The 56961-nt window shown below is 62.1% G+C and carries 50 protein-coding genes and 1 other RNA gene (1 of these 51 only partly in view); 20 read left to right on the forward strand and 31 right to left on the reverse strand.

The features are described 5' to 3' along the window. Positions 1–34 precede the first annotated feature (34 nt). From RB548_RS15330 to tolQ, 13 genes are all read right to left on the reverse strand, one after another. On the reverse strand, positions 35–1213 hold the full coding sequence (locus tag RB548_RS15330; protein WP_331372124.1) for a phosphoserine transaminase: 1179 nt from the start codon (positions 1211–1213) through the stop codon (positions 35–37). A gap of 163 nt (positions 1214–1376) precedes the next feature. After that, on the reverse strand, positions 1377–2225 hold the full coding sequence (locus tag RB548_RS15335) for an outer membrane protein (protein WP_331374982.1): 849 nt from the start codon (positions 2223–2225) through the stop codon (positions 1377–1379). A 194-nt stretch (positions 2226–2419) separates the two neighbouring features. Continuing rightward, on the reverse strand, positions 2420–3175 hold the full coding sequence (locus RB548_RS15340) for a hypothetical protein (RefSeq protein ID WP_331372125.1): 756 nt from the start codon (positions 3173–3175) through the stop codon (positions 2420–2422). A 194-nt stretch (positions 3176–3369) separates the two neighbouring features. Beyond that, positions 3370–4134 (reverse strand): outer membrane protein, encoded by a 765-nt coding sequence (locus RB548_RS15345; RefSeq protein ID WP_331372126.1) that lies wholly within the window; start codon positions 4132–4134, stop codon positions 3370–3372. Positions 4135–4358: 224 nt separating this feature from the next. After that, a complete protein-coding gene (gene glmM / locus RB548_RS15350; protein WP_331374983.1) occupies positions 4359–5711 on the reverse strand; it encodes a phosphoglucosamine mutase in 1353 nt (450 codons plus the stop codon). 440 nt (positions 5712–6151) lie between these two features. Next, on the reverse strand, positions 6152–8089 hold the full coding sequence (ftsH, locus tag RB548_RS15355; protein WP_283961309.1) for an ATP-dependent zinc metalloprotease FtsH: 1938 nt from the start codon (positions 8087–8089) through the stop codon (positions 6152–6154). A gap of 57 nt (positions 8090–8146) precedes the next feature. Further along, positions 8147–9526, reverse strand: coding sequence for a tRNA lysidine(34) synthetase TilS (gene tilS / locus RB548_RS15360; RefSeq protein ID WP_331372127.1), 1380 nt, complete (start codon positions 9524–9526; stop codon positions 8147–8149). A 10-nt stretch (positions 9527–9536) separates the two neighbouring features. After that, on the reverse strand, positions 9537–10574 hold the full coding sequence (gene ybgF, locus RB548_RS15365) for a tol-pal system protein YbgF (protein ID WP_331372128.1): 1038 nt from the start codon (positions 10572–10574) through the stop codon (positions 9537–9539). Between the two features lie 197 nt (positions 10575–10771). Further along, positions 10772–11302, reverse strand: coding sequence for a peptidoglycan-associated lipoprotein Pal (gene pal / locus RB548_RS15370; RefSeq protein WP_331372129.1), 531 nt, complete (start codon positions 11300–11302; stop codon positions 10772–10774). Positions 11303–11763: 461 nt separating this feature from the next. Beyond that, complete coding sequence (tolB, locus tag RB548_RS15375; protein ID WP_331372130.1) at positions 11764–13074, reverse strand: Tol-Pal system beta propeller repeat protein TolB; 1311 nt, start codon at positions 13072–13074, stop codon at positions 11764–11766. Positions 13075–13155: 81 nt separating this feature from the next. Continuing rightward, a complete protein-coding gene (locus tag RB548_RS15380; RefSeq protein WP_331372131.1) occupies positions 13156–14226 on the reverse strand; it encodes a hypothetical protein in 1071 nt (356 codons plus the stop codon). A 9-nt stretch (positions 14227–14235) separates the two neighbouring features. Beyond that, positions 14236–14688, reverse strand: a complete 453-nt coding sequence (gene tolR / locus RB548_RS15385) for a protein TolR (protein ID WP_136508077.1) — start codon at positions 14686–14688, stop codon at positions 14236–14238. Between the two features lie 27 nt (positions 14689–14715). Beyond that, positions 14716–15435 carry a protein TolQ gene (tolQ, locus tag RB548_RS15390; protein WP_331372132.1) on the reverse strand — a complete coding sequence of 240 codons (720 nt, stop codon included), beginning with the start codon at positions 15433–15435 and terminating at the stop codon, positions 14716–14718. A gap of 300 nt (positions 15436–15735) precedes the next feature. On the opposite strand from tolQ, the gene RB548_RS15395 reads away from it, so the two are divergent. From RB548_RS15395 to ligD, 3 genes are read left to right on the forward strand one after another with little or no spacing between them, the layout of a single operon-like run. After that, positions 15736–16020, forward strand: a complete 285-nt coding sequence (locus tag RB548_RS15395; protein WP_331372133.1) for a hypothetical protein — start codon at positions 15736–15738, stop codon at positions 16018–16020. Positions 16021–16032: 12 nt separating this feature from the next. After that, positions 16033–16887: a non-homologous end joining protein Ku gene (ku, locus tag RB548_RS15400; RefSeq protein WP_331372134.1), complete on the forward strand. Its 855-nt coding sequence runs from the start codon at positions 16033–16035 to the stop codon at positions 16885–16887. A 9-nt stretch (positions 16888–16896) separates the two neighbouring features. After that, positions 16897–19494 (forward strand): DNA ligase D, encoded by a 2598-nt coding sequence (gene ligD / locus RB548_RS15405; protein WP_331372135.1) that lies wholly within the window; start codon positions 16897–16899, stop codon positions 19492–19494. A gap of 31 nt (positions 19495–19525) precedes the next feature. On the opposite strand, the gene ybgC is transcribed toward ligD, so the two are convergent. After that, positions 19526–19993: a tol-pal system-associated acyl-CoA thioesterase gene (gene ybgC, locus RB548_RS15410; RefSeq protein WP_331372136.1), complete on the reverse strand. Its 468-nt coding sequence runs from the start codon at positions 19991–19993 to the stop codon at positions 19526–19528. Positions 19994–20122: 129 nt separating this feature from the next. On the opposite strand from ybgC, the gene RB548_RS15415 reads away from it, so the two are divergent. The 3 genes from RB548_RS15415 to RB548_RS15425 are packed head-to-tail and all read left to right on the forward strand — an operon-like array spanning position 20123 to position 23138. After that, positions 20123–21343: an NAD-dependent epimerase/dehydratase family protein gene (locus tag RB548_RS15415; protein WP_331372137.1), complete on the forward strand. Its 1221-nt coding sequence runs from the start codon at positions 20123–20125 to the stop codon at positions 21341–21343. Then, the gene (locus RB548_RS15420) at positions 21340–22215 is read left to right on the forward strand and encodes a glycosyltransferase (RefSeq protein ID WP_331372138.1); all 876 of its coding nucleotides are present in this window, start codon (positions 21340–21342) and stop codon (positions 22213–22215) included. The genes RB548_RS15415 and RB548_RS15420 overlap by 4 nt, the downstream gene beginning before the upstream one ends. Next, positions 22215–23138 carry an NAD-dependent epimerase/dehydratase family protein gene (locus tag RB548_RS15425; RefSeq protein WP_331372139.1) on the forward strand — a complete coding sequence of 308 codons (924 nt, stop codon included), beginning with the start codon at positions 22215–22217 and terminating at the stop codon, positions 23136–23138. Before RB548_RS15420 ends, RB548_RS15425 begins: the two co-directional genes overlap by 1 nt. Before the next feature lie 129 nt (positions 23139–23267). Here the strand turns inward: RB548_RS15425 and RB548_RS15430 are convergent, their stop codons facing one another. The 4 genes from RB548_RS15430 to ruvC all read right to left on the reverse strand — a co-directional run bounded on the left by RB548_RS15430 (position 23268) and on the right by ruvC (position 26566). Then, positions 23268–24170 carry a metallophosphoesterase gene (locus RB548_RS15430; protein ID WP_331372140.1) on the reverse strand — a complete coding sequence of 301 codons (903 nt, stop codon included), beginning with the start codon at positions 24168–24170 and terminating at the stop codon, positions 23268–23270. After that, complete coding sequence (gene ruvB / locus RB548_RS15435; protein WP_331372141.1) at positions 24171–25211, reverse strand: Holliday junction branch migration DNA helicase RuvB; 1041 nt, start codon at positions 25209–25211, stop codon at positions 24171–24173. It lies immediately after the preceding gene. A gap of 163 nt (positions 25212–25374) precedes the next feature. Continuing rightward, entirely contained in the window at positions 25375–25992 is a 618-nt protein-coding gene (gene ruvA / locus RB548_RS15440) for a Holliday junction branch migration protein RuvA (protein WP_331372142.1), read from the reverse strand. A gap of 61 nt (positions 25993–26053) precedes the next feature. Further along, positions 26054–26566 (reverse strand): crossover junction endodeoxyribonuclease RuvC, encoded by a 513-nt coding sequence (ruvC, locus tag RB548_RS15445; RefSeq protein ID WP_331372143.1) that lies wholly within the window; start codon positions 26564–26566, stop codon positions 26054–26056. Positions 26567–26792: 226 nt separating this feature from the next. Here ruvC and RB548_RS15450 point away from each other — a divergent pair, with 226 nt between their 5' ends. Continuing rightward, positions 26793–27794: an LLM class flavin-dependent oxidoreductase gene (locus RB548_RS15450; RefSeq protein ID WP_331372144.1), complete on the forward strand. Its 1002-nt coding sequence runs from the start codon at positions 26793–26795 to the stop codon at positions 27792–27794. A 70-nt stretch (positions 27795–27864) separates the two neighbouring features. Here the strand turns inward: RB548_RS15450 and RB548_RS15455 are convergent, their stop codons facing one another. The 6 genes from RB548_RS15455 to RB548_RS15480 form a co-directional block, all read right to left on the reverse strand. Then, complete coding sequence (locus RB548_RS15455) at positions 27865–28611, reverse strand: YebC/PmpR family DNA-binding transcriptional regulator (protein ID WP_331372145.1); 747 nt, start codon at positions 28609–28611, stop codon at positions 27865–27867. 138 nt (positions 28612–28749) lie between these two features. Then, a complete protein-coding gene (locus RB548_RS15460) occupies positions 28750–29583 on the reverse strand; it encodes an MBL fold metallo-hydrolase (protein WP_331372146.1) in 834 nt (277 codons plus the stop codon). A gap of 273 nt (positions 29584–29856) precedes the next feature. Next, positions 29857–33039: an efflux RND transporter permease subunit gene (locus RB548_RS15465; RefSeq protein ID WP_331372147.1), complete on the reverse strand. Its 3183-nt coding sequence runs from the start codon at positions 33037–33039 to the stop codon at positions 29857–29859. After that, positions 33036–34196: an efflux RND transporter periplasmic adaptor subunit gene (locus RB548_RS15470; RefSeq protein ID WP_331372148.1), complete on the reverse strand. Its 1161-nt coding sequence runs from the start codon at positions 34194–34196 to the stop codon at positions 33036–33038. The genes RB548_RS15465 and RB548_RS15470 overlap by 4 nt, the downstream gene beginning before the upstream one ends. A gap of 288 nt (positions 34197–34484) precedes the next feature. Then, a complete protein-coding gene (locus RB548_RS15475) occupies positions 34485–35309 on the reverse strand; it encodes a TIGR00282 family metallophosphoesterase (protein WP_331372149.1) in 825 nt (274 codons plus the stop codon). A 6-nt stretch (positions 35310–35315) separates the two neighbouring features. Beyond that, on the reverse strand, positions 35316–35897 hold the full coding sequence (locus RB548_RS15480; RefSeq protein WP_331372150.1) for a 5-formyltetrahydrofolate cyclo-ligase: 582 nt from the start codon (positions 35895–35897) through the stop codon (positions 35316–35318). Between the two features lie 369 nt (positions 35898–36266). Between RB548_RS15480 and RB548_RS15485 the strand changes: the two genes are divergently transcribed. Both RB548_RS15485 and RB548_RS15490 read left to right on the forward strand, forming a co-directional pair. Continuing rightward, entirely contained in the window at positions 36267–36482 is a 216-nt protein-coding gene (locus RB548_RS15485; RefSeq protein ID WP_331372151.1) for a transcriptional regulator, read from the forward strand. A 285-nt stretch (positions 36483–36767) separates the two neighbouring features. Beyond that, a complete protein-coding gene (locus tag RB548_RS15490) occupies positions 36768–37664 on the forward strand; it encodes a LysR family transcriptional regulator (protein WP_331374984.1) in 897 nt (298 codons plus the stop codon). A gap of 108 nt (positions 37665–37772) precedes the next feature. On the opposite strand, the gene ssrS is transcribed toward RB548_RS15490, so the two are convergent. The 3 genes from ssrS to RB548_RS15505 form a co-directional block, all read right to left on the reverse strand. Continuing rightward, a non-coding RNA gene (ssrS, locus tag RB548_RS15495) (6S RNA) lies at positions 37773–37931 on the reverse strand. A 57-nt stretch (positions 37932–37988) separates the two neighbouring features. Next, positions 37989–38366: a cell division protein ZapA gene (locus RB548_RS15500; RefSeq protein WP_331372152.1), complete on the reverse strand. Its 378-nt coding sequence runs from the start codon at positions 38364–38366 to the stop codon at positions 37989–37991. A 10-nt stretch (positions 38367–38376) separates the two neighbouring features. After that, a complete protein-coding gene (locus RB548_RS15505; protein ID WP_283961332.1) occupies positions 38377–38646 on the reverse strand; it encodes a DUF4164 domain-containing protein in 270 nt (89 codons plus the stop codon). A gap of 516 nt (positions 38647–39162) precedes the next feature. Here RB548_RS15505 and tkt point away from each other — a divergent pair. From tkt to RB548_RS15535, 6 genes are all read left to right on the forward strand, one after another. Further along, positions 39163–41145, forward strand: a complete 1983-nt coding sequence (gene tkt, locus RB548_RS15510; RefSeq protein WP_331372153.1) for a transketolase — start codon at positions 39163–39165, stop codon at positions 41143–41145. A gap of 70 nt (positions 41146–41215) precedes the next feature. Beyond that, positions 41216–42226: a type I glyceraldehyde-3-phosphate dehydrogenase gene (gap, locus tag RB548_RS15515; RefSeq protein WP_331372154.1), complete on the forward strand. Its 1011-nt coding sequence runs from the start codon at positions 41216–41218 to the stop codon at positions 42224–42226. Between the two features lie 5 nt (positions 42227–42231). Continuing rightward, the gene (locus RB548_RS15520; protein WP_331372155.1) at positions 42232–42807 is read left to right on the forward strand and encodes a putative glycolipid-binding domain-containing protein; all 576 of its coding nucleotides are present in this window, start codon (positions 42232–42234) and stop codon (positions 42805–42807) included. Between the two features lie 13 nt (positions 42808–42820). Beyond that, positions 42821–44020 carry a phosphoglycerate kinase gene (locus RB548_RS15525; protein ID WP_331372156.1) on the forward strand — a complete coding sequence of 400 codons (1200 nt, stop codon included), beginning with the start codon at positions 42821–42823 and terminating at the stop codon, positions 44018–44020. Between the two features lie 247 nt (positions 44021–44267). Then, on the forward strand, positions 44268–45293 hold the full coding sequence (locus RB548_RS15530; protein WP_331372157.1) for a class I fructose-bisphosphate aldolase: 1026 nt from the start codon (positions 44268–44270) through the stop codon (positions 45291–45293). 342 nt (positions 45294–45635) lie between these two features. Continuing rightward, on the forward strand, positions 45636–46553 hold the full coding sequence (locus RB548_RS15535; RefSeq protein WP_331372158.1) for a PhzF family phenazine biosynthesis protein: 918 nt from the start codon (positions 45636–45638) through the stop codon (positions 46551–46553). A 26-nt stretch (positions 46554–46579) separates the two neighbouring features. Here the strand turns inward: RB548_RS15535 and RB548_RS15540 are convergent, their stop codons facing one another. Together RB548_RS15540 and RB548_RS15545 are read right to left on the reverse strand one after the other, a co-directional pair. Continuing rightward, the gene (locus RB548_RS15540) at positions 46580–48472 is read right to left on the reverse strand and encodes an adenylate/guanylate cyclase domain-containing protein (RefSeq protein ID WP_331372159.1); all 1893 of its coding nucleotides are present in this window, start codon (positions 48470–48472) and stop codon (positions 46580–46582) included. A 173-nt stretch (positions 48473–48645) separates the two neighbouring features. Then, the gene (locus tag RB548_RS15545) at positions 48646–48801 is read right to left on the reverse strand and encodes a hypothetical protein (RefSeq protein WP_331372160.1); all 156 of its coding nucleotides are present in this window, start codon (positions 48799–48801) and stop codon (positions 48646–48648) included. A gap of 341 nt (positions 48802–49142) precedes the next feature. Between RB548_RS15545 and RB548_RS15550 the strand changes: the two genes are divergently transcribed. The 3 genes from RB548_RS15550 (at position 49143) to rcdA (ending at position 51590) form a co-directional block, all read left to right on the forward strand. Then, complete coding sequence (locus RB548_RS15550; RefSeq protein ID WP_331372161.1) at positions 49143–50447, forward strand: MFS transporter; 1305 nt, start codon at positions 49143–49145, stop codon at positions 50445–50447. Further along, on the forward strand, positions 50434–50622 hold the full coding sequence (locus tag RB548_RS15555) for a DUF1192 domain-containing protein (RefSeq protein WP_136508111.1): 189 nt from the start codon (positions 50434–50436) through the stop codon (positions 50620–50622). The genes RB548_RS15550 and RB548_RS15555 overlap by 14 nt, the downstream gene beginning before the upstream one ends. Before the next feature lie 449 nt (positions 50623–51071). Next, entirely contained in the window at positions 51072–51590 is a 519-nt protein-coding gene (rcdA, locus tag RB548_RS15560) for a protease adaptor protein RcdA (RefSeq protein WP_331372162.1), read from the forward strand. A 149-nt stretch (positions 51591–51739) separates the two neighbouring features. On the opposite strand, the gene rpmE is transcribed toward rcdA, so the two are convergent. Then, positions 51740–51961, reverse strand: a complete 222-nt coding sequence (gene rpmE / locus RB548_RS15565; RefSeq protein WP_180939035.1) for a 50S ribosomal protein L31 — start codon at positions 51959–51961, stop codon at positions 51740–51742. Positions 51962–52268: 307 nt separating this feature from the next. Here rpmE and RB548_RS15570 point away from each other — a divergent pair, with 307 nt between their 5' ends. Both RB548_RS15570 and RB548_RS15575 read left to right on the forward strand, forming a co-directional pair. After that, positions 52269–54071, forward strand: a complete 1803-nt coding sequence (locus tag RB548_RS15570) for an ABC transporter transmembrane domain-containing protein (RefSeq protein ID WP_331372163.1) — start codon at positions 52269–52271, stop codon at positions 54069–54071. Positions 54072–54197: 126 nt separating this feature from the next. After that, positions 54198–55190 carry a Bug family tripartite tricarboxylate transporter substrate binding protein gene (locus RB548_RS15575; RefSeq protein ID WP_331372164.1) on the forward strand — a complete coding sequence of 331 codons (993 nt, stop codon included), beginning with the start codon at positions 54198–54200 and terminating at the stop codon, positions 55188–55190. A 407-nt stretch (positions 55191–55597) separates the two neighbouring features. Here the strand turns inward: RB548_RS15575 and RB548_RS15580 are convergent, their stop codons facing one another. Beyond that, a protein-coding gene (locus RB548_RS15580; RefSeq protein ID WP_331372165.1) for an FAD-binding dehydrogenase crosses the window boundary here: on the reverse strand, positions 55598–56961 show its 3' portion. 286 nt of this gene lie beyond the right edge of the window; 1364 of the gene's 1650 nt are visible here — the last part of the coding sequence; its start codon lies off the right edge, out of view; it ends in the stop codon at positions 55598–55600.

The raw sequence follows: 56961 nt of genomic DNA on the forward strand, positions 1-56961 counted from the left end.
TTCGCCCGTTGGCGAGCGAAGCTTATCGCTTGGATCAGGCGGCTGCCTGCGACAGCGTCGCCTTCTGGGTCTCGAAGGCCCAGGCGAGCCACGGCATCAGCGCTTCCATGTCGGCAGTCTCGATCGTGGCACCGGCCCAGATCCGCAGACCGGAGGGCGCATCGCGATAGTGGCCGATGTCGTAGGCGACACCTTCCTTTTCGAGCAGGGCGACGACGCCCTTCGCGAAGGCAGCCTGACCATCGGCATCGAGAGCGAGCACATCCTTGTCGACGATCTTCAGGCAGACCGAGGTGTTGGAGCGGGTATCCGCCTTGCTCGACAGGTTAGCGATCCACCCGTTTGCATCGACGAAGCGATGAATCGCGTCGGCATTGGCGTCTGCCCTGGCGATCAGCCCCTTGAGGCCGCCAACCGACTTCGCCCAAAGGAGCGCGTCGATATAGTCTTCGACGCAGAGCATCGACGGCGTGTTGATTGTTTCGCCGGCAAAGATGCCCTCGATCAGCTTGCCGCCGCTGGTCAGGCGAAAGATCTTCGGCAGCGGCCATGCCGGTGCATAGGTGAGCAGCCGTTCGACTGCGCGCGGCGAAAGAATGAGGATGCCGTGCGCCCCCTCTCCGCCGAGCACCTTCTGCCAGGAGAAGGTGACGACGTCGAGCTTGGCGAAATCGAGCTCCTGTGCAAAGGCGGCGGAGGTCGCGTCGCAGATCGTCAGGCCCTTGCGGTTCGCCGGGATGAAATCGGCATTCGGCACCCGCACGCCCGAGGTCGTGCCGTTCCAGGTGAAGACGACGTCGCGGTCGAAATCGACCTTGGCGAGATCCGGCAGCTCGCCATAGGCGGCTTCGAACTTGCGAACGTCGGCGAGCTTCAGTTGCTTGACCACGTCGGTGACCCAACCGGCACCGAAGCTTTCCCAGGCGAGCATGTCGACGCCGCGAGCGCCAAGCAGCGACCACAGCGCCATTTCGACCGCGCCAGTATCGGAGGCGGGCACGATACCAATGCGGTAGTCGGCCGGCACTTCAAGAATTTCACGGGTAAGATCAATGGCCTGCTTGAGCTTCGTCTTACCGATCTTGGCTCGGTGCGAGCGACCAAGTGCTGCGTCGGAGAGAGCGTCGAGCGTCCAACCAGGGCGCTTTGCGCAGGGGCCAGAAGAAAAATGGGTATTTGCCGGACGCACGTCCGGCTTGGCAGGTTTCGTCATAATGCTATCCTCTCAGATAGAAGCCCCTCGTTGGGGAGGGGTGTCCCGCCGTCGGGAATATTGTGGGCCGGAGAGGAAGTCAAGCGGCTTGCGTCGCTTTTGAAAAAATTTCCGGCGTTCCGGGCAAAGTTCGAATGCCGTGAGGGCGCCTGCCGAACGATTGTTACCAGAGCGAGAAGCGCAGGCCTGCGCGAATCTCATGGCGGGAAAGGCCGTCGTCGTGGCCCTTGGCGCCGCTGGCGCCGGCAAGTGCCTCGGCCCCGAAACCGAACATGTCTCCATCCGCTATGTGGGAATAGCGATAGCCGAGATCGAGTTTCAGCCGGTCGGTGATATCGTAAGAGACGCCGGCCATGAGCGCGTAGGTGAAGCGCCAGCTGTCCTCCCCCTTGTAGGACGTGCCACCTGCCCCACCGGCGCAGGCGCCGCCGCCGGGAACGCAGGTCGCGGTCTCCCGGACGGTATTCCAGTCGATGTTCGTGGCGCCGATCCCCGCGCCGAGATAAGGCGTGAATCCGGCGAGCGTCGCGAGATCGACATAGCCGTTCGCCATGAGACCGAGCGCGGAAAAATTGGCGTCGTGCGAGAAAGCGCATGACGTTCCGGCGCCCTGACCCGCGCAGGGAGCAGCTGACAGTGACGAGCCGTCAACCCGACCCTCGAAATATTCCGCCGTTATGTCGGCGCGGATGACGTCGTTAAACCGATAGCCGATGCCGATCGTTCCCGAGATCGGCTTGTCGAAGCGAGCATTGTCAAACGGAACGTTGTTGTAGCTGCTCGTCCCTGCGTCGAAGGTGAGAAAGGAGGGATCGCCCTCGTCGCGCCATGGCGCATAGCCGACGTCGCCGCGCAAATAGACACCGCCGACATCGCTCGCTTCGGGAGAAATGGTAATCTCCGGCGCGTCGAGCAATTCGTCGTCGGCTGCATGGGCCGCACCGGACGCCAGCAGGCCGGCGCCCAGACCGGCGCCAAGTGCGATCCCGTAGATCCCGTGCCGCCAGTCCATCCGCATGCCCTTTCATCAATGCCGTTGGACCGACCTTCGGCGGTCGGCCCAACCTGCGTTAACTATTGGCAGGGACAAGTTAACCAGCGGTTAAGCATGTTGTTTGACGAAAAATTTAGGATCCGTGACGGGCGGAGCGTTATGACGACGATCTCCGGAAGGCCGGTTCAAACGGGAACCTGATCATCGTCGTCTCACCGGTCGGCACGGGACGCACGCGCTGCCAAATCTTGCGCATAGGAAAGCATGTCGGTCCGCCGCGACGCGGTTCGCACCAGCAAACCGCTTTCGCCGACGATCGCTCTTACCTCTGTGAAGAAGTGACATCCCTCTCTTTCGATTCCGGCAATGACTTCCTCGACGTCGTCGGTAGCATTTCGCGAAATCGCGCCCATTTTCCCGAATACGGTCGCGCAGAAGCCCTTGTCCCGGGCAGTGGCGACACCGGCGTCATTGAAGAAAAAGATGGCCTGAACGAGATTGTCGCGATCCGGCCCAACGGCCGCGTATGGCTTTCCCCAGTATCTCGCGATCGTCTTCTTCCATTCGTCGGAAGCGAGGCGATCCTTTGGCAGATGAGAAAATCTGACGTCGCGTATAATGCTGTAGAGGACGCCACCCGACAGTGGCGAGGTAAAATCGAGCCGATAGACATCGGAAAGCGACGACTGGCCGCGTGACTCCAGCGATATCGATTCGGTAAAGGTCGCCGATGCCCCGTTTTGCTTCGGTTTTACCGCTTCACGATTTTCCGTCTTCTGCCAATCCGCGTATTTCCGTGAAATGATTGCTTCGACCTCGGAAAGGGTCATTCCGATCTCAAAATCATGCCCGGGAAGGAATCGTTGCGCGACGACGTCGTTCGGGTCGGCCAGAGCGATCTTCGAGGCCGAGCCAGCATGGGCGAGCGTGGCGAAGAGGAAAAAGAAGCAGGTCGCGAGCGTCTTCATCTGTCCGTGCTTTGTCCGCAGCCGAAAGGGCATCCTTGAAGCAAAAGGGGCCGCATGACGGCCCCGAACGAAGGTCGGACTGTACGCGCTGCGTAGATCATTTCATTATTTCGTTGAAACGGTGAAATGATCTAACTCTTTGAGACTACGCAATTCCGGACGGAAAACCGTTACACACTTTTCCTGGAATTGCTCTATTGCAGCGCGTAGCGCATACCCAGTTTGAAGTCGTGCGAGGTGATGTCGTCGAAATTCATCGGGCCTTCGTTCACGGTATTGTCGTAGCTTCGGATTCTGCCGGTCTTGGCATCTCCGAGATCGAGGTAGCTGTAACCGAAATCGATCGCCAGCCGCTCGGTCGCCTGATAGGCGACGCCGGCATGAAGCGCCCAGGCAAAGTTCCAGGTCGACTCGTCTCCGGCGTAAGAAACGCCCTGGGTCGGCACGTTGACGTCGCGGAACCGTGAAATCGTGTTGCGCGATGCGCCAATGCCCGCGCCGACATAGGGCTTTACGCCGTACCAGTCGCCGATATCGACATAGGCGTTGGCCATGAGCAACCATTCCGACTTGGCGCCGTCGTAATCATTCGTCGCATCCCAGACGGGACCGCTCGGCTCGGTGTGGCCGTAACGGTCGAGCGCCGAATAGTCGGCCTTGCCGCGGTATTCGACGATACCATCCATGCGCAGCCAGTCGTTGAACTGATAACCGACGCCGACGCCTGCAAGCGGTGCACTGTCGAAGCTGCCCTCATCGAGGAACTCGTGAAGCTCGACCGTATCCATCAACGGGTGGTGCATGTCGCCAAGCCGCTGGTTGCTCATGCCGAGATGGCCGCGCAGATACCAGCCACCAGGCACGATAACCGGCGCAGGATCTTCGACGTAAAGGTCGGCAGCCAAAGCTGAGGTGCCGCCCAATAACGCGGCAATGAATGCAATCAAAGGTCTCTTCACAATATGCCCCGCGAATATTCTAAACCGCGCCGCGTTGCCTCGGCCGGATGCTGCAAACCGTTGTTGCGCCAGAAATCGCATGCCGCGGTTAACATCGGATTAAGCATAGAAATTTACTGTGTTTTTTAACGATTGCTGATGTTCAGCCATGTCCAACCAAGGCGTTGCCGCAACAAAAAAGCCGGCAATCGATGCCGGCCTTCGATCGCGATAGATGGTCTGCGCTAGGCGGCGCTGCGGACGCTGCCGATCACATTGACAAGTTCGTCGACAATGCGCTCGACCTGGCTGCGGTCATCACCTTCCGCCATGACACGGATCAGCGGTTCTGTTCCGGACGGGCGGATCAGCAGGCGGCCATTCGTGGCAAGGCCCGCTTCGGCGTCGGCGATGGCCTGCTGCACGGACGGATGCTCAAGCGGCTTACCCGCCGATACGCGAACATTCTTCAGAATCTGCGGCACGGGCTCGAAGCGGTGGCACACTTCGCTGACAGACTTGCCCTGCCGCTTGACGACGGCGAGGATCTGCAGCGCGGCCACCAGGCCATCGCCGGTCGTCCCGAAATCAGAGAGCACAATGTGGCCCGACTGTTCGCCGCCGACGTTCAGGCCATCCTGGCGCATCTGCTCGACGACATAGCGGTCGCCGACCTTGGTGCGGTGCAGTCCAATGCCCCTGCCCTTCAGGTAACGCTCAAGCCCGAGATTCGACATCACTGTCGCGGCTATGGCGTCCCCCTTCAGCATTCCGTCCGTAGCCCAGCTATCTGCGATCACAGCCATGAGTTGGTCGCCATCGACGACGGTTCCGTTTTCGTCGATGATCAGCACCCGGTCCGCATCGCCGTCGAGTGCGATGCCGATATCGGCCCTGACTTCGTGGACCTTTTTCGACAGGGCAGCCGGATGCGTCGATCCGCATTCGAGATTGATGTTGACGCCGTTGGGCTCCGTCCCGATCGTCACCACTTCGGCGCCAAGCTCCCAGAGCGCGGACGGCGCAACCTTGTAGGCGGCGCCGTTGGCGCAGTCGATGGCGATCCTGAGACCCTTTAGCGTGACGTCGCGCGGCAGTGTCCGCTTCGCCTGTTCGATATAACGGTAGATGTCGCCATCGACACGCTTGGCCCGGCCGATATCCTCGGGCTTGGCAAGCTGGCCAGACATATCCTGGTCGATGAGTTCCTCGATCTTTTCCTCGATGTCGTCGGAAAGCTTGTAGCCATCGGGTCCGAAGAGCTTGATGCCGTTATCGCGGAACGGATTGTGCGAGGCCGAGATCATCACGCCGATATCGGCGCGGAGCGAACGCGTCAGCATGGCGACGCCCGGCGTCGGGATCGGTCCAAGCAGGAAGACGTCGAGTCCGGCGGCTGTGAAGCCGGCGACCATCGCGTTTTCGAGCATATAACCGGAAAGGCGCGTGTCCTTGCCGATCACCACACGGTGGCGGTGCGCTCCATTACGGAAGATCGTTCCGACGGCGATGCCGACACGCATGGCGAGGTCTGGCGTCATCGGGAAAATATTGGACTGGCCGCGAATGCCGTCAGTGCCGAAATATTTGCGCTTCATAAGAACTCCATGGTCCTGCTTCGGCAGGATCGTCTTTACCGGCCGCGTCTGTCTGCGTGTTCCGCGATTGGATTTCATATCGCCGGACCTCGTATCCAGAGTTTGACGCCCCACAGCGCCGCGCGTCCAATCGGACGCGCTAAGGTCGCTGTAGCACTTTGAACTGCTGCATGATTTTGTCCTTAAATCGATTCCGATTTAAGGAATCATGCAGTAGCGGCACCCTCTATTGCTGCAGCCTGCTCGCGTCTAGCGCAGAGCTCAGGCAGGGTTGAATCATCTTTGGCATAAAACCGCAGCAAACGGCAGCAATCCTATCATCAGAAATCATTACATCGCGTTACCAAGTGCGCGAAAGATATTCTGGATGAACACACCCAACAAAAAGCCGCCGCTCCTTCCGGCGCGGCGGCCTTCTGATTTCATTTTTCCGACGAGTCCTATTGCGGTTGCGGTTCGAAGCCGCCTTCAGGCTCCTCGCCCTTGGCACCGGCTTCCTTCTTCGTGCCGGCGGAGGGGACGGCCGAACCGCGATGCGGAGGTGTATCGTCTCCGAGGTCGCGTGCAGGCTTCTCGCCGCGGATCAGCGACTTGATTTCGTCGCCGGTCAGAGTTTCGTACTCCAGCAGGCCTTCCGCGAGCGCCACGAATTCGTGGTTCTTCTCCGTCAGGATGTGACGCGCCGTTCCGTAAGCGTCGTCGATCAGGCGGCGGATCTCGTTGTCGATCTTCTGCGCGGTCGCTTCCGAAACGTTCTTCTGCTGCGCCACGGAGTGGCCGAGGAAGACCTCCTGCTGGTTCTCACCATAGGCAACCTGTCCGAGCTGATCGGAGAAGCCCCATTGCGTCACCATCGCACGCGCGAGCTTCGTCGCCTGCTCGATATCGGAGGACGCGCCGGAGGTGATGTTCTCCTTGCCGAAGGTGATTTCCTCGGCTACGCGGCCACCCATCATGATGGCGAGACGCGAGATCATCCACTTGTAGCTCATCGAGTAGCGGTCGCCCTCGGGCAGTTGCATCACCATGCCGAGCGCGCGGCCGCGCGGGATGATGGTCGCCTTGTGCAGCGGATCGGCAGAGGGAACGTTGAGCGCAACGATCGCATGGCCGGCCTCGTGATAGGCGGTCAGCTTCTTCTCGGCCTCGGTCATGGCGGAGGAGCGACGCTCCGCACCCATCATGATCTTGTCCTTGGCGTCCTCGAACTCCTGCATTGTGACAAGGCGCTTGTTGCGCCGCGCCGCCATCAACGCAGCCTCGTTGACGAGGTTCATGAGGTCGGCGCCGGAGAAGCCCGGCGTGCCGCGTGCCAGGACCTTGAGGTCGACATTGGGTGCCAGCGGCACATTGCGGACATGCACCTTGAGGATCCGTTCGCGGCCGTTGATGTCCGGATTCGGCACGACGACCTGGCGATCGAAGCGCCCCGGGCGCAGCAGCGCCGGATCGAGCACGTCGGGACGGTTGGTCGCCGCGATGAGGATGATCCCCTCATTGGCTTCGAAGCCGTCCATCTCGACAAGCAGTTGGTTCAGCGTCTGCTCGCGTTCGTCGTTGCCGCCGCCAAGGCCGGCGCCGCGATGACGGCCGACGGCATCGATCTCGTCGATGAAGATGATGCAGGGAGCGTTCTTCTTCGCCTGCTCGAACATGTCGCGGACGCGCGACGCACCGACACCGACGAACATCTCGACGAAATCCGAACCGGAGATCGTGAAGAAGGGCACGTTCGCTTCGCCGGCGACCGAGCGGGCAAGCAGCGTCTTACCGGTGCCGGGAGGGCCGACCAGCAACACGCCGCGCGGGATGCGACCGCCGAGACGCTGGAACTTCTGCGGATCGCGCAGGAATTCGACGATTTCCTCGAGGTCCTGTTTGGCCTCGTCGACGCCGGCGACATCGTCAAATGTGACGCGGCCATGCGCTTCGGTCAGGAGCTTGGCCTTGGACTTGCCGAAGCCCATCGCTCCACGGGAGCCGCCTTGCATCTGCCGCATGAAGAACAGCCAGACGCCGAGGATCAGCAGCATCGGCAGCAGAGTGCCGATATAGCTCAGAAAGCCCGACGATCCGTCCGTTTCCGGGCGCACGGTGACGGTAACGTCCTTGGCTTCGAGCCGTTCGGTCAAAGCGGTATCGACGGAGGGTGCATAGGTCTGGAAGGTGGCGCCGCTTTCAGTATAGCTGCCGATCACCTTCGAGCCGGTGATTACGACTTCCTTGACGCGGCTGGCGTCGACATCCTTCAGAAACTGCGAGAATGGAATTTCGCGTGAACCGGCGCGCTCGGTCGGCTGCTGGAACATGCTGAATAGCGCAATCAGGAGAAGCGCTATGATTGCCCAAAGGGCAAAATTACGAAAATTAGGGTTCATCGAACTCCCCGGAACCTGTCGCAGCCCGGACATTTCGCCGAGCTACAGTCTTGTTCCTTAACATAAGGTTCTGGCGTCGCCTTGCCAAGGCAAACCGCCAAGTCCCTCTCCATTTCTGTCAAAAACATCGTGTACCGGCGGAGCGGGGTAACGTTCGCGCCCGAACAACAACGCGAGCGCATCCGCCATAGTCCGGTCAAAACCGGGCAAAAAGGTGTCGTAAAGGGCGATGCGGCATTCGACTTTCGCGCGGATCGAGCCGACGACGTCGGCTTGCGCCGGAGCAATATGTGGCGCGGCCCGCACGGCTCGTTTGGCGACGCCTGGGGGCAGACCTGAATCAATAAGCCTTTGATCCCATTGATTATCTTTCTGTGAGGCAGTCACAGCCACCGGGTGCTGTCCGCCATTCGTTACATTGAAGCGCCCGTCCCAAACGCTCGTCTCGCCGGGATCGACAACAAGAGCGGACAGGCCGCGCGCCTCACGGTAGAGGTAGAGACCATTTGGACGCCTGTCGTAGACGACACCTCCCGCCGTCATTCGTCCCGGCGCGCCGGTTTGCAGAAAGCCGGATATGCGCTCGATCGTCGCATGCCCCGGCAAATGATTGCGGCCGCCGAGGACTGCGGCGACGGACAGAAGCGCGCGGCGCCAGTCGGCGTCGCTCGTGTTTCCCGCCTGGGCCGCCGCAACCTCAGCCACGAGGGTCTCGTGCACCCGCACATGGGTCTCGATCAAGGCGGCTGCCCGCGCCGATGACGCGGCCCTTTGCGCCGCGCTCCACGGGGCTACGGGTGCCTCTTCCGAGGCCTTGAGTTCGGAACGCACACGAACACGCTCGAACAGCGGATTGGCGTTGCTCGGATCGTCGAACCACTCGACACCCCGCGCGCTCAGGAATGCCCGTATGTCGGCGCGGCTCAGGCCAAGGAATGGTCGCAACACCCAGACGCGGTGCCCGTAAAACATGGTGCTCGCCATGCCGGCGCCGCCCGGTCCCTCCCCCTCGCCGCGCGCACCGCGCATCGCGATCGTCTCGCGCTGATCGTCTCGCGTATGCCCGGTGGCGACGCAATCGGCGCCGAGGGCGGCGGCGGCATCCGCCAACAGTTCATAGCGTTTCTGGCGCGCGGCTGCCTGGATGCCCGTTCGTGGCTTGTCGCCTTCCCAGCGGCGGACAAGGTGGGGGATACCTCGTTCGGCACAGAACGCCGCCACGGCTGCCGCTTCACCTGCAGATTCCGGTCTCAAGGCATGATCGATCGTGCAGGCGGCGAGCGAGAAGCCTTCGCGATCTCTGTTTCCGATCGCGGAGTGGAGAGCAAGAAGAAGCCCCTTGGAGTCGCTGCCTCCGGAGACGGCCGCGAGAATCCGGCAGGGTTTGGCGAAGGAACGCAGGAGATGTCTGGCCGCGGCGACAACGGCTTCGGGCACGCGGGGCGCCTCAGCAGCCAAAGCGGCTCTGCTCGCTCGACACCTTTGCCTTCACGGCGGGCGAAGCCTTGGGGTAGCGCTTGTTCACCTCGCGTAGCGTGGCGCAGGCGGTTTCCTTGTTGTCGAGAGCGCCGAGAGACATGCCAAGCTTCAGGAGCATCTCGGGCGCCTTGGGCGATTTGCCGTGAGCCTGATGCGCGTTCAGAAAAGTCTTCGCTGCGTCGCTGTACTTGCCTTGCGAATACTGGGCCTCACCCATCCAGAAACTGGCGTCGGCCGCCTTGTCGCCGTTGGGAAAGACGTCGAGATAGTCCCGGAACTCCTGTTCCGCCACGGCGTAATCGCCGGAAAGCACGTGCCCGTAAGCGGACTGGTAGAGATCGCCCGGATTGTCGAGAGAAGCGGTTTGCTGCTCGGTGCCGGGATTGGCGTTGATACCCGCATCGCCACCGGCGGAGTTGGCCGTCCCGGTGTCCACCCCGGGGGGCGTGGCGTTGGCGCCAGGCTGGGCATCAGCGGTCGCCGATACCGGATTGCCGCTCTCGTCGAAAATGATCTGCCCCAACGTCGTCGGCGGCGCAGCACCGGTCGAGCCGGGATTGGCGCCTGTTGCCGCCATATCGTTGCCGCCGGCAGAAGGCGCCACCGGGGGCTGGCTATCCGTCACCCCCGGGGTGACGGACGCCTGGTCATTGGATTTCGGCGTTTCGAGTGCGCCGCTCTTCTTCGAAGAGGACTTGCCGTTTTCGAGATCCTGGAAGCGGAACTCGTTGTCCTCCTGGAACTTCCGGATCTGTTCCTGCATCTGCAGCAACTGGAAGCTCATTTCCTCGATACGCCCGTTGAGCGAGCGGATCTCTTCCTCGAGTTGACCGATCCGTCCGAGGTCGGCCGACTGCACCTTCACCACCGGCAAGTTTTGTTTGCTGGCGGCATCGGTATGGGTCGCGCGGGCGAAGAGCCCGGAAAGTGGCATGGCATTTGCCGCTGGCCCGAGACCCGAGAGGGCCACAAGACCAATCAGTCCTGCCACGACAAATTTCTTCATTTCATTTGTCCTGTTCGAATACCGATTACTCCCACCTCTGCGATCGCGGTCCGCGATACTGTCGCCGATTCTAAAGGTGAGTGCCGCACAGTTTTCCAATCGCTGTGAAAAAGCAACGGAGTTCGGCTAAAGTGTGGTAAAAAAGAAAAGGCGGCCCGTGGCCGCCCCTTCAAACCTCCACTTCAGTGGCGGGACGATCACATGCCGGCGCCGCCGAGAACGGTAACGGCGCGGCGGTTCTGCGACCAGCAGGAGATGTCGTCGCAGACAGCAACCGGCTTTTCCTTGCCGTAGGAAATCGTGCGCATGCGGTTCGCTGGAACGCCCTGGCTGGCGAGAAAGTCGCGGGTGGCGGCGGCACGGCGGGCGCCAAGCGCCAGGTTGTACTCGCGGGTGCCGCGCTCGTCGGCGTGGCCTTCGATGGTGATCGCGTAGTTCGGGTATTTCGCCAGCCACTGCGCCTGACGGGCGAGCGTCGCCTGGGCATCGGCGCGGATGGAGCTGGAGTCCGTATCGAAGAAGATGCGGTCGCCGACGTTGACGGTGAAGTCCTGCTGCGAGCCCGGCGTTGCAGCACCTGCGCCAAGACCGAGCCCGGCCGCATCATTCGGCATATTCTTTTTCGAAGCGCAGCCGGCAAGGGCGAGCGTCATGACGAGAGCGATCATGACCGGATTGCGGGCGATATTCTGCATGCGGCTCGCGGCCGGGGTGTCAATTCGGCTCATGGGCCGGGTCTCCTTGAGAAGTGTCTGATTCACGGTTGCCAGACTGTAACCGGAAGCGGTTAATTGCTTTTCAACTGATATGGTTAACAAATCGATAATTTGCGTGCGGCGCCTGCTAGACCAGCACTTTGCGGCGAGAAAGCGGCACATCGGCCACATTTCCCGCCGCTTCTGTGGACACCCGATCACGATGATCTTGGATCGATCGCAAATGTGATCGGTCTGATACACGCTGCCCGGGCGGCACAGCGGGCCTACAGCGCCGCGCGTCTTGTCAGACGCGCAAAGGGACGCTGCAGGACTTAAATCGGCTACGATTTAAGGAAACATGCAGTAGGCCACGACATGCACAAAAACAAAGGCATGAAGCGCGCCGCATGATCCGTCAGATTGCGGCGCGCTTCAGCAAGTTGAGACGCGGGATGCGGACGGAGAACCGCCCACGTTTCTCCTCGTCCGCTCTATTCCATCAAAGGCGACCAGGCCGGGTCGGATGCAAAGCCTTGTGTCTGAACCGGCTGCTCGTTGTAACCCGTGAGGTCGATCGAATAGAGCTGCGGGCCTCCGGCACCGGCGTTCTGGCGGAAGAACATCAGCACGCGGCCGTTCGGTGCCCAGGTCGGGCCCTCGTTGTGGAAGCCGGTTGTGAGGATGCGCTCGCCCGAGCCGTCCGGCTTCATGACGCCGATCGAGAACTTGCCGCCCGACTGCTTGGTGAAGGCGATGAGATCGCCGCGCGGAGACCAGACGGGCGTCGAATAGGAACCGTCACCGAAGGAAATGCGTGTCTGGCCCGAACCGTCGGCGCCCATGACGTAAAGTTGCTGCTTGCCGCCGCGGTCGCTTTCGAAAACGATCCTGCTGCCGTCCGGCGAATAGGACGGCGACGTGTCGATCGCTGCGGTGTTGGTCAGCCGCGTCGTGGTGCGCGAGCGCAGGTCCATCGTATAGATATTCGCGTTGCCTTCCTGCTGCAGGCTCATGATCACCCGCTGGCCGTCCGGCGAAAACCGCGGCGCGAAGGTCATGCCCGGGAAGTTGCCGACCACCTCGCGCTGCCCGGTTTCGAGCTGCAGCAGGTAGACGCGCGGCTGCTGGTTCTCGAACGACATGTAGGTGATTTCCTGACGGTTCGGCGAGAAGCGCGGCGTCAGCACGATGTCGTTTGAATTGGTGAGTGCGCGGGCGTTGGCGCCATCCTGATCCATGATCGCGAGCTGGCGTTTGCGCGCCGTCTTCGGGCCGCTTTCGGCGACATAGACGATGCGGGTGTCGAAATAACCCTTTTCGCCGGTGATCCGCTCATAAATCGCATCGGCGATGATGTGGGCGACGCGGCGCCAGTTTTCCGGCTGCGTGTAGAATTGCTGTCCGAGCATCTGCTGGCCGGCAAAAGTATCCCACAGACGGAATTCGGCTTTCAGCCTGCCATCGCCTTCCTGCGTCACGCGTCCTGTGACGAGTGCCTGGGCATTGATGACCTTCCAGTCCTCAAATCGCGGGGTAGCGTCGGGATTGGAAATCTTTTCGATGAAGGCGCCCTTGTCGATCGGCGCGAAAAGGCCGGAGCGCTTGAGATCGGCAGCGACAACGTCGGAAATCTTCTGACCGAGTTCTCCCTGCAGGAAGTCGGTGATCGCTACCGGAAGCGGCTCGACATTGCCCTTGTTGATGTTGATCTCGACGAGTGCGTTTGCCGGCGAGGCAATGAGCCCACAGCCTGCGAACATCACCATCAGAAGGCGGAAAAAGTTGCGTCTCAGCATTTCCATAAAGCCTTTCAGCCTCTCATTCTTGTGGGCGGGACGAGGAAAGTGCGCGCGGTTTTCCGCCACATCCCCGTCCCAGCCGATTTAGAGCATCGAGCTGGGATCGAAATTGACGACCACCTCGCTCCAGGAATCATACTTGTCGGCCGGCAATCCCTTGAAGGGTGCGGATTTGAGGATGGCGCGGCGAGCGCCGCCCATGAGCGCCCGGCGCGCCGCATCGGAGCCGCCGCTCGCTTCCACTTCAGGCTCGCCGATCAACTCGCCGTTCGGGTCGAGCCGCATCGTCACCTTGATGCGGACGTCCGCCGCGTCGGCCATGCCGGGAATGATCGACCAGTTGTTCTGGATCTGGCCGCGAAGCGCGTCCATTTCGCTCTGCGAAAGCGTGTTGCCGCTGGTCGTCTTCTTGCCGCCGAGAGCCGCCTCTTCAGTCGAGCGTTTCGCGCCGCCGCCGGACGATTCCTGTTTGTTGAGCAGCGCCGCGATCTCGTCGGCATTGAAGTCGCTCTCCTTCTGGGAGGCCGCCTTCTTCTGCTCCTTCTTGGTCTCTTCCTTCTTGCGCTCCGGCGTCTTGGCGGTCTGCGCAGGCTTTTCGACCCTAGGCTTGGCCATCGGCGTCGGCACCTTGTCGGGCAGCGCCTCGGCTTCCGGATTCTCGGCCGGCTGCTCCTCGGCCGGCGCGGGCTCCGGTTTGGTCTCGGGCTTTACCTCCTGCTTCGGCTCGGGCAGTGTCGCAACTTCCGTCGCGGGCTCGGAGGCCGGCTCGGGTTCCTCGACCTTCTCTATCTCTTCCTTCACAGGATCCGGTGTCGGCGGCGCCTTCTCGGTCTTCTCCGGAGCGGCGGCCGATTCATTCTGGACCGGCTTGGTGTCGGGCGTGGGCGGCGTCTTCAGATCCACGTCGTTGTCGCCGATATTCTCGGCGTTCTCGACCGGCGTCGGCTTCTTGGTCGGAACCGGGGACGCCTTCTCCTTCGCGGGAGCCTTCTTGTCACCCTGCTGGATCTGCGTGATCGATTCGATCGGTACGATATCGACCGGCAGCGCCTCGACATCCGCGACCTCGAAGTCGGCCGGGCTACCGAGCGAAACCAGCGCCCAGGTCAGCACCAGGGCGTGGAGGACAGCAGATGTTGCGAGACTGCCCTTCATGACCGGGGATCACTTTTCCTGTTCTTGAAGCGTGACAAGGCCGAGGTTCTTGAAACCGGCGGCCGAGATGCGCGCCATGACCTTCATCACCGTACCGTAGTCGGCATTGGTGTCGCCGCGCACGTAGATGCGCTCGTTGTAGCCCGTGGTCGCAATTGCTTCGAGTTTCGGAACGACCTCGTCGATCCCGATCGGCGTTTCCTGCAGGAAAATTTCACCGGCCGGATTGACCGAAACGGTAATCGGCTGCGTGTCGGAGTTGAGCGCCTTGGCCTGCGTCTCCGGCAAATCGATCGGCACGCCCACCGTCATCATCGGCGCCGCCACCATGAAGATGATGAGCAGCACCAGCATCACGTCCACGAAGGGCGTGACGTTGATTTCGCTCATGATTGCCTTCTTGCCGTTGCGCCGACGACGTCCGCCGCCCGAACCCTTGGCTCCGCCAACTGCCATTCCCATCAGCGTGGTCTCCGTGCTCGAGGGTCGTTATTGCGCGGCCTGGCGCGAGGGCTGCAGCTTCTCGTCGATCTGCCGCGACAGGATGGCGGAGAACTCGTCGGCAAAGGCTTCCATACGCGCCGTCAGCTTGCCGGCATCGGCGGAAAACTTGTTGTAGGCGATAACGGCGGGAATAGCGGCGAGCAGGCCGATGGCGGTCGCGAGAAGCGCCTCGGCGATACCGGGCGCAACGACGGCAAGGTTGGTCGATTTCGAACCGGCGATTGCCTGGAACGAGGTCATGATGCCGACGACGGTGCCGAAGAGACCGATGAAGGGAGCCGCCGAGCCGATGGTCGCGAGCGAGCCGAGCCTTGCCTCGAGCGTCTCGGATTCACGAGCGAGCGTCACGTCCATGGCCCGGTCGATACGCATCTGCAGGCCGATCGGCGAGCGGGCGCCGCGTTCGAAGCTCTTCTTCCACTCGCGCATGGCGGAGACGAAGATCGCGCCCATGCCGGCGGTCTGCCGGTCGGATAGCGTGCGATAGAGCTCCTCAAGCGATTGGCCGGACCAGAATACCTGCTCGAAATTGTCGAGCTGGCGGCGAACACGGCCGTAGTTCAACGTCTTGTCGACGACGATACCCCAGGTCCAGACCGAGGCTGCGATCAACCCCAGCATGACCAGCTTCACGACAAAGCCCGCTTCCATGAACAGCGACCAGAGGGTCACATCGCTCGTCGCGGCCAATCCAACCTGTTCCATCGTTTCCAGTCCCCGAATCCAAATACCCGGCAAGAGCTGTTCATGCTCATGACCGGGTCGCCCAAACGTCCTGTTGCAAAAATGCCCCGGCATCGCCGCTGATCGCGGCATTGCGATCTAATGCTTCAGGTTGCCTTCTTGCCGTCAATTTTGGTCAAAGGATGACGTGCACTGCACAAATCCTAATGCACGGATTAAGACACCACTATGGTTAAGGGAGTGTTACCGGACAGACATTCCGTGGCGAAGGCCCTGGAACCTCACCGCGCCATCGCACGTTTTCCCCGCATGACGCTCCAGATGTCCAGAAAAGCCGATGAGAAATCGGCGCCACGACGGCTCGACCCCCGCGACCGGTTGATCCTGGCGCTCTACGCGCAATCGAAGGCCGAGCGAGAGACCCGTTGCGCCTTCGAGGAGGCGATCGCGAACGGCGTGCTTTCGAAGGAGGTACTCCAGGCGCTGCTCGCCGATCCCGTCCCCGCCGTCACCGGCGAGCATATCGCTGCCATTGAGCGCGTGCTTGCGCATGAGCCTCCTCGCAACGACCGTGAGCCGCCGCCGCGTCGCAGGCTCGGCCGGTGAATGGGGGAAACGATGCCGGCTCGCGCGCTCTGGAAAGGTCAGCTTCGCCTCTCGCTGGTTTCGATCCCGGTCGAACTGTTCAGCGCGACCCGCTCGGGCGCCAGCGTCTCCTTCCGCCAGATCCACAAGCCTTCGGGCAAGCCGATCCACTACGAGAAGGTGGTGGAAGGTGTCGGGCCGGTCGACGTCGACGACATCGTCAAGGGCTACGAATACGAGGACGACAAATACGTTCTTCTCGAACCGAAGGAAGTGGATTCGATCAAGCTCGAGACAAAGAAGACCCTGGAACTGGTCCAGTTCGTCGGCGTCGCCGACATCTCGCCCCTCTATTTCGACAAGCCGTACTATCTCGTTCCGGCGGATGAGCTTGCGGAGGACGCCTACCGCGTCGTGCGCGACGCGCTCCGGCAATCGGAAAGGATCGGGCTGGGCCAGCTGACACTGAGGGGCCGCGAATATCTGGTGGCGGTCAAACCCTGCGGCGACGGCCTGCTACTGGAGACGCTGCGCTATGCCGACGAACTGCGGAAGGCCGACCCGATGTTTTCCGACGTATCGGGCAAGAAAGCGGAAAGGGAGCTGCTGGAGGTCGCCAGCGCCCTTATCGAGAAGAAAACCGCGCCCTTCGACGCCAACGCCTTCAAGGACAACTACACGGCGGCGCTGAAGGAACTCGTCAAGCGCAAGATGAAAGGCAAGTCGACGCGCGTCGCCGTCGAGGAAGGCGAGCGTCGAGAGCCACGAGGCGACAATGTCGTTGATCTGATGGCGGCGCTGAAGAAGAGCCTGGAAGGCGGCGAGGGCAAGAAACCGCAGTCAAAGGCGCAATCCTCCTCGCGCCGCAACCGCCGGAAATCGGCATGAGGACGATCCATGGTTGCTCGCAATGCATCCCTTTCTCAATACAACCGACGCCGCGACTTTGCGCGGACGAGCGAGCCCAAAGGTACTGTCGCCCGGGCACGCGCTGGCAGGAAACGCTTCCTGGTCCAGAAACACGACGCCACGCGGCTGCACTACGATTTCCGGCTCGAATGGGAGGGCGTGCTGAAAAGCTGGGCCGTAACGCGCGGCCCGAGTCTCGATCCGGAAGACAAGCGCCTCGCGGTGCGCACCGAAGACCATCCCTTAGCCTACGGCGATTTCGAAGGCACGATACCGGAAGAAGAATACGGCGGCGGGACGGTGATGCTTTGGGACACCGGCTGGTGGGAGCCGGAAGGCGATCCGTCCGAAGGCCTGAAGAAGGGCAAACTCTCGTTTCAATTGCACGGTAAGCGGATGAGCGGCGGCTGGGCTCTCGTGCGCATGCGGCCGCGAGACGATGAGAAGCGCGAAAACTGGCTGCTGATCAAGGAAACCGACGAAGCCGCCTTAAAGGATGGGGAGCACCTCGTCGAGGAGAACCTGACGAGTGTCCGCACCGGCCGCACCATGGATGAAATTGCCAAGGGCAAGGGCGAAAAACGGGCACGCGTATGGCATTCGAACAAGAGCACGGCGGCCAATCTGAAGGCTGGCGCGATTACTGAGGACCACCATACAGCCAAGCGTCGAACGCGAAAATCTTCCGGAAAGCCGCCCGCCTTCAAGGCGCCACAGCTCGCGACGCTGGTCACGAAAGCGCCCGCCGGAGAAGAATGGTTGAACGAGGCCAAGTTCGATGGCTACCGCTTGATGGTAGCTATTGGCGGCGGCACTGTCCGTTGTTACACGCGCAATGGTCTCGACTGGACCGAGAAGTTTCCTGCGATCGCCTCCGCTCTCGCCGAGCTCGACTGCAAGTCAGCCCTGATCGACGGCGAGGTGGTGGCGCTGTCGGAGGAAGGCTCGACCTTTTCGGCCCTGCAGAAGGCGCTGAGGACGGGCGCCGCCACACGGCTCTACGCCTTCGATCTCGTCGAACTCGACGGCAAGGACCTGAGCCGCAAGCCACTCCTCGAGCGAAAAGAGCGGCTGGAGGCCTTGCTCGATACGCTCGGCACTACCTCGACCGTTCAGTACAGCGAGCACGTTCGAGGCAATGGCGGACACGTGCTTGCCGCCATGTGCAAGGCCGGACAGGAAGGCATCATCGCCAAGGAGGCGAATGCTCCTTATCGCAGCGGACGCACCCGAAGCTGGCTGAAGGTCAAATGCACGAAACGCCAGGAGTTCGTCATCGGCGGCTTTAACCCGTCGACGAAAAACGGTCGCGCCTTCGCATCAATCCTTCTCGGCACCTTCGAGGGGGACAAGCTGGTTTACCGGGGCGGCGTCGGAACCGGCTTCCGGCAAAAGACCATGGAAGAGCTCGCGGCCGCCTTCGCAAAGCGCCGACGCAAGACGTCACCGTTCGACAGCGTGCCGAGAGAAAGGAACCGGGATGCCGTCTGGCTGAAGCCCGATCTTGTGGCGGAGGTGGATTTCACCGAGTTTACGGCTGACGGACATATCCGCCATGGCTCATTCGAGGGATTGCGCGAGGACAAGGAGGCCAAGGCCGTGAAACTGGAAAGACCGAAGCCGACGGACGCCGCGGCGGAGACCGGGAAGGGCAAACGTGCGGCCAGGCCACGGACAGTGGCGCCTGCCAAGGGTGATGCCGACATCCTCGGCGTGCACATCTCGCATCCGGATCGCATACTCTTCGAAGGTCAAGGGATCACCAAGATCGACCTCGCCCGCTACTATGCGGTCGTTGCGGACAGGATGCTTCCTTTCGCGGCCGACCATCCCGTTTCGCTGGTGCGCTGTCCGCAAGGCGGACAGCGGCAGTGTTTCTATCAGAAGCATGCAAGCGACGGCTTTCCGCAGGAGATTCGTGAAACACCGATCAAGGAGGTCTCGGGCGGAACCGAGAAATACATGTACGTTCGCGACGCCAAAGGCCTCGTTGCCGCTGTGCAGATGGGGACGCTGGAGTTTCACATCTGGGGCGCCACGATCGACAGGCTGGAAACGCCCGACCGTCTGGTTTTCGATCTCGATCCCGATCCAAGCGTCGACTTCGCCACAGTGAAGCGCGCTGCGGCCGCGCTTCGCGACGAACTTTCGGATATCGGCCTGAAATCCGTTCCCATGGTGACCGGCGGCAAGGGCGTTCACGTCATCGTGCCGCTGGTTCGGCGTGCGTCGTGGGACGAGGCCAAGGGTTTCGCCAAGAAGATGGCGCAGCGTTTCGCGGATCGCGATCCGGACCACTTCATCGCCACCATGTCCAAGGCCAAACGCAAGGGCCGGATCTTCATCGACTGGCTCAGAAACGAGCGCGGCGCGACGGCCATCTGCCCCTACTCCACCCGCGCCCGCGAAGGCGGGCCGATTGCGACACCGGTCGGCTGGAACGAGCTCGAGGATCTTGAGACCGCCAATAGCTTCCGCGTCGCCGATATTCTCGCGCGGATTGAAGCCGGATCGGACCCTTGGCGCGACGTCGGAAAGGCCAAGCAGTCGCTGACGAAAAAGATACTGAACTCCCTCGGCGACTGATTCGCGATCATTTCGGACCGTCTGGCCGGGACTATTCAACGCGGGTCGGAACCTTGTGTCCCGCCGCCAGGAACTTAATCGCCAGCGCTTCCGGCAAGCGGCGTGGTCGGCCCTGCCCGTTGATGACGGCGATGATGACCTTGGCAGCGATCAGCAGCACGCCGTCACGACGGATCTCCTGCTTCAGAACCATTTTGGCGCCACCCGCTTTCTCGGTCGTCGTCTCGATCGTCAGGATGTCGTCCATGCGCGCCGGCATTTTGAAGTCGATCTCCATACGGTGAACGACGAAGACGAGTCCTTCCGTATCGCCCTCGATGGCAAGCGATGCCTGTTCGACGCCGAGCAGCCGCAGATAGTCGGTTCTGGCGCGCTCCATGAAATGCAGGTAGCGCGCATGATAGACGACGCCCGAGAAATCGGTGTCTTCATAATAGACTCGCTGCACGAGCCGGTGGCCGTTTTCGGTCAGTTCGCCCGCGAGCGAAATTAGTGACATCGATTCATTCTCCGGGAGGATTTCCTTTTCCTGTGCAGGAACAAAAAGCCATTTGCAAGCATTGCAGCTTTGTCACAATCCTATCCTATCACCTCACCATGTCCTTCTTCGCGATCAGGAGAACCGTGCATGAAGATTGCAATCCTCGGCGGTGATGGTTTCGTCGGCTGGCCGACCGCGCTGCATCTGTCCGATGCGGACCATGACATCCATATCCTCGACAATCTTTCCCGCCGCTGGATCGATACGGAACTCGGCGTCCAGTCGCTGACGCCGATGGATTCAATCCAGGAGCGCACGCGCATCTGGCATGCCGAGACGGGCCGGCGCATCCACTTCAACCTGATCGACCTCGCCCGCGACTACGAGCTGCTCAAGAACTGGCTCGCTGAGCATCGGCCGGATGCCATCGTCCATTTCGCCGAACAGCGCGCCGCGCCCTATTCGATGAAAAGCGACCGGCACAAGAACTACACGGTCAACAACAACGTCAACGCCACGCACAACCTCCTCAATGCGTTGGTAGAACTCAGCCTCGACGCCCACCTCGTGCATCTCGGTACCATGGGCGTCTATGGTTATTCGACCGTCGGCGCGGCGATCCCCGAGGGCTATCTGCCGGTCGGGATCGGGACGACAGACGGCGAGACCGTGAGCCAGGAAATTCTATATCCGTCCAATCCCGGCTCGATCTACCACATGACCAAATGTCTCGATCAGCTTCTCTTCCAGTTCTACGCCAAGAACGACGGTCTCCGAATCACCGACCTGCACCAGGGCATCGTCTGGGGTACGCATACCGAACAGACGCGCCGGCATCAGCAGCTCATCAACCGCTTCGACTACGACGGCGATTACGGCACGGTGCTGAATCGCTTCCTGATCCAGGCGGCGATCGGCTACCCGCTGACGGTTCACGGCACCGGCGGCCAGACACGCGCCTTCATTCATATCCAGGATTCGGTCCGCTGCATCGAGCTCGCGCTCAACAATCCGCCCGCACGCGGCAGCCGTGTCGAGATTTTCAACCAGATGACCGAGACGCATCGCGTCCGTGATCTCGCCGAAATGATCGCCGCGATAACCGGGTCCAGGATCGCCTGGCTTCCCAATCCGCGCAAGGAGGCCGCAGAGAACGAACTGGTGGTCCACAACGAGAAATTCCTGGCACTTGGCCTCGATCCGATCCGCCTTCAGGACGGACTGCTTTCGGAAATCGTCGATGTGGCAAAGAAATTCGCCTACCGCGTCGATCGTTCGCGTGTCCCGGCAGTCTCCGCCTGGACGAAGGACATCGCGCCGTTGATCAATCACGACCCGGAAGGCAAACGGCTGAAATCTGTTTCATGACCCCCGCGACGACTCAGCCGGGGGGGCTCCGCCCCTCCTCGCCTCCTGCCGCCCTCCACGCCTTCGTGACGCTTGTCACCAATGCCGACTATGCGCTCGGCGCACGCGCACTGTTGCGGTCGATCCGGCTGACCCGTACGCCGGCGGATATCGTCGTGCTCTACACCGGTGGAGTGGATGCCGCTGCGCTCGAAACGCTCACGGAATTCGATTGCCGCCTCGTCGAAACGGAGCTCCTGCCGCTGTCCGACGACTTCAACGCCCGCCATCAGCGCCGCAACGTCCACGAGAAGGTCCCCTTCACCAAGGGCCGCAAACCCGACTTCCACTCGCCGCTCGACAATTTCTGCAAGCTCCGGCTCTGGCAGCTCGTTGAATACGAGCGCTGTGTCTTCATCGACGCCGATGCGATCGTCCTGCGCAACATCGACAAGCTCTTCCGCTACCCGGAATTTTCCGCCGCGCCGAACGTCTATGAGAGCCTCGGCGATTTTCACCGGTTGAATTCCGGCGTCTTCGTCGCGGAACCGTCCGCCGAGACGTTCGACAGGATGCTTGCGGTGCTGGACGCGCCGGGGGCCTTTTGGCCGCGCACCGACCAGACCTTCCTGCAGAGCTTCTTTCCCGACTGGCACGGCCTGCCGGTGACGATGAACATGCTGCAATATGTCTGGTTCAATCTGCCGGCGCTCTGGGACTGGCGCTCCATCGCCGTGCTGCATTACCAGTATGAGAAACCGTGGGAGGCTGGTCACCCGCGCACTGAGGCTCTTCGGCCGCTGATCGAGCTCTGGCATGCCTACCTGACCGGAGAGAATATTCCGGATCTCACTACGCTCGACAATCCGGCACCAGCCGGCACCGTGCCCTGATGACCCGCGTTCTTGTTTCCGGCGGCACCGGCTTCGTCGGCCGCTTCATCGTCGAGCACCTCATCGCCCACGGCTACAAGGTTGCTGTCGGCGGTCGCACTCCCCCGCCCGCGGGACTCTTCTCGCAACCGGTTCCCCATGTCGCGCTCCGCCTCGACCCGCATGCGGACCAGCGCGCCGCTTTCGACGACATCTATTATTTCGTCCATGCCGCTTTCGAGCACGTCGAGGGCAAGTATCGTGGCGGTGAAGGCGCGGACCCGCAGGGCTTCCGCCGCGCCAACCTCGACGGCTCGGTCCGCCTCTTCGACGAGGCGCGCGCTGCCGGGGTCCGCCGCTGTGTGTTTCTGTCGAGCCGTGCCGTCTATGGCGAAACGCCGGCCCCCATTGCCGACGAGACGTCACCCGCGATGCCCGACACGCTCTACGGGACGGTGAAGCTGGCCGGCGAAGACGCCTTGAAATCAATGACCGGCCACAGCTTCGCGACGACCAGCTTGCGCGTGACTGGCGTCTACGGGCCGGCAGGTCCCGGACGGACACACAAATGGAGCAGCCTCTTCGCCGACTATCTCGCAGGCAAGCCTGTTCCGCCACGCGCCGGCACCGAGGTCCACGGCGACGATGTGGCCCAAAGCGTGCGACTTGTGTTGGAAGCGGATACGGCCAAGGTCTCCGGCAAAGTCTTCAACGTCTCGGACGTGCTCACCGGCAACCGTGAAATCCTCGCCATTCTCCAGAGGGCAACCGGTTGTTCCTATCCGTTGCCGCCTGCGGCGGAGACGGCGGCTTTCAAGGAAATGTCGACGGATAAGCTGCGTGCGCTCGGCTGGACGCCCGGTGGACCCGAACGGCTGGCGGCGACGATCCGCGATTTGGCGGGATACGGGACCGCGAACGCCGGCGATTGCCCCTCACCCTAACCCTCTCCCCGCACGCGGGGCGAGGGGACGAGAACGTGGGCGCGGCATATTCCCTTCTCCCCGCCTGCGGGGAGAAGGTGGCGGCAGCCGGATGAGGGGCGAATCCAATCGAACGACGCCGGCCGCAAGCTACCCAAGATCGACGACGACGATCTCCGGCGGCACCCCAAATCGGATTGGCGCGACCGAACAGCCGAGGCCGCCGGAGACGATCAGATTGCGGTCGTCGTCGACGATATGGCCATAGGCATACCGATCGCCAAAGCGCGACGGCACGACTGGCGCGAGACCCGCGAACCGAACCTGTCCGCCGTGGGTATGGCCGGACAGCGTCAAGGCGACCCGCGCCGGCACTTGCGGAAAGATGTCGGGCTCGTGTGCCAGAAGAATGACCGGCGCGCTGTCGTTCACCTGCGCCAGCGTGCCGTCGAGATCATCAAGACCCGTCAGGGAGCGCCGGCCCCATTTCTTGCCGGGCAGAAGGGCAAGCTGGTCCTCGAGACCGGCAAGCCAGAACACGTATCCGTCCTTTTCCATGCGGATCGCACGGTTGCTGTGGACCGGAATGCCGACATCCGCCAATGCCCGGTGGCCGAAGGTTTCGCCGCCGCCGTTCTTTTGCGCCGTCCTGTCCTCCCACCAATCGTGGTTGCCCATGATCGCATGAACACCGAGGGGAGCCTTGAGCGTCGCAAGCGCCTTCGACCATTCGCTGGAGTGCACATAGCGTGTCACAAGGTTCATGCCCGAGGCATAGTCTCCGAGCAGAACCGTGATGTCGCCGCCGAGATCGTTCGCCTGCGCGCAGATGGAGGCGATGCGCCTGGCGGACATCCACGGCTCGCAGGCGTGAAGATCGGCAAGCGCGACGACACGAAGCTTCAGACCTGGCGTCCAGCCGGGCGGGGTCAGGTGATAGCGGGCAATATTCAGCCGCGCGAGCGGCTCGATGGCAAAGGCATAGCTGCCGAGTGCCGCGAAACTTGCGAAGCTACCGCCGAGCGTCTGCAGGAATCCTCGGCGCGTGAACATTCAGTCGTCCTCCAGCGTCAGGCGGAACTGGGTCGCATCGAGATCCTTCGGCGGATTGAGACCGAGATGCTTCCAGGCGTTCGCAGTGAGCACGCGACCGCGCGGCGTGCGCTGGATGAAGCCCTGCTGGATCAGATAGGGTTCGATGATGTCCTCGATCGCATCGCGCGGCTCGGAAAGCCCGGCCGCAATCGTCTCGATGCCAACCGGTCCGCCGCCGAAATTGTGGGCGATCATCGTCAGGTAGCGGCGGTCCAACTGGTCGAGCCCCATGCTGTCGACGAGCAGGCGGGTCAGCGCCTCGTCGGCGATCTCCTTCGTCACAGCCTCCGCTCGGGCAACCTCGGCGAAATCGCGCACCCGCCGCAGAAGGCGGCCGGCGATACGCGGCGTGCCGCGTGCACGGCGGGCGATTTCGCGCGCACCCTCGTCGGTCATGCCGAGGCCCATCAGCCGCGCCCCGCGGCGCACGATCAGTTCCAACTCCTCGACCGTGTAGAAATTGAGCCGCACCGGAATGCCGAAGCGGTCGCGCAGCGGCGTTGTCAGCAGGCCGAGACGCGTGGTCGCCGCCACCAGGGTGAACTTGGACAGGTCGATCTTCACCGAACGCGCCGCCGGTCCCTCGCCGATGATGAGGTCGAGTTGGAAATCCTCCATGGCCGGATAGAGAATTTCCTCCACCGCCGGGTTCAGGCGATGGATCTCGTCGATGAACAGCACGTCGCGCTCTTCGAGATTGGTGAGCAGCGCCGCGAGATCGCCCGCCTTGGCGATGACCGGTCCGGAGGTCGAGCGGAAGTTGACGCCGAGTTCCTTGGCCATGATCTGCGCGAGCGTTGTTTTGCCGAGACCGGGCGGACCGACAAAGAGCACGTGGTCGAGCGCCTCGCCGCGATTGCGCGCCGCCTCGATGAAGATCTTGAGGTTCGCGCGCGCCTCCGCCTGGCCGGTGAACTCGTCCAGAGACTGCGGACGCAGCGTCGCATCGAGGTCCTCGCCTCGCTTTTCCGGCGCAATCAGGCGTGCGGCTTCACTCATCTCAAACTTCCATTTCGGGCTGGACCGTGACCCTGCGCGGCGCGCCGACCAATGCCGATCACCGCCATCGTTTCCACGCGCTCAACCTATTGTCATCGCATTGCCCGATCCAGCGCGGATCGCGTCTTTCCATTGCTTTGTGACCGCAGGAGGGCCTGCGCCCTCACCGCGCCAATTCTTTCAGCCCGAGACGAATGAGCTTGGCGCTGTCGCCGCCTTCACCGCCGTTTTTCAAGGCCGCCGCAACGGCGTTTGCCGCCTGATCGCGCGAATAGCCGAGATTGGTCAAGGCCGAGACGGCGTCCGCGACCGGAGCCGAGGCAACCCCTTCGCCCAGTTCCTGCTTGAGGCTGATCGCGGCCGATGGCTCGCCGGCGAAGGCAGGCGCCCTGTTCTTGAGTTCGGTGACGATGCGTACGGCGACCTTGGGGCCGACGCCCGGGGCGCGCGAGACCGATGTCTTGTCCTGCAGCGCGATCGCGCTCGCAAGCTCGCTGGGCGTCAGCGTCGAAAGTACCGCGAGCGCAACTTTGGACCCCACGCCCTGGACGCTCTGGAGCAGGCGGAACCACTCGCGCTCGAGTGCAGTCAGAAAGCCAAAAAGCTTGAGCTGGTCCTCGCGCACATAGGTCTCGATGAAGAGCACCGCCGCCTCGCCCGCCGATCCGAGCTTGCCGAGGGTGCGCGCCGAACAATGGGCGACATATCCGACGCCGTGCACGTCGAGAACGACGTGATCCTCGCCGATCTCGTCAATGGTGCCCTTGAGCTTGCCGATCATCTGACCTTGTCTTTCTGGATAGGTTGGAGCGTAGCCGTTTAAACAGATTCCGGTAGGTGGCCTAGCCAGCAAGAGCCGCAAGCCGGCTGGTAATCGCCTGCCGGTTGTGCGCGTGGCAAATGGCGATGGCGAGCGCGTCGGCGGCATCGTTGCCCTTGAACTCAACTTTAGGCATCAGCACCTTCAGCATCATGTGGATCTGCTGCTTCTCGCCATGGCCGACTCCGATCACCGCCTTCTTCACGGCATTCGGCGCATATTCCGCCACTCTGAGACCGGCACGAGCCGGGACGAGCATGGCAATGCCGCGAGCCTGGCCGAGCTTCAGTGTCGCTGTCGCGTCCTTGTTGACGAAGGTCTGTTCGACGGCGGCCTCGTGGGGCTGGTAGCTGTGCACGACGTCGGCAAGTCCGTCATGCAATTGGCACAGGCGTGACGCAAGGTCCATCTCGCCGTCGGATGTCACCGTACCCGAGGCTACGAAACGCAGCGAATTGCCCAAGGTTTCGATGATGCCCCAACCGGTGCGTCGAAGGCCCGGATCGATGCCGATGATGCGAATCGTCTTCTGCATGTCTCACCCTATGTCGGTCAGTCGGACGCTGCCAGCAAAAAGTGAACAAAACAAAAACACTACACAGGAATGGCCGGCGCAGTGGAGAAAACGGCCTGTGGCGCCGTGCGTCCTTTTAGCCGCACAGAGGCCTATGATTTGAGGAAACATGCAGTACCGCCCTTGGCTTTAACAAACTTGAACCTACATTGCGATGGATCAATTTCTCTTAATTGAAGGTCTTGCCATGATCCCTTTCTCCGTTCTCGACCTGTCGCCAATTACCGAGGGCGGCAGCGTCGCCCAGTCGCTTGAAAACTCGCGCCGGCTGGCGATCGCCGCCGAGGAGAACGGCTACAGGCGCTTCTGGTTGGCCGAACATCACGGAATGAAGGGAATCGCCAGCGCAGCGACGTCGCTGGTCATTTCCCATGTAGCGTCAGCGACACGATCGATCCGCGTCGGCTCGGGTGGTGTCATGTTGCCCAATCATTCGCCCCTGGTCATCGCCGAGCAATTCGGCACGCTCGCCGCGCTCTATCCGGGCCGCATCGACCTTGGCCTCGGGCGCGCACCGGGTACCGACATGCGGACGGCCCAGGCGCTCCGGCGCAACATGGAGACGAGCGCCAACAACTTTCCGAACGATGTCGTGGAACTCCAGGCGCTGCTTGGCCCCATCACCGAAGACCAGAAGATCATCGCCGTGCCCGGCGCCGATACCAATGTGCCGATCTGGCTGCTCGGCTCCAGCCACTTCAGCGCTCACCTCGCCGGCATGCTTGGCCTGCCCTTCGCATTCGCGTCGCATTTCGCACCCGACATGCTGCTCACCGCCCTCGAAATCTACCGGGAGCGCTTCACGCCGTCGCCGCAGCTCGACAAGCCGCATGTAATGGTCGGCGTCATGGGCGTCGCCGCCGATACGGATGAGGAGGCGAATTACCTCTTCACCTCCATGCAGCAATCCTTCGTCGCGCTCCGCCGCAACGCCCGTGGCCGCTTCCCGCCGCCGGTCAGATCCATGGATGGCCTCTGGAGTGGTGACGAGAAGATCTTCGTCGACCACGCCATGACCTACGCGGTGGTCGGCGGTCCTGAAACGACCCGCAGCAAGATCCGGACCTTCATCGAGCAGACCAAGGCCGACGAACTGATCATATCCATGCCGATCTTCGACATGGATGCGCGGCTGCATTCCTTGGAGCTGTTTGGCGAAGCGCAGCGTCAACTCGCTGCGGCCGCTTAAAAGGCTGCGGCTGAAACAAAAAAGACCCGCGCTCCACTTCGGAACACGGGTCTTTTCATCGATCAAAACGTCAGGCCGACAGCTTGGCGAGAATCTCGTCGGAAACCTCGAAGTTCGAATAGACGTTCTGGACGTCATCGTCGTCTTCGAGGTTGTCGATCAGCCTCATCAGCGACTGTGCCTTTTCCTCGTCCACCGGCACGGTGTTCTGTGCCTTCCAGATCGCCTTCACGGTTTCCGCTTCGCCAAGAACCTCTTCGAGAGCCTTGGAGACTTCGCCGATGTCCTCAAAACCGCAGATGATCGTGTGGCCGTCCTCGTCCGTCGTCACATCATCGGCACCGGCCTCGATCGCCGCCTCCATGACCTTGTCGGCATCGCCGGCGGAAAGCTTGTAGGTGATTTCGCCAACGCGATCGAAGGAGAAGGAAACCGAGCCGGTTTCGCCAAGTGCGCCGCCAGCCTTGGTGAAGGTCGAGCGGACATTGGAGGCGGTGCGGTTGCGGTTGTCGGTCAGCGCCTCGACGATAACGGCGACGCCACCCGGGCCGTAGCCTTCGTACCGGACTTCCTCGTAGTTCTCTGCATCGCCACCCGATGCCTTCTTGATCGCCCGCTCGATGTTGTCCTTCGGCATCGACTGCGCCTTGGCGTTCTGGATCGCCAGCCTGAGGCGCGGGTTCATCGCCGGGTCAGGCATGCCCGACTTTGCGGCGACGGTGATCTCGCGCGCGAGCTTGGAAAACATTTTCGAGCGCACCGCATCCTGACGGCCCTTGCGGTGCATGATGTTCTTGAACTGTGAATGGCCAGCCATGGCGCCCTCTGCATGCATGAATTTATTGGGATGGGGCGCCTTATAGTTTTATTGCCGCGCCCCGTCCAGCAGGGGCGCCGTCTTTTCAATGCGCGGAAATCCGACGTCGTCAAAGCGCGGAACGCCGCCGTGGACGGCTCAGGCGCCCCGGAGAACGTAGATCAGTGGCTTGCTCGGCAGGGAGCGCAGCGAGACCTTCACGCTTGGCCCCGTGGCAAAGCTCTTGTCGTAGTCGTCGCCGAACATCGCCAGAAAGTCGTTGATCAACGGCGGCCGGTGCATCGGCAGGATCAGCGCCGCACGCAGGCGGGATACGACGCGGCTCATGCTTTCGGCGCCCATGGTCAGGCCGCCATCGACCGGCACCATCAGCACGTCGAGCCGACCGATCTGGCGGTAATGGCTGTCGTCGAGTTCGTAATGCAGGTGGCCGAGATGGCCGATGCAGAGGCCGGCGACCTCGAAGATGAAGATCGAATTGCCGTCGGCTTCCATGCCGCCGTAACCGGAGCGAATGTCCGTCGAGACATTGCGGATATAGGCGTCGCCGACGACGAGATCGTGGTCGGCCGGCTCGCCATCGTCGCCCCAGCCATGCAGGACGTGCCGGATGGCGGGATCCGGCGTCAGCGTGTAATGGCTGGAATGGGCCCTGTTCATCGTCACCACGGTGGGCGGCGCGGGGGTCCGGAACCAGCCGTTGTAGTCGGTCGCGATCGAAATTCCGCCCGGCGTTTCGATCAGGAACGTCGAATGGCCGAGATAGGTGATGTTGACCTCGCTGTCGGTCGCGGTCGCCGGCATTGCCGCCGGAACCGTGAAACTGGCGAATGTCGCTTTCGGCGTGGTTTGCGCGATCGCCTGGCACTGGCTCACCGGCGGCCGAGGCTGTTGCGCATGCGCATGTTCGGGCCAGAACGTATGGATCAGCCAGATGGCGGCCATGGTGTAGGCAAGGTATCGGAGCAGCATCCTTCACCTCTCACACGCGTTTTCAGAGCGGGATGAGGAAAAGTGTGCGCGGTTTTCCGCCCGCATCCCGCTCTAACTCATTAGAATAGATCAAGATGACTTTAGGTCGATAAGACCTAAAGTCACCGTGATCTAGCGGGTGGCAGGATCATTCAAGGTCGAAGCTCCGTCCAGCGCCAAACGACCGCGCCCGCTCACAATCGCGTCATTGTCCGGATTGTCGGGCGGAGCGTCTCCTTCCGGGAGCCCTTCGGCCGGCTCCCGAAAGGATCGTCATTCCGCCGGCGCCTCCGCCGCTTCTTCCTTGATGACCTTGGCACGCTTTCTGCCCAGCAAGCGCAAGGTCACGTAGAAAACGGGGGTCAGGAAAAGGCCGAGAAACGTGACGCCCAGCATGCCGGAAAAGACCGCGGTACCGAGCGACTGCCGCATTTCGGCGCCGGGACCCGTCGCAATCACCAGCGGCACGACGCCGAGGATGAAGGCGAAGGCGGTCATCAGGATCGGACGTAGCCTCAGCCGGCTTGCGTCGATCGCCGCTTCGACGGGCGTCTTGCCTTCCTCCTCCCCCTGTCTGGCGAATTCGACGATCAGAATCGCGTTTTTCGCTGCAAGGCCGATCAGCACGACAAGACCGATCTGCGTGAGCACGTTGTTGTCGAACCCCCGGATGGCAACGCCGAGAAGCGCGGCGAGAACGGAAAGCGGCACGATCAGGATGATCGCCAGCGGCAACACCCAGCTTTCATATTGCGCGGCGAGCGCGAGGAACACGAAGACCACCGAAAGCGTAAAGATGAAGACGGCCGTGTTGCCGGTCTGGCGCTCCTGGAAGGCAAGCTCGGTCCACTCGAAGGTAGTACCCTGCGGCAGGATCTGGGCGGCGAGTCCTTCCATCCTGTCAAGCGCAGTGCCGGTCGCGACGCCGGGCGCCGGATTACCCTGGAGGGGCACGGAGACATACATGTTGTAGCGTTGGACAAGCGAAGGCCCGCTGGTATCGCGGATCTCGACGAGCGTCCCGAGTGGTACCAGCGCGCCCGATGCGGAACGAACTTTCAGGGCGAGGATATCCTCCCGCTCCACCCGATATTTCTCGTCGGCTTGGGCGCGAACCTGGTAGACACGACCGAATGCGTTGAAATCGTTGACGTAGGACGTTCCGAGATTGATCGAGAGCGTCTCGAAGATATTCGGGATCGGCACGTTCAATGCCCGCGCCTTGTCGCGGTCAATCGCCAGAAAATATTGAGGACTGGAGTCAGAGAAGGTGGTGAACACGCCGGTCAACCCTTCGGTCTGGCTGGCCGCCCCCATCATCTGGCGGGCGAGCGCCAGTGCCCGGCCCATGTCGGCGTTCTGGCGGTCCAGGACCTGCATCTTGAAGCCACCGGAATTGCCGATGCCGCGCACGGACGGCGGCGGAATGGCGATGATGAAGGCTTCCTGGAGGCTCTGCATCGTGCCGAAGATCTGACCGATGATCTGGGTCGCGCTCTGCCTGTTCTTGAGCCGCTCCTCGAAACTGTCGAAAGGCGTGAAGATGACGCCAGCGTTGGACGCATTGGTGAATGTCGCGCCACTGAAACCGGCAAAAGCGACGGCGTCCCTGACGCCGGGCACCTCCTTGATCATCTCCGATGCGCGCCGCACGACCGCGTCGGTCCGTTCGAGCGAAGCGCCATCCGGAAGCTGGATAACGACGATGGCGTAACCCTGGTCCATCGTCGGGATAAAGCCGCGGGGCACCACCTGCGCCATGTAGGCGGTGGCGCCGAGAAGCGCGACGAAGACGACGAGCGCCGCCACGAGAGCCACTTTCGTCTTGACGAGGTGGCGCACCACCCACCCGTAACCATCCGCCATGCGGTCGAAGCCACTGTTGAAGCCGTTGGCGAAGGCCCGGCCGAGCCGCGTGATCGGATTGCGGCTCTCGTGCTCATGGTTCTCGTGCGGACGCAGCAAAACGGCGGCGAGCGCCGGTGACAGCGTCAGCGAATTGATCGCCGAGATCACGGTCGCAACCGCGATCGTCACGGCGAACTGCAAATAGAACTGGCCGGAAATACCCGGAATGAAGGCGGTCGGCACGAACACCGCGGTCAGAACGAGAGAGATCGCGATGACCGCGGCGCCCACCTCGTCCATCGTCACATGCGCCGCCTCTCTCGGCGTCAGCCCACGCGCGAGATTGCGCTCGACGTTCTCTACGACGACGATCGCGTCATCGACGACGATGCCGATCGCAAGCACCAGCCCGAAGAGCGTCAGCATGTTCAGCGAGAATCCGAACGCAAAAAGCAGCGCAAAGGTGCCGATCAACGAGACCGGGATGGCCACGATCGGGATGATGGCCGTGCGCCAGGACTGCAGGAAAACGATCACAACAAGGGCCACGAGGAGCGCGGCCTCGCCGATCGTCTTGTAGACCTCACTGATCGATTCCGAGATGAACTCCGTCGGATTATAGATGATCCTGTATTCCAGCCCGTCCGGAAAATCCTTCGAAAGCTCCGCCATCGTGGCCTGGATCGCTTCCGCCGCGGCAAGCGCATTGGTACCGGGGCGCGAGAAGATGCCGAGCGCGACGGCCGGCTTGCCGTTCAGATAGCTGTTGGTGACGTACTCGCGGGCGCCAAGCTCGACGCGGGCTACATCCTGTAACTGCACGAGCCGGCCGTCTTCAGTGGCCTTAACGATCACGTAGCGGAACTGCCGGGGATCGCTGAAACGCCCATCGGTCGTAACCGTATACTGGAAGGCGCTGTCGGCTGACATCGGCGGGCCGCCGATGGAACCACCCGAAACCTGGACGTTCTGCTCGCGCAGCGCCTCGACGACATCCCCGGAGGTCATGCCGTAGGCGGAGAGCTTCTGCGGATCGAGCCACACGCGCAGCGCATATTCGCGCTCGCCGAACAGCGTAACGTCGCCGACGCCGTCCAGTCGAACGATAAGATCGCGGATGCGCGTGCGGGCGTAGTTCGAGACGTAGAGTTGGTCGTAGCGATCGTTCGGCGACAGCAGATGAACGACCATCATCAGGTCGGGCGAGCTTTTGGTCGTCGTCACGCCGATGCGCCGGACTTCCTCGGGCAGCCGGGGCTCGGCAACCGAAACGCGGTTCTGCACCAGCACCTGCGCCTGGTCGAGATTCGTGCCAAGCTTGAAGGTAATCGTCAGCGCCATCGAGCCGTCGGCGGTCGAATAGGAGGACATGTAGAGCATGTTCTCGACGCCGTTGATTTCCTGCTCCAGCGGCGTGGCGACGGTGTTGGCGACGGTTTCCGCATCCGCACCCGGATAGGACGCGCGCACCACGATCGTCGGCGGCGCGATTTCGGGATATTGCGCCACCGGAAGCTGGAAATAGGCGATGCCGCCGACGATCAGCAGCACAATCGAGAGCACCGATGCGAAGATCGGCCTGTCGACGAAGAAATGCGCGAACCTCATTGGGCGCTCTCCGCCGCTTGCGCCGCTTCCTGCGGCAGCACGACGAGCTCGGGCTTCACCTTCGCGCCCGGCCGGACGCGCACGAGACCGTTGACGATAATCGTCTCCTCGCCCGTCATGCCGCTGCGAATGACCCGGTAGCCATGCAGTCGCGGCCCGAGGCGCACGGGCTTGGTCACGACGCTGCCATCCTGGCCGACCTCGTAGACGACGCGTTCGTTCTGGTCCGCAGCGATCGCTTCATCAGGAACGAGGATCGCCTTGTAAGTGTTCGAGCCTTCCACCTCCACGCGCCCGAAGAGGCCCGGCTGGAGAATGAAGTTCGGGTTCGCGAACCGGGCGCGCAGGCGCATCGTGCCTGTCTGGTTGTCTACCCTGTTTTCCGAAAAATCGAGCTTGCCTTCGAATGGTCGTTCGGTGGCGTCGGCGATCGTCACCAATACGCCGAGCGCCCCGCCGCCCTCCTGAAGCACGCTGCCCCGCTCCCGGGCGGTGCGGGCGTAGGAGAGCACGCGACGCTCGTCGACATCGAAATAGAAGTCGATCGGATCGAGCGATACGATGGTCGTCAACACCGTCTGATCCGCCTGGACGAGATTGCCCGGCGAGATCAGGCGCCGATCGACGCGGCCGCTCAGCGGCGCGGTGATCGTCGTATATTCGAGATCGAGCCTGGCGCGCTCGACGGCCGCCTCGTCGCCGCGCACATTGGCTTGCGCCGCGAGCAGTGCGCGACGATCGTCGTCGAGCCTGGAGACGGAGAGCGTCCCCGTGCCCGCCAGCGATTCCGTTCGCTTGAACTGGGTCTCCGCGAATTCAAGTGTCGACCGCGCCGCTGCAAGCGAGGCTTCGGCCTGGGAGAGAGCGGTGCGGAACGGCCGTTGGTCGATGACGAAAAGCTCGTCGCCCTTCTTCACCAATGCCCCGTCGGTAAACAAGACCTGGTCGAGATAGCCGCCGACGCGAGCACGGACGGCGACCTCGTCGACAGGTTCGAAGCGACCGATGAACTCGTCCGCGTCGATCACGTCGCGCACGACCGGCTTGGCGACGGTCACGGTCGGCGCCGGCGGTGCGTTCTGAGCCGCCGCGAGCGATGCGGCGAGAAGAAAGAACGGAACGCTGAAGAGCGCTGGCAAACGCCACATTCGCAACATGCACGTCCTCCGAAAGCCTTGAAACCAAAATCACCTGGCGCAGATCTGATTGTCCGGGCTGGCGACAGAAACCCGAAGCACAAGCCTCCGGGCGGCACGAAATGGAAAACTTGCAAACAGCGGCCGCATCCCAGGCGGCTCTGATTTTGACGCTAACCTGCCACCATTTGGCAGGGCTGTCACTTGAAAAAAGCCAATTCCAAAAAGACGATACGGCGGCCACGGATCACTACCAACGGCTGCAAGAATCGGGCGAGAAATCGCGAGGTCGCGCGGGCAGCGCCCTGTTTACGACCAGAACTCCGGGATCGTTTCGCCGAGCCTCGGGCCGAGCCGGAGCGGTGCGATCTTCTCCGCAAGGCCAGTGCGATCGGAAATCTCGACGCCGACGCCGCAGATGGTTGCCGGGCCGGAAGCCGCCTCGAAGCGGCCCTTCGGCATCTTGGAGATGAACCGGTTCAGCGGCTCTTCCTTGTCCATGCCGAGCGAGGAGTCATAGTCGCCGCACATGCCGGCATCGCTGATATAGGCGGTGCCGCCGTTGAGGATCTGGTGATCGGCGGTCGGAACATGGGTGTGGGTTCCGACGACGAGGCTGGCGCGGCCATCGACGAAGTGTCCGAAGCACTGCTTTTCGCTGGTGGCCTCGGCGTGGAAATCGAAGACGATGGCGTCGGCCTGCTCGCCGAGCGGACAGGCGTCGAGGATCACCTCGGCGGCCTTGAAAGGATCATCGAGCTCGGGATGCATGAAAACCCGCCCCATGACATTGGCGACCAGCACGCGGGCGCCGTTGCGGGCAAAGAAGAGATTGGAGCCACGCCCCGGCGTCCCGGCCGGATAGTTCGCAGGGCGCAGGAATTGGTCATGCCTCTCGCAGAAGACCACGGCTTCCTTCTGGTCCCAGACATGGTTGCCAGTCGTCACGACGTCAGCGCCGGCATTGATCGTTTCCAGGAAGATGTCTTCGGTGATGCCGAAGCCGCCTGCGGCGTTTTCGCCGTTGACGATGACGAAGTCGAGCTTCAGGTCGCCGACCAATCCGGGTAGGCGCTCCCAGACCGCCGTGCGGCCCGTCTTGCCAACCATATCTCCCAGAAAAAGAAGTCGCATACCCGTTCAATCCTGTCTGAAATGCCGAAAACCGCTCTCGGTCAGCACCGCGTCCAACGCGACGTCGTGCGGCTCAGCCGGCACTGATGCCACTTCCTGGCAGTCGAAAGCAATCCCGATCAGTCGCGGCATGTGACCTTTGCGGCGCAACCGGTCGATTGCCCGATCATAATAACCGGCGCCGTAACCGATCCGGTGCCCGACCGAATCGAATGCCGACAACGGCACGAGCATGATGTCGGGATCGAGTTCGGGCGCCTCCGGCCCGGGGCCGGTCGTACCGAAGCCGGTTTCGACCACCGCGACGCCGTCGACGAGTTCGCGGAAGACGATGGTCTTCTTGTCCATGATTATCGGCAGGCAGAGCCGGGCGCCGCGGTCCTTGAGCCGCACCATCAGCGGACGGATGTCGGCTTCCGAGCGAATCGGCCAGAAACCGGAAACGACATGGCCGGGATCGAGCGCGATGATATCGCCGGCGTGGTCGGCCATGGAAAGGCTCGCCTCGATGCGCACCTCCAACGGCATTCCATCACGCAGAGCCAGGCGTTCCTTGCGCAGTGCTGCCTTCAAATCCTTCGGTGACATCCGACGACCTCTTCCTGCGGGTTCGCGCCCTTCATAGCGCAATGCACCCGGTAGCTGGAACCACGCCGCCGCCGCTTTTGCAACACCTACAGCGCCGCGCGTCTTATCAGACGCGCAAAGGACGCTGGAGCACCTTGAATTGCGGCGTGTTTTAAATCGGCTACGATCTAAGAAAACACGCAGACAATCCCGCGCGGCTTTCCCATTTCGGGACGGCATTAGCGCCCCATTCATCACAGCGCACGGTTCCGCTTTCGCACGTCACCCTGCGCGTGCAAATAAGTTCGCTTTTCCAATAATTAGCAGAGTCTAATTCGCGCAGTCGATGCAACGGCGCGGCCTTACAGGCGAGAGCAGCGGGCAGACAAGATGAATCAACTCGACCCCCTCGAACTGCGTTGCCTCACGCTAGCCGCCTGCGGCAGGACCAGGCAGGAAATGGTGCGTGAGACAGACATTCCGATGGAACGCATCAACAGGGCGCTCGATGAGGCGATGCGGAAGCTTCAGGCAAGCAATCTCGCGGAGGCGATCTTTCGCGCAGCAAGGCTCGAACTGCTTCATAACATCCAGTGGGAACGATAGACCGGCTCCAGGCGCATAGCGTCGAGGTCCACAGGCCATCCGGGCTCACCTGGCAGGCCAGCGTCGCTCAGCAATCGCGGATTGTGCCACGGTGCTTCGCAACACGGCGCTGCGTTCGCGGCCTGCCACGCGCGCCAGCGCACAAAAAGCCCTTGCAGTTGCATGACGAAGGACGCGCCGGCGGAACCGGCGAGGAAGGGCACAGTCATGAGCGGGTCTCCGGTAGGCGCTCGACAGTGTTGAATTCTCCACCTTCCGTTGACATCCGACAAACGAATTGCAAACATAGCTACCATCAGTTTTTCTGATGGCTGTGCAATGTCTCTCCCACTCGACAGCGACCTCCTGAGAACCTTCCTTGCGGTTGCCGACACCGGCAACCTGACCAAGGCGGCCGACAGTGTCGGGCGCACCCAGTCGGCCGTTAGCATGCAGATCAAGAAGCTCGAGGACGCGCTTGGCGACACGCTTTTCGACCGGCATTCGCGCGGGGTCGTGCTGACGAGACAAGGTCGGCGCCTTGTCGACAACGCGCGGCGGATCGTGGCACTCCTCGATGATACTGCGGCGGCCATGCGCCAACCCGCGCTCGACGGTTCGGTCAGGATCGGGATTCCCGAGGAATATATCAACTCCACTCTTCCAAGAGCGTTGGGTGCGTTCGCCGCCATACACCCTGGCGTGGAGGTTACGGTGCAACAGGGTACCTCGATGTCCAACCGGATGGCGCTCGAGGCGGGCGAAATCGATATCGCCGTCGTTTTCGAGCCCGGAGGCCGCACCAGGAATGAAGTCCTCATGGTCGATCCCACCGTCTGGGTAACCTCGGATCAACACGGCACACACGAGCGGCAGCCGCTGCCGATAGCCACATACACGTACGCCGCGGGCGGATGGTGCGATGATCTGGCGATGCAAAACCTGAAGAAGCGGGGAAAGCGGAGTCGCGTCGCCTATGTGAGTCGAACGAGCGGCGGCCTGATCGCGGCCGTGGTTTCGGGTCTTGCGATTGCGCCGCTGTCGCGTAGCGCCATACCGCCCGGCTGTCGCGAACTGACCGAGGAAGACGGTTTTGGCATCGTCGACATGTCGAATGTCGTGCTGCGCACCAGGCTGGAAAGCCGATCACCGACGATCGATGCCATGGCGGACGCCATCCGCAGTGCCTTCTTCGGCACGTAGTGCAGGTCTCCGACCTCGATTTAAGGACAAAGACATGCAGCAAATCAATGCGACCTTTGCGCATCTGATCAGACGCGCGGCGCTGTAGTGATCCGCCACGAAAAGGAGGTGCGATCCACGACGACCGGTGGATAGTTTACGATCCCGGGTGCCTACTAAGTAGGTGGGCGCCGTGTGTCCGAACCCACGAGTCCGGCCAGGGACAGCTCCCTTGAGATCGTGTATGGCCCCGGGGATTGTGGTTCCTGTCGGGAAGCGCAGATCGCGCGCTCAGATATAGAGGCTCTTTGCGGTTTTCGCCAGAGGCGTTTTTTTAGAACGCGATCAGTTGGCCGGCGTAGCGGCGCGACCGTTGAGCCTGGCAGCGATGCTGTGGATCTGGGCCGTGACTTCGCTGAGTGCCAAGGCCAGTGCCTCCTCGCTCCGCGCCTGTTCGGACAACACAACGTCGTTGCCGTTCTTCAGGTTTCCCAGTTCCGTCTCAAGGCTCTTGAGCCGGCGATTGACCTCGCTCAATTCGTCCATGACCATGATGCCGGCCATCACGGTCAGCCGCAGATCGCCGATTTCTCCAAACTGTCCCTTGAGATGGCCCACATATTGATCGAATCTCGCCGCGAGGTCGCTCAGGTGGTCTTCCTGCCCTTCCTCGCAGGCCATCCGGTAAGCCTTGCCGTCGATCGTCACCGTTACCTGCGCCATCGCGTAAACCTCAACGATCCAGCACCGCTCGAATGGTTTCCATCGCCGTCACCAGACGACGGGAAACTTCGCGGTTGACCTCTTCCAGCCGGTTGGCCCGGAACTGGGACTGGTCGAGTTCCTGTGCCAGCCGCGACCGGTCGGTATTGACCCGCCGCACCTCACCTTCGAACTCGCTCAAATCCCTTTCCTTGTCGAAACGACCGTCGATCGCGCCCTCGAGCGACTGGACCGCGTTCCGTAGCTCCTCGATCGCCGCTTTGACCGTCTTTGCCGGCATGCTCCGATACCTCGCTAGAGCGGGATGAGGAAAACGTATGAAGCGGATTTCCGCCCCGCTCTAAATCAACCTGCCACTGCATGATTCCTTAAATCGGATTCGATTAAGGATAAAATCATGCAGCATTTCAAAGTGCTACAGCGATCTTAGCCGTCCGATTGGACGCGCGGCGCTGTAGAGTCCTCTGCGCGTTCCCCGAACGCGGCGCTCCGGAAGAGCCGAATCGCCGGACGCAGTCCGCTGCTTCGCCTCGATTCTTTTTAAACCCATTACGCAAGTCTCAACAATGCCCTCAGCGGCAAACACCGTCGGAAGCTGTGGATCATCGCCCCTGAGCAAGCGCAGCACTGGCGCATGCTGCAGCGCAAGAACGATATCGAAAAGCGCGTCGCCATTTAGCCGCGGAAGGCCCGTATTTATTGACTCGCGCGGCGCACCTGCTATGTGTCTGCCGCTTCTCACACGGTCTTGGAGGATATAGACCGTCCCTGACCACCGAACCCAAACGGAACAGTCATGATCTCTCGCGAAAAACACGATCGGATGGCAAATGCGATCCGCTTCCTTTCCATGGACGCCGTCGAGAAGGCAAATTCCGGTCATCCAGGTCTCCCGATGGGCGCTGCCGATATCGCAACCGTCCTCTTCACGCGCTACCTGAGCTTCGACCCCAAGAATCCCGCATGGCCCAACCGTGACCGTTTCGTGCTTTCGGCGGGCCACGGCTCGATGCTGCTTTACTCGCTGCTCTATCTCACGGGCTATGAGGACATCACCATCGACGAGATCAAGAACTTCCGCCAGCTCGGCTCGCGCACGGCCGGCCATCCGGAATACGGCCATGCGGCCGGCATCGAGACCACCACCGGTCCGCTCGGCCAGGGCATCGCCAATTCGGTCGGCATGGCGATCGCTGAGCGCAAGCTACGTGACGAGTTCGGCAGCGACCTGATGGAGCACTACACCTACGTGCTCGCCGGCGACGGCTGCCTGATGGAAGGTGTCAGCCAGGAAGCGATCGCGCTTGCCGGTCATCTCAAGCTCAACAAGCTGATCGTCTTCTGGGACGACAACAACATCTCGATCGACGGCCCGATTTCGATCGCGGATTCGACCGACCAGCACGCACGCTTCCGCGCCTGCAACTGGAACACCATCGCGGTCGACGGCCATGATCCGGACGCGATTGCCGCGGCGATCGAACAGGCCCAGAAATCCGACAAGCCGACGATGATCGCCTGCAAGACCGTCATCGGCTTCGGCGCCCCGAACAAGGCCGGCACGCACAAGGTCCATGGTTCGCCACTCGGCGCCGACGAAATCGCCGCCACGCGCAAGGCGCTTGGCTGGGAGGCCGAGGCCTTCACCGTTCCCTCGGACGTGCTCGATGCCTGGCGCCTCGCCGGCCTTCGCTCGACCAAGGCGCGCAAAGACTGGGAAGAGCGCCTCGAAAAGACCGAGACCGAGAAGAAGGCGCAGTTCATCCGGCGCTTTTCCGGCGAGCTCGAAGGCAGCCTCGCCTCCGCAATCAGCTCCTACAAGCAGAAACTCGCTGAAACCAAGCCGTCGCCCGCGACCCGCAAGGCCTCCGAGGACGCGCTCGAAGTCATCAATGGCGTTCTCGCCGAGACGATCGGCGGCTCTGCCGACCTGACCGGCTCGAACAACACCAAGACCAGCCAGACCCATTCGATCACGCCGGACAACTTCTCCGGCCGCTACATCCACTATGGCGTGCGCGAGCACGGCATGGCGGCGGCGATGAACGGCATGGCGCTGCATGGCGGCCTCATCCCCTATTCCGGCGGCTTCCTGATCTTCTCGGATTACTGCCGTCCGTCGATCCGCCTCGCGGCATTGATGGGCATCCGCGTCGTCCACGTGCTGACCCACGATTCGATCGGTCTCGGCGAAGATGGCCCGACCCATCAGCCGGTCGAGCACATGGCAGCGCTGCGCGCCATTCCGAACCTTTTGATGTTCCGTCCCGCCGACGCGACGGAAACGGCCGAATGCTGGCAGCTTGCGCTCGAAAGCCATAACCGCCCGTCCGGCATCGCGCTGACGCGCCAGAACCTGATGGCGGTGCGCAACGAATATGAGGAAGAAAACCTCTGCGCCCGCGGCGCCTATGACCTGATCTCCGCAAGCGATGCGAAGGTGACGATCTTCGCCACCGGCTCGGAAGTCGAGATCGCCGTCAAGGCCTGCCAGGCGCTCACCGCCAAGGGCGTTTCGACGCGCGTCGTGTCGGTTCCCTGCTTCGAGCTCTTTGCCGAACAGAGCGAAGATTACCAGCAGGCGATCATCGGCTATTCGCCGGTCAAGATCGCGGTAGAAGCCGGCATCCGCCAGGGCTGGGATCATTTCATCGGCACCGATGGCACGTTCATCGGCATGTCGAGCTTCGGCGCTTCCGGCCCCTACAAGGACCTCTACAAGCATTTCGGCATCACGCCGGAAGCCGTTGTAGCGGCTGCGGAAGCCAAACTGTCCTGATCAAGCCGGGGGGCGCTTCCCAAGGCGCCCTCTATTCGTAAAACGCCATTCTGACAGGGAAGGACCCGACATGACAGTGAAAGTCGCCATCAACGGTTTTGGCCGCATCGGCCGCAACGTGCTCCGCGCGATCGTCGAATCCGGCCGCACCGACATCGAAGTCGTCGCCATCAACGACCTCGGCCCGGTCGAGACGAACGCCCACCTGCTGCGTTTCGATTCCATCCACGGCCGCTTCCCGGCTGACGTGAAGGTCGACGGCGACGCCATCGTCATCAACAACGGCAGGCCGATCAAGGTCACCGCCATTCGCAACCCGGCGGAACTGCCGCACAAGGAACTCGGCGTCGACATCGCGATGGAGTGCACCGGCATCTTCACCGCCCGCGACAAGGCGGCCGCCCACCTCGAAGCGGGCGCCAAGCGCGTCATCGTCTCGGCCCCGGCCGACGGCGCTGACCTGACCGTCGTTTACGGCGTCAACCACGACAAGCTGACGAAGGACCACCTGGTCATCTCCAACGCTTCGTGCACGACGAACTGCCTGGTTCCGGTCGTCAAGGTCCTGAACGACGCCGTCGGCATCGACCACGGCTTCATGACGACGATCCACTCCTACACGAACGACCAGCCGTCGCTCGACCAGATGCACAAGGATCTCTACCGCGCCCGCGCGGCCGCTCTGTCGATGATCCCGACCTCGACCGGTGCCGCCAAGGCCGTCGGCCTCGTTCTGCCGGAACTGAAGGGTAAGCTCGACGGCACGTCGATCCGCGTTCCGACTCCGAACGTCTCGGTCGTCGACTTTAAGTTCGTCGCCAAGCGCAACACCACGGTCGAGGAAATTACCAACGCCATCAAGGCTGCCTCGAACGGCGCGCTGAAGGGCGTTCTCGGCTATACGGAAGAGCCGCTCGTTTCGCGCGACTTCAACCACGACAGCCATTCCTCGATCTTCGCGATCGACCAGACCAAGGTCATCGAGGGCAACTTCGTTCGCATCCTCACCTGGTACGACAACGAATGGGGCTTCTCGAACCGCATGGCCGACACAGCGATCGCCTTCGCCAAGCTCATCTAACTCAGATGTTCCGCGCCCTTTCCTCAACGACGGTGCGGTGGCGCCCGCTCGAAGGGGAAGGGCTCGAACATCTGAGCCTCAGGGCTCTTGAAGCAACCGCCGGCGCGGCGATCCGCGCCGAAAGCGTCGTCATCGGCGAACACGGCGGCCGTCCTTATGGCCTGCGTTACCTGATCGATTGCGACGCAAACTGGCAGGTGATGTCCTTCCTGATCGAAACGACGGATGGCAGGGCGTTGCACCTGCTCTCGGACCGCCAGGGGCATTGGCGCGACCTCAACGGTGTCGCTCTTCCTGAATTCGACGGCTGCATCGACATCGATCTCGCCGGCACACCCTTCACCAACACGCTCCCGATCCGCAGGCTGAAGCTCAGCCGGAAGGCGGGCACGGCAAAGCTCAAGATGCTTTACGTGCCCTTCGACACCTTCCAACCCGTGATCGACGGCCAGCACTATACCTGCCTCGAAGACGGCAGGCTCTATCGTTACGAGGCTGAGGACCGGAGCTTCGCTGCCGACCTTCCCGTCGACGAGGACGGGCTTGTCACCGACTACCCCACCCTCTTCCGCAGACTTTGACCGGAGACATCTGATGACTTTCAAGACCCTCGACGACCTGACCGAAATTGCCGGCAAGCGCGTACTCGTGCGCGTCGATCTCAACGTGCCGGTCAAGGATGGTCAGGTGACCGACACGACCCGCATCGAGCGCGTTGCTCCGACGATCCGCGAGCTTTCCGAAAAGGGTGCCAAGGTCATCCTGCTTGCCCACTTCGGTCGTCCGAAGGGCGAACCGGTCGCCGACATGTCGCTGAAGACGATCGCGCCCGCCGTCGAGGAAATCCTCGACCAGCGTGTTCATTTCGCCGCCGACTGCATCGGCGACAAGGCCGCCAATGCCATTGCCGAGATGAACGACGGCGATGTGCTCCTGCTCGAAAATACCCGCTTCCACAAGGGCGAGGAAAAGAACGATCCGGCCTTCGTGACGGCACTCGCCGCCAATGGCGACATCTATGTCAACGACGCCTTCTCCGCCGCCCATCGCGCCCACGCCTCAACCGAGGGGTTGGCGCATCACCTTCCGGCCTATGCAGGCCGCACCATGCAGGCCGAACTCGAGGCTCTCGAAAAGGGCCTCGGCAATCCGAAGCGTCCGGTCGTCGCCATCGTCGGCGGCGCCAAGGTTTCGACCAAGATCGACCTCCTGCAGAACCTGGTGAAGAAGGTCGACGCCCTCGTCATCGGCGGCGGCATGGCCAATACCTTCCTTGCCGCACAGGGCATCGACGTCGGCAAGTCGCTCTGCGAGCATGACCTTGCGGACACGGCAAAGTCGATCGTTACCGCCGCGTCTGCGGCCGGCTGCGCCATCGTACTGCCGGAAGACGGCGTCGTCGCCCGCGAGTTCAAGGCCGGTGCTGACAACGAAGTCGTTGACATCAAGGCAATCCCGGCCGACGCCATGGTGCTCGATGTCGGCCCGAAATCTGTTGCCGCGATCAACGACTGGATCTCTCGTGCAACGACACTGGTGTGGAACGGCCCGCTCGGCGCCTTCGAAATCGCGCCCTTCGACAAGGCGACCGTCGCTGCCGCCAAGCATGCGGCGGCCCGCACGCGGGCCGGTTCGCTCGTCTCCGTCGCCGGCGGCGGTGACACGGTCGCAGCCCTCAATCACGCCGAAGTCGCGGACGATTTCACCTATGTTTCGACGGCTGGCGGCGCCTTCCTTGAATGGATGGAAGGCAAGCCGCTGCCGGGCGTCGACATCCTGCACCAGCAGAAGTGAAGCAAGCCTCCGACCCGGGGGCGAAATATGCACCCCGGGTCGGAGGACGAAAAAATAATTATGATATTTCAAACGATTAAAATAATTTAAATCGTTTCAGTCGATTTTCGCGCCATTTTCCCGGACAATTTCTTCTGTTATCGCGCCTTTATTCGGGACGCGGCGGACGCATCTGCGCCTCAGACCGAACTTGTTTTCATTCGTCGCCCGCTCCGTTGGTGATCGGCGCTGTCTAAGGAGAAAAAACATGAGCGAAAGACTGGAAGATATTGCGGTTGCCATGGTCGCCAACGGCCGGGGCCTGCTCGCCGCCGACGAGTCGACCGCAACGATCAAGAAGCGCTTCGACAGCATTGGACTGGAATCCACCGAGACCTCGCGCCGTGACTATCGCGAGATGCTGCTGCGGTCCGACGAAGCGATGCGCAACTACATTTCCGGCGTGATCCTTTATGAGGAAACGCTGTTCCAGAAAGCGGCCGACGGCACGCCGCTGGTCGAAGTCATCCGGCAGGCCGGCTCGATTCCCGGCATCAAGGTCGACACCGGCGCAAAGCCGATGCCCTATTTCGCCAAAGAGACGATCACCGAAGGGCTCGATGGTCTCGCGGCGCGGCTTGCAAAGTACTACGAAGCCGGTGCCCGCTTTGCCAAGTGGCGTGGCGTCATCGCCATCTCAGATGCCCTTCCGACCTGGGGTGCAGTCAAGGCAAACGCCCACGCACTCGCCCGCTATGCAGCGCTCTGCCAGGAGGCGAAGATCGTGCCGATCGTCGAGCCGGAAGTGCTGATGGACGGCGCACCGGGCGACCATTCGATCGAGCGGTCGGAAGAGGTCACCGAGTGGGTGCTGCGCACCGTCTTCGAGGAACTTGGCGATGCACGCGTCAAGCTCGAAGGCATGATCCTGAAGCCGAGCATGGTCATCGACGGCAAGAAGGCACGCAAGGCGTCCGTCAGCGAGGTTGCTGAGCGCACGGTCAAGGTGCTGAAGCGTACCGTGCCTTCCGCCGTTCCGGGCATCGCCTTCCTCTCCGGCGGCCAGTCGACGGAAGAAGCGACCGCGCATCTCTCCGCCATCAACACGGCGCATGACCTGCCCTGGAAGCTCACCTTCTCCTATGGTCGAGCCCTGCAGCAGGAGGCGTTGAACGCCTGGAACGGCAAGGCGGAAAACGTCGCCGCCGGCCAGCGCGCCTTCACGCATCGGGCGAAGATGTGCAGCCTAGCGGCCAAGGGCAGCTGGAAGAAGGACCTCGAAAAGGCCGCTTGAGCGGCGTCAGCATCCGACCGAAAAGGTCTGATGTGGCGTCCGGATAAACCCGGTGGGCAAATAAAAGAGCGTTTGAGGGGAGAGAAGAGAAAGCCCGGCGGCAGCGATGTCGCCGGGCTTTTGCGTCGAACGGAGCCCTTGGGCCGCGGCCCGGAGGCAATTGTCAGGGAGACAAGTTCGCTGTTTCAGACGGCCGGTCAAGGCTCTAAATCCGTAGTCCGATCGACTACAGCGCCGCGCGTCTTGTCAGACGCGCAAAGGACGCTGTAGCACTTTGAATAGCTGCATGTGTTTATCCTTAAATCGGCTACGATTTAAGGATACATGCGGCAGGAGCCTGCAATGACCACCGTTTCCTTCGTCACCGTCGATGTCTTCAGCTCCGAACGCTTCGCCGGGAACCAGCTTGCCGTGATCCCGGACGCACGCGGACTGACCGATCGTCAGATGCAGGCGATCGCCACGGAGTTCGGCTATTCGGAAGCCACCTTCGTGCTCCCGCCGGACGATCCCGCAAACACGGCGCGGGTGCGCATTTTCACGCCCACGACCGAAGTGCCCTTTGCCGGACATCCGAATGTCGGCACCGCCTTCGTGCTCGGCCGGCAGCTGGAAATCTTCGGCAAGTTGCCGGGCGACCACCTGCGTTTCGAGGAAAAGGCGGGATTGGTCGAGGTTGCCCTCTTGCGCCAAGACAGCATCGTCACCGGCGCGAGCATCGTCGCGCCGCAGCAGCTTGTGGTCGGCCCCACCATCGACGCCGCGACCATCGCCGCCTGTGCCTCACTTCCCCCGGCAAGCGTGAGCGACCGCTGCCACGCGCCGGTGCGGATATCCGTCGGCCTTCCCTTCGCCATCGCCGAAATCCGGGACGTGGAAACGCTCGCGACGGCGCGTCCGAACGTCAGCGCCTTTGATGAGGCGAACGACCGTTATCCGCTTGCCGAAGACAGCTTCAGCCTGTTCCTCTACGCCCGCACACAGCACCAACCGTGGAAACTAAGAGCCCGCATGTTCGCGCCGCTCGACAATGTCATCGAGGACCCGGCAACCGGCAGCGCCTCGGCAGCGCTCGGCGCCCATCTCGTCTCGCTTCTTCCCGAAGCCGATGCCGAAGTGGCGATCGTGATCGAGCAGGGCGTGGAGATGGGGCGCCGCAGCCTGATCACGGTCGGCGTCAGCAAGAGGGAGGGCTCGATCCGCAAAGTCAGCGTCTTGGGCGACTGCGTGACGGTAATGCGCGGATCGATCGAGATTTGATCGCGCAACGCCGGGGAGATCCGAAATCAGCACCCTGGGGACTGGTCGTCCTCGAGCGCATCGAGGAGCGCGCGGAAGCGGGGGTGGTCACGAATGGCGTCCAGATCGGAGTCCTGCTTGAACCACAGGAGGTGATAGTAGGAACTTTGCGGCACGACGGTCTCAAGGAGGTCGAGGGCGCGCTCGCCCTCACCGAGAAGCGAATAAACGCAGGCTGCATTATATTGCGCGACCACGTCGTCCGGATCGATCGCCAGCGCACGAGCCACCCATTCCTTCGCGCGCTCGGGTTCGCCCATGTGCGCCAGCGCCAGCGCGCCGCGATGAGCCGGGCTGGCATTCTCCGGATGCCGCTCGAGCGCGCGTTCGGCCCGCGCGATCCCGACCCGCGCCCAGCGCTGGCGCTCGGTTTCCATCCCGAGCGAGAAGTAGCAACCCATCAAATGAATCGGCGAAAAATAGTCATCCGGCCTGATCTCGGCCGCGCGCTGGAAGAATTCGACCGCCTCCTGAAACCGACCAAGCGCAAACAGGAAACGACCATAATATAAGTTCGCTTCATAAAGCGAAGGATCAAGCGCCAGAGCCTGGCGGAACTCGCGGCCGGCCTCCTCCGTTTGCCCTTCGTGATTCAATGCCAACCCGCGTGAGGCATGCGCTTCCGCAAGATTTGGATCGAGCGCCAGCGCCCTTGCGCTCATATCGAGAATGCTCTCGAGCGGAAACTCCTTTTCGTGCCAGTCCCTGATCGCACATTCGCATTCGGCTATGCCGGCATAGGCACGGGCATAGTTCGGATCGAGCTCGACCGCCTTCATGAACATCCGGCGCGCAAGCAGCAGGTAGGGCCGGGTCCAGGTACGCGAGAACTGCCGGCCGCGGAGATAGTAGGTATAGGCCTCGACGGAGGTGGTCGGATCGCTCTCGATCGCCTTCTTCTCTTCCGGCAGCAGCTTGATCCTGAGCTGGTCGACGATCGCGTGCGTGATCTCGTCCTGGATCATGAAAATGTCCGTGAGTTCGCGATCGTAGCGGTCTGCCCACAAATGCCCGCCGGTCTGCGCATCGATGAGCTGGCCGGTGATGCGGACGCGCTCGCCCACCTTGCGGACGCTGCCTTCGAGAATGAAGCGGACGCCGAGTTCCTGGGCGATCTGCTTAACCTTTACCGGTTTGCCCTTGTAGGTGAAGACGGTGTTCCGGGCGACGACATGCAGGCGTGAAATCTTCGACAGATCGGTGATGATGTCCTCGGTGATGCCGTCGGAGAAATATTCCTGCTCCGGATCGTGGCTCATGTTCGTGAAGGGAAGAACTGCAACCGAAAGCTCATAACCGGGTTCCACCGTGACCGTGGCCGGCTCCGCCGACTTCTGGACCGCCGCGTCGCCGAAGGAGATGGTGTAGACGCGGACGCTCGGGGCAATGTTCTTCAACGCATGCTCGCCCTTGTCCACGAAGCCGAGGTCGAGCCGCGAGCCGACGTGATCGCGCACCGAGGCCGAAACCGCGATGCCGGAGGGGTCGGCCAAGCCCTCGAGCCTGGCCGCGACGTTCACGCCGTCACCGAAAATGTCACCGTCTTCGACGATGACATCACCGAGGTGAACACCGATCCTGAGCTCGATGCGCCTGCCCCTTGGCAGGCCTTCGTTTCTGGCGAGCATGCCGCGCTGAATTTCAGCTGCACAGGCGACGGCATTCACCACACTCGAGAATTCGACGAGCATGCTGTCGCCCGCAAGCTTGACGACACGTCCCTTGTGGTTTGCGATCTTGGGCTCCAGGAACTCGCGGCGATGTCTTTTCATCGCTGCCAACGTGCCGGCTTCGTCGGTACCCATGAGACGGCTGTAACCCACGACATCGGCAGCGAGGATGGCGGTCAGACGACGTTCCAAGAGACCCTCGATTTTCATCTTGTGTCCGAACAAGCTAACTTAGCCCTTTATAGTCTGGATGTCGTGCGGATACTTCCGCACCTTCCCCATCAGAATAGCGCGGCATCCAAGGCGGATCTGTTTCAAATGGAACGGTTCCGTGAGGTCTCAACCACCCCGGGTACTGCCGCTTGAAAAACACGTCCGGGCAGCTACGGCCGCACAAGCACTGTGATCATCATAACCGCGATCGCGAAAACTGCGATCTTCCAGAAATCGCGGCGTTGCCGGAGCCCCGGGAAGCCGAGTGGCTTGATGGCTTGAACGCACATCGCGAGCAGCAGGAGTGCCATCAGGATTTTCGACATTCGTTCATTCCCGCAAAGCTCTGTTCGCAGTGACGGACCGGATGGCAAAACGGGATGCAGCGGAAAGCGCCTGTGCACTTTTCGCCATCACTTCCCTTCGCGCCATATCGTCGTCACTTTTCGTCGCATAGAGGGCTATTGTTTCCGCCGCCGATTTGCAATGACAGGTGGCACAAAATCCGGCTACAGCGCCGCGCGTCCAATCGGACGCGCAAAGGTCGCTTAGCACTTTGAAGTGCTGCATGACTCCTTAAACCGATTCCGATTTAAGGAATCATGCAGTAGCAATTGCGGGAACTCGCCCCTAGCTTGCAGACGGCAGAACGATTTTCGGATTGATGATGAGAAAGAACCTGCTTCCCGTCACCGCACTCCTGCTTGGCACCCTGTTTCTCTTTCTCGGAAACGGTCTGCAGAGCCTGCTCCTGCCGGTCCGCGGCACGGCCGAAGGATATCCAACAACCATTCTCGGTCTTCTTGGCACATCCTGGGCCTCGGGCTTCGTTCTCGGCTGCTTCTTCGCACCGAACGTCGTCAAGCGGATCGGCCACGTGCGCGCCTTTAGCGTCTTCACGGCCTTGATCGCAATCATCTCACTGCTCACCGGCATCATGATCGATCCGATCTGGTGGGTTGCATTGCGCGCGGTCACCGGTTTTGCGACAGCGGGCACGTCGATGATCATCGAAAGCTGGCTGAACGAGCGCGCCACCAATGAAAGCCGTGGCGTGATCTTCTCGCTCTATATCGCAATCACGCTTTTCGGAGTCGTCGGCGGTCAGATGATGATTCCGTTCGGCGAGACGACGACGACCTTCTTTTTCATGATCTGTGGCATTCTCTATTGCGTCGCAATGCTGCCGACGCTGCTCTCCAAGGCCGCCACGCCGCAACCGCTGAAACAGGTCCGGCTCGACCTGCGCGGCCTCTATCGCAATTCGCCGGTCTCCTTTCTTGGCATCCTGTTGGTCGGCATCGCCAACGGCGCCTTCGGTACGCTCGGCGCCGTCTTCGGTCGCCAGGCCGGTCTTTCCGACAGCACCGTCGCGACGATGATGAGCGTGGCAATCTTTTCGGGAGCCGTCATGCAGTTGCCTGCGGGGCGTATTTCTGACCGTGTCGACCGGCGTTACGTGCTGGCCGTGCTGGCCGGCGTCGGCGCGCTTGCGGGCCTTCTGATCTTCCTCGTCGAACCGAACCAGGTCTGGATCGTCTTGACGCTGATCGCCGTCTACGGTGCCGCCGCCAATGCGCTCTATCCGATCGCGGTCTCCCACGCCAACGACTTCGCCACGCCGGAAGAATTCGTCAAGGTTTCGGGCGGCCTCTTGCTGCTCTACGGCATTGGCACGATCATCGGCCCGACGATCGGCGGACCGGTGATGACCGCGACGGGGCCCTACGGCCTATTCATGATCACGGCCTGCGCGCATATTTTGATCACGGCCTACGCGATGGTCCGCAGCCGCCGGCGTGCGCCCGTTCCGGTCGCCGAGCGCGACGCCTTCACGCCGGTCAATGCCGGTACTCCGACGACACCGGAAAGCCTGCAACTTTCACCGCGTGCCGCGCCGCTGGACGAGCTGCGCGACGAGGATGTGAGCGACAACCCCGAGGAAGAGGAGAGATCGAATGAGCCTGTTTGACGACGACCTTCCAAAGAAGAAAACAGCCCACGAGATCGGCAGCGACCTGTCGCTGCTCTCTGTCGATGAACTGACGGCGCGCATCGCGCTCTTGACGGAGGAGATTGCGCGATTGGAGGCCGAGCGGGACCGCAAGTCGGCAAGCAGGTCGGCGGCCGACAAGCTGTTTCGCTAGGTCGCGACGCTTCCGGCTTCGTGACCCGATATGAAAGTAACTTAACGGCAAATTAAGCATTTTCGGCGATTGTCAGATTATCCGGTTCCCCCGGACTCAGACATTTTCTCCGACTGGCGAATGGGTCTGATTTTTCTCCCTGTTTTACCTTGAGAGCCGCTTTTCGCGGCTCTTTTTTTGTCTTCAGCGCCGGGGCCTTTTGGACCGCAAGGGACGCTGAAGCACTTTGAAGTGCTGCATGATTTTGTCGGCAAACCGACTCCGATTTGAGGAATCATGCAGTAGCGAACAGGGTATTTCAAAGAATTGTGGAGATTAACCCTTTCTTAAGAATACCCTTGCGCGGAATACGGTATGGGATCATTCTTCAACCATAAGGGGACCAGGGGAGCTTTCCCGGAGTCGCCCGTTACCTGACCGTGATGCGTTTGAACCAGGGAAAACAGGCCATGTCCGAGAGAGGATTGAATACCGTCAGCTTCGCGGGACACGCTGCGTCCTCGGCGCAGTTCAAGGCGCTCTATGCAGAAGGCATGGGCCTGGTCGAGGAAACCGCGAGCTATCTCGACGGGCCGGGCCGTCTGGCCTCCAAGGCGCTGCCGCGCATGGCCTCGGTGCTCTACGCCGCAGAGTCGATGCGGCTTACCACGCGGCTGATGCAAATGGCTTCCTGGCTCCTTCTTCAGCGCGCCGTCAACAACGGCGAAATGAGCCGTGACCAGGTTCTCTCGGAAAAGAGCAAGGTTCGCCTCGACAGCTTCAACGTCGATCGCAACGCGCCGGGCTGGAACGACCTCCCCGAGACATTCCGCGATCTGATCGAACGGTCGCTCCGTTTGCAGAACCGCGTCGCCATACTCGACCGCGAGATTTACCGGCCGCAGGAGGCGACGACCTTCGTTCCTGACAACCAGAACGGCGTCAAGGCGCAGATCAAGCTGCTGCAGACCGCCTTCGGCACCAACTGACACCGGCAACCTGATCTCCCCAGGCAACCTTGAACCCGGCCGCGCGCCGGGTTTTTAGTTTGGCTACTGCATCTGGAGAGAAGGGTTTGCGGCAAACAACAAAAAAGCCCGGCGGAGCCGGGCTTCGAACACGCCGGAAAGGCGAGCGATCAGAGGCCGAGGCCTTCGAAGCGCTTCTTGAACTTGGAGACGCGGCCGCCGCGGTCGACGAGCTGCTGGCTGCCACCGGTCCAGGCCGGATGCGACTTCGGATCGATTTCCAGGTTCATGGTGGCGCCTTCCGAACCCCAGGTCGAGCGGGTTTCGTATTCGGTGCCGTCGGTCATGACCACCTTGATCATGTGGTAGTCGGGATGGATGTCTGCCTTCATAACAATCTTCCTAGAGTTCCAGGGTCCAATTGTCGCAAGGCATTGCGACTTTGGGACCGAACACGTAAATGAAGCCGCAGACCACCACTGGGCTACGGCTCCCCAATTCGATGCCGTGCCTATACATGAAGGTCTGCGGGATAACAAGTGCCGCGCGGAAGACTTATCAGGAAAGCCCTTCCGCGCCACTGCATGATTCCTTAAATCGGAATCGATTTGAGGACAAAATCATGCAGCATTTCAAAGTGCTACAGCGACCTTAGCGCGTCCGATCGGACGCGCGGCGCTGCAGGCGATCGGGGGTCATGTGTCCAGACGAGAAAACCAACGGCCAGCACGCAGATCCATTCGCCCGCTGGCCACCGTGCTGCCGTACCTCGCGCGCTATCGCCGGCTGGTGGTCGGAGCGGCGATCTCGCTGACGGTCGCCGCCGTCACCACGCTGACCCTGCCGTTGGCCGTCCGGCGGATGATCGACAACGGCTTCACCAATTCCGATTCCGGCTTCATCAACACGTATTTCTCCATGCTGATGGTGCTGGCCGTTGTTCTCGCGCTCGCCAGCGCCGCGCGCTACTACTTCGTCATCTCGCTCGGCGAGCGGATCGTTGCCGATCTCCGCCGCGATGTCTTCGCGAAGGTCACGCGGCTCTCCGCCTCCTTCTTCGATGTCAACCAGTCCGGGGAGATCGTTTCGCGCCTGACCGCCGATACGACGCAGATCAAGTCTGCCGTTGGCGCCACCGCCTCGGTGGCGCTGCGCAATCTGATCCTGTGTCTCGGAGCGATCGGCATGATGATCTATACCAGCCCGAAGCTTTCGAGCCTCGTGCTTGCCGCGATCCCGGTCATCGTCTTCCCTCTCGTCGGTTTCGGCCGGTCCGTCCGCCGGCGCTCGCGCGAGGCGCAGGACACCCTTGCCACAGCCTCCGCCTATGCCGGCGAGGCAATCGCCGCAGCCCGCACAGTTCAGGCCTTCAACGGCGAGGAAAGCGCCAACCGGCATTTCGGCAGCGCGGTGGAAGACGCCTATGGCGCCGCCCGCGCGGCGATCAGGGCGCGGTCGATCCTGACTGGCTTTGCCATCACCATGGTGTTCGGCAGCGTCGTCGCGGTGCTCTGGTTCGGCGCGCGCGACGTGCTTGCGGGCACGCTCTCGGCAGGCACGCTCGGCCAGTTCCTGCTCTATTCGGTCTTCGCCGCCGGGAGCCTCGGTGCGCTTTCTGAAGTGTGGGGCGAGCTATCGCAGGCGGCGGGTGCCGCCGAGCGCCTCAACGAACTGCTGACCGAGGTACCGCAGATCCAGGCGCCCGAGCATCCGGTCGCCATGCCGGTGCCGGCGCAGGGAGCCATCGCGTTTGCCGATGTCCACTTCGCCTATCCTGCCCGTCCGGATTACAAGAGCCTGAACGGTCTGAGTTTTGCGGTCCAGCCTGGAGAAACCGTCGCCATCGTCGGCCCCTCGGGCGCGGGCAAAAGCACGGTCTTCTCGATGCTCCTGCGCTACTATGATCCGGTCAAAGGCACGATCACGGTAGACGGCGTCGACCCCCGCACGGTCGACCCCAAGGACTTGCGTGATCGCATGGCCATCGTGCCGCAGGACGTGACGATCTTCGCCGCCTCCGTGCACGATAACATTGCCTTCGGCGCAGCGGATGCGAGCCGGGAAGCCGTGCGCGCAGCAGCCGTCGCCGCTCAGGCCGACGAATTCATCGCGAAGCTGGACCGGGGCTACGACACGGAGGTCGGCGAGCGCGGGGTGACACTTTCCGGGGGTCAGCGCCAGCGTATCGCGATCGCCCGGGCAATCCTCCGGAACGCGCCGATCCTTCTCCTGGACGAGGCAACCTCGGCGCTCGACGCCGAGAGCGAGACGTTGGTGCAGACCGCGCTCGACGGCCTGATGCGGCAGCGTACGACCATCGTCATCGCCCATCGGCTGGCGACCGTGCTCAAGGCCGACCGCATCCTCGTCATGGATCACGGCCGCGTCGTCGAGGAAGGCACCCACGCATCACTGATCCGCCAGGGTGGCCTTTACGCGAAACTCGCCCGGCTGCAGTTCGACCACGGCGCGGAAGCGCTCTTCGTGGCGGCGCGAAGTTAGACTTTCGTCGTCCAACCGCGGCTGATCCACCCTCCGCCATTGCACTGCGGGAGCCGAACCCTATTGTTAAGGACCCGGCCTTTCGCAGCCGGCATCGTCACCGACGAAATTGGGAGGATTTTCCGCATGGCATTCACGAAACTGACCCGCCGCGCCGCCATCGCCTTCGGCCTTACTGTGCTTTCCGCGCTAAGCCTTGGCACGACGACGCAAGCGCAGGACTTTCCGGAGCGGCCAATAACCCTGGTCGTCCCCTTCGCTGCCGGTGGCTCGACCGACGTGGTCGCGAGAATCATTGCCCAGAAGATGTCGGAAGACCTCGGCCAGCAGGTGATTGTCCAGAACGTGGCGGGTGCCGGTGGCAATCTCGGGGCGGCCAATGTCGCGCGCGCCGATCCGGACGGCTATACGATCCTCATGGCCACGGTCGCGACTCACGCGCTCAACCCGCTGATCCTGAAGACCAAACCTTACGACCCCGAGAAGGATTTCGCACCCATCTCGCTCCTCGTCGTCGTTCCGAATGTACTGGTCGTCAATCCGGAACTGCCGGCCAAGAATGTCCAGGAATTGCTCGCCCTGCTCAAGGCGGCTCCGGACCAATACAGCTACGCCTCTTCCGGCAACGGCACGCCGCTCCACCTCTCGGGCGAGCTCTTCAAGAAGATGGCCGGCGTTGAGATGCAGCACATCCCCTACAAGGGCTCCGGGCCGGCGCTGAACGACGTCATCGGCAACCAGGTCCCGATCATGTTCGACAACCTTCCCTCGTCGTCGGGACATATCAAGGCCGGGACCCTGCGGGCGCTCGCGGTCACCACCGCCGAACGCGCGCCGTCGTTCCCCGATATCCCGACCATCGCCGAATCCGGTATTCCGGGTTACGAGACCTATACCTGGAACGCGCTCTTTGCGCCGGCCAACACGCCTCAGCCGGTGATCGCGCGATTGAACGAGTCGGCGAAGAAGGCGCTTGCCGATCCGGCGGTCCAGAAGCGCATGGAGGAGTTCAGCGCCAAGATCGTCGGCTCGACGCCCGAGGAGCTCGGCGCCCACGTCAAGGCCGAGCTTGCGAAATGGACTCCGGTCGTTCGCGACGCCAACATCCAGATGGATTGACCCTTAGAGCGCTGTGCGTTCAAGTGAACGCACAAAGGACTCTCTAGCACTTTGATTCTAGAGCATCTTATCCGCTTTCAGTGATTCCACTTGAAAGCGGGATGCTCTAGATCAAGATGATTTTGGGTCGAATCGACCCAAAATCATAAACGTGATCGATTCTAGTGAGTTGAGACGCGGGATGCGGGCGGAAAACCGCACACACTTTTCCTCATCCCGCTCGAGTCGAACCGCGCTCCCTGAGAACGCCCCTCATCCGGCTGCCGCCACCTTCTCCCCGCAGGCGGGGAGAAGGGACTCGCGCGCACGCCCAATCAATGCGTTTGTGGGAAGCAGAGCCGAGCCACCGGCTCCCGGTCCCTCTCCCCGTCTTTACCGGGAGAGGGTTAGGGTGAGGGGCAAATGACTCAAACATCCGCGCCCGCATTGCGCCCGGCGGCGCGGCCGGAAAAGATGCAGCCGCCGAGGAAGGTCCCCTCGAGCGCGTTGTACCCATGCATCCCGCCACCACCGAAGCCGGCCACCTCGCCCGCCGCATAGAGGCCCGGAACCGGTTCGCCCGAAATCTCCAGCACCTGCCCCGCGAGATTGGTCTGCAGGCCGCCGAGCGTCTTGCGCGTCAGAATGTGCAGCCGAACGGCGATCAGCGGACCGGCCTTCGGGTCAAGAAGGCGGTGCGGCTTTGCGGTTCGCAGCAAGCGGTCGCCGCGATAGGCCCGCGCCCCGCGGATCGCAATCACCTGGGCGTCCTTGGAGAAGGGATTGGCGATCTCGCGGTCGCGAGCCTCGACCTGGCCTCTCAGATGGGAGGCCGAAAGCCGGTTCTCGCCGGAAAGCCGGTTCATCGCCTCGACAAGATCTTCCAGCCGGTCGCGGACGATGAAGTCCTCGCCCTTGTCCATGAAGGCCTGGACCGGGCCGGGTGGATTTTTGCCGAGCCGCTTCAGAAGAAGCGCCAGGCTCTTTCCGGTCAGATCGGGGTTCTGCTCCGATCCGGAAAGGGCAAATTCCTTCTTGATGATCGCTCTTGTCAGGATGAACCAGCTGTAGTCGTGGCCGCTGCGGCGGATCGCCTCCAGAGTGCCGAGCGTGTCGAAACCCGGCATTGCAGGTGCTGCAAAGCGGTTGCCGTCGGCATCGCACCAGAACGAAGACGGCCCCGGCAGAATGCGAATGCCGTGATCCGGCCAGATCGGGTCAAAATTCCTGAGACCCTCGGTGTAGTGCCACATGCGGTCGGCGTTGATGACGGAACCGCGCGCTTGCGCTGCGATTTCGAGCATACGGCCGTCGACGTGATGCGGTACGCCGCTCACCATTGTCGCCGGAGGTTGCCCGAGGCGCTTGCGCGGCCAGTTTCGGCGCACGAGCTCGTGATTGCCGCCGATGCCGCCGGAGCTGACGATGACCGCTCCGGCCGAGATCTCGAAGTCGCCGACGACGTCGCGGGCGCTGCGCTCGCCACGCGCCACCGGATCCGCCTTGAGGATCGCCCCGCGGGCGCCTGTTACCGCACCATCGGTCGTCACCAACTCGTCCACCCGGTGGCGGAAGCGGAATCGCAGCAAGCCGCGGCTTTCCGCTTCCCGGGCAAGTCGGACAAAAGGTTCGAGAACGGCCGGGCCGGTGCCCCAGGTCACGTGAAAACGCGGGACCGAATTGCCATGACCATGGGCGAGCCCCCCTCCGCGTTCGGCCCAGCCGACCACCGGGAACCAGCGAAGCCCAAGCGAATGGAGCCAGGCGCGTTTCTCGCCGGCGGCGAAGTCGA

It is taken from the genome of Sinorhizobium chiapasense (genome assembly GCF_036488675.1).
GTDB classification, from domain to species: domain Bacteria; phylum Pseudomonadota; class Alphaproteobacteria; order Rhizobiales; family Rhizobiaceae; genus Sinorhizobium; species Sinorhizobium chiapasense.

Excerpts from the sequence above, each read along its gene's own strand:
- ligD (WP_331372135.1), top strand. The coding sequence starts at position 16,897 with ATGGTTGCTCGCAATGCATCCCTTTCTCAATACAACCGACGCCGCGAC.
- pal (WP_331372129.1), bottom strand. The coding sequence starts at position 11,302 with ATGAGCCGAATTGACACCCCGGCCGCGAGCCGCATGCAGAATATCGCC.
- ybgF (WP_331372128.1), bottom strand. The coding sequence starts at position 10,574 with ATGAAGAAATTTGTCGTGGCAGGACTGATTGGTCTTGTGGCCCTCTCG.
- rcdA (WP_331372162.1), top strand. The coding sequence starts at position 51,072 with ATGTCCGAGAGAGGATTGAATACCGTCAGCTTCGCGGGACACGCTGCG.
- ruvC (WP_331372143.1), bottom strand. The coding sequence starts at position 26,566 with ATGCAGAAGACGATTCGCATCATCGGCATCGATCCGGGCCTTCGACGC.
- RB548_RS15520 (WP_331372155.1), top strand. The coding sequence starts at position 42,232 with ATGTTCCGCGCCCTTTCCTCAACGACGGTGCGGTGGCGCCCGCTCGAA.
- tolQ (WP_331372132.1), bottom strand. The coding sequence starts at position 15,435 with ATGGAACAGGTTGGATTGGCCGCGACGAGCGATGTGACCCTCTGGTCG.
- ftsH (WP_283961309.1), bottom strand. The coding sequence starts at position 8,089 with ATGAACCCTAATTTTCGTAATTTTGCCCTTTGGGCAATCATAGCGCTT.
- tolB (WP_331372130.1), bottom strand. The coding sequence starts at position 13,074 with ATGGAAATGCTGAGACGCAACTTTTTCCGCCTTCTGATGGTGATGTTC.
- RB548_RS15340 (WP_331372125.1), bottom strand. The coding sequence starts at position 3,175 with ATGAAGACGCTCGCGACCTGCTTCTTTTTCCTCTTCGCCACGCTCGCC.
- rpmE (WP_180939035.1), bottom strand. The coding sequence starts at position 51,961 with ATGAAGGCAGACATCCATCCCGACTACCACATGATCAAGGTGGTCATG.
- gap (WP_331372154.1), top strand. The coding sequence starts at position 41,216 with ATGACAGTGAAAGTCGCCATCAACGGTTTTGGCCGCATCGGCCGCAAC.
- RB548_RS15430 (WP_331372140.1), bottom strand. The coding sequence starts at position 24,170 with ATGTTCACGCGCCGAGGATTCCTGCAGACGCTCGGCGGTAGCTTCGCA.
- ruvA (WP_331372142.1), bottom strand. The coding sequence starts at position 25,992 with ATGATCGGCAAGCTCAAGGGCACCATTGACGAGATCGGCGAGGATCAC.
- RB548_RS15420 (WP_331372138.1), top strand. The coding sequence starts at position 21,340 with ATGACCCCCGCGACGACTCAGCCGGGGGGGCTCCGCCCCTCCTCGCCT.
- ku (WP_331372134.1), top strand. The coding sequence starts at position 16,033 with ATGCCGGCTCGCGCGCTCTGGAAAGGTCAGCTTCGCCTCTCGCTGGTT.
- RB548_RS15540 (WP_331372159.1), bottom strand. The coding sequence starts at position 48,472 with ATGAAAATCGAGGGTCTCTTGGAACGTCGTCTGACCGCCATCCTCGCT.
- RB548_RS15505 (WP_283961332.1), bottom strand. The coding sequence starts at position 38,646 with ATGCCGGCAAAGACGGTCAAAGCGGCGATCGAGGAGCTACGGAACGCG.
- RB548_RS15575 (WP_331372164.1), top strand. The coding sequence starts at position 54,198 with ATGGCATTCACGAAACTGACCCGCCGCGCCGCCATCGCCTTCGGCCTT.
- ybgC (WP_331372136.1), bottom strand. The coding sequence starts at position 19,993 with ATGTCACTAATTTCGCTCGCGGGCGAACTGACCGAAAACGGCCACCGG.
- RB548_RS15475 (WP_331372149.1), bottom strand. The coding sequence starts at position 35,309 with ATGCGACTTCTTTTTCTGGGAGATATGGTTGGCAAGACGGGCCGCACG.
- RB548_RS15455 (WP_331372145.1), bottom strand. The coding sequence starts at position 28,611 with ATGGCTGGCCATTCACAGTTCAAGAACATCATGCACCGCAAGGGCCGT.
- RB548_RS15415 (WP_331372137.1), top strand. The coding sequence starts at position 20,123 with ATGAAGATTGCAATCCTCGGCGGTGATGGTTTCGTCGGCTGGCCGACC.
- RB548_RS15480 (WP_331372150.1), bottom strand. The coding sequence starts at position 35,897 with ATGTCACCGAAGGATTTGAAGGCAGCACTGCGCAAGGAACGCCTGGCT.
- RB548_RS15535 (WP_331372158.1), top strand. The coding sequence starts at position 45,636 with ATGACCACCGTTTCCTTCGTCACCGTCGATGTCTTCAGCTCCGAACGC.
- RB548_RS15550 (WP_331372161.1), top strand. The coding sequence starts at position 49,143 with ATGAGAAAGAACCTGCTTCCCGTCACCGCACTCCTGCTTGGCACCCTG.
- RB548_RS15395 (WP_331372133.1), top strand. The coding sequence starts at position 15,736 with ATGTCCAGAAAAGCCGATGAGAAATCGGCGCCACGACGGCTCGACCCC.
- RB548_RS15465 (WP_331372147.1), bottom strand. The coding sequence starts at position 33,039 with ATGAGGTTCGCGCATTTCTTCGTCGACAGGCCGATCTTCGCATCGGTG.
- RB548_RS15485 (WP_331372151.1), top strand. The coding sequence starts at position 36,267 with ATGAATCAACTCGACCCCCTCGAACTGCGTTGCCTCACGCTAGCCGCC.
- RB548_RS15425 (WP_331372139.1), top strand. The coding sequence starts at position 22,215 with ATGACCCGCGTTCTTGTTTCCGGCGGCACCGGCTTCGTCGGCCGCTTC.
- RB548_RS15530 (WP_331372157.1), top strand. The coding sequence starts at position 44,268 with ATGAGCGAAAGACTGGAAGATATTGCGGTTGCCATGGTCGCCAACGGC.
- RB548_RS15545 (WP_331372160.1), bottom strand. The coding sequence starts at position 48,801 with ATGTCGAAAATCCTGATGGCACTCCTGCTGCTCGCGATGTGCGTTCAA.
- RB548_RS15525 (WP_331372156.1), top strand. The coding sequence starts at position 42,821 with ATGACTTTCAAGACCCTCGACGACCTGACCGAAATTGCCGGCAAGCGC.
- tkt (WP_331372153.1), top strand. The coding sequence starts at position 39,163 with ATGATCTCTCGCGAAAAACACGATCGGATGGCAAATGCGATCCGCTTC.
- RB548_RS15450 (WP_331372144.1), top strand. The coding sequence starts at position 26,793 with ATGATCCCTTTCTCCGTTCTCGACCTGTCGCCAATTACCGAGGGCGGC.
- ruvB (WP_331372141.1), bottom strand. The coding sequence starts at position 25,211 with ATGAGTGAAGCCGCACGCCTGATTGCGCCGGAAAAGCGAGGCGAGGAC.
- RB548_RS15500 (WP_331372152.1), bottom strand. The coding sequence starts at position 38,366 with ATGGCGCAGGTAACGGTGACGATCGACGGCAAGGCTTACCGGATGGCC.
- RB548_RS15330 (WP_331372124.1), bottom strand. The coding sequence starts at position 1,213 with ATGACGAAACCTGCCAAGCCGGACGTGCGTCCGGCAAATACCCATTTT.
- RB548_RS15380 (WP_331372131.1), bottom strand. The coding sequence starts at position 14,226 with ATGAAGGGCAGTCTCGCAACATCTGCTGTCCTCCACGCCCTGGTGCTG.
- RB548_RS15460 (WP_331372146.1), bottom strand. The coding sequence starts at position 29,583 with ATGCTGCTCCGATACCTTGCCTACACCATGGCCGCCATCTGGCTGATC.
- glmM (WP_331374983.1), bottom strand. The coding sequence starts at position 5,711 with ATGAAGCGCAAATATTTCGGCACTGACGGCATTCGCGGCCAGTCCAAT.
- RB548_RS15470 (WP_331372148.1), bottom strand. The coding sequence starts at position 34,196 with ATGTTGCGAATGTGGCGTTTGCCAGCGCTCTTCAGCGTTCCGTTCTTT.
- tolR (WP_136508077.1), bottom strand. The coding sequence starts at position 14,688 with ATGGGAATGGCAGTTGGCGGAGCCAAGGGTTCGGGCGGCGGACGTCGT.
- RB548_RS15335 (WP_331374982.1), bottom strand. The coding sequence starts at position 2,225 with ATGGACTGGCGGCACGGGATCTACGGGATCGCACTTGGCGCCGGTCTG.
- RB548_RS15555 (WP_136508111.1), top strand. The coding sequence starts at position 50,434 with ATGAGCCTGTTTGACGACGACCTTCCAAAGAAGAAAACAGCCCACGAG.